This is a genomic window from Photobacterium sp. J15 (genome assembly GCF_963870815.1).
Lineage (GTDB): Bacteria > Pseudomonadota > Gammaproteobacteria > Enterobacterales > Vibrionaceae > Photobacterium > Photobacterium marinum.
This window is the reverse complement of record NZ_CAWMUI010000001.1, coordinates 2651006-2708676: the sequence shown is the minus strand read 5'-3', so window position 1 is coordinate 2708676 and position 57671 is coordinate 2651006. Positions and strand designations below refer to the sequence as shown.

General features: G+C 46.3%; 53 protein-coding genes, 1 tRNA gene, 1 pseudogene and 1 riboswitch (2 of these 56 running past the window's edge). Of the genes and pseudogenes, 24 read left to right on the top strand and 31 right to left on the bottom strand.

What is annotated here, in order from left to right; translation table 11 throughout:
• Positions 1–526 carry the 3' portion of a peroxiredoxin C gene (locus AACQ93_RS12125; RefSeq protein WP_007469947.1) on the top strand. It extends 80 nt beyond the left edge of the window, so 526 of the gene's 606 nt are visible here — the last part of the coding sequence; its start codon lies beyond the left edge, outside the window; the stop codon is at positions 524–526.
• 65 nt (positions 527–591) lie between these two features.
• On the opposite strand, the gene AACQ93_RS12120 is transcribed toward AACQ93_RS12125, so the two are convergent.
• The 3 genes from AACQ93_RS12120 to rnt form a co-directional block, all read right to left on the bottom strand.
• Positions 592–3141, bottom strand: coding sequence for a VolA/Pla-1 family phospholipase (locus tag AACQ93_RS12120; RefSeq protein ID WP_064605242.1), 2550 nt, complete (start codon positions 3139–3141; stop codon positions 592–594).
• Between the two features lie 55 nt (positions 3142–3196).
• The gene (locus AACQ93_RS12115; protein ID WP_064606689.1) at positions 3197–4441 is read right to left on the bottom strand and encodes a porin; all 1245 of its coding nucleotides are present in this window, start codon (positions 4439–4441) and stop codon (positions 3197–3199) included.
• 422 nt (positions 4442–4863) lie between these two features.
• On the bottom strand, positions 4864–5529 hold the full coding sequence (gene rnt, locus AACQ93_RS12110) for a ribonuclease T (protein WP_064605241.1): 666 nt from the start codon (positions 5527–5529) through the stop codon (positions 4864–4866).
• A gap of 265 nt (positions 5530–5794) precedes the next feature.
• Here rnt and motY point away from each other — a divergent pair, with 265 nt between their 5' ends.
• Positions 5795–6640: a flagellar protein MotY gene (motY, locus tag AACQ93_RS12105; RefSeq protein ID WP_232323340.1), complete on the top strand. Its 846-nt coding sequence runs from the start codon at positions 5795–5797 to the stop codon at positions 6638–6640.
• 135 nt (positions 6641–6775) lie between these two features.
• Positions 6776–7072: a hypothetical protein gene (locus tag AACQ93_RS12100; RefSeq protein ID WP_064605239.1), complete on the top strand. Its 297-nt coding sequence runs from the start codon at positions 6776–6778 to the stop codon at positions 7070–7072.
• 83 nt (positions 7073–7155) lie between these two features.
• Here the strand turns inward: AACQ93_RS12100 and AACQ93_RS12095 are convergent.
• Both AACQ93_RS12095 and AACQ93_RS12090 read right to left on the bottom strand, forming a co-directional pair.
• A pseudogene (locus AACQ93_RS12095) lies at positions 7156–7598 on the bottom strand (DUF2753 family protein).
• 36 nt (positions 7599–7634) lie between these two features.
• Positions 7635–8246, bottom strand: coding sequence for a superoxide dismutase (locus AACQ93_RS12090; protein ID WP_064605238.1), 612 nt, complete (start codon positions 8244–8246; stop codon positions 7635–7637).
• Between the two features lie 167 nt (positions 8247–8413).
• On the opposite strand from AACQ93_RS12090, the gene AACQ93_RS12085 reads away from it, so the two are divergent.
• Positions 8414–8746, top strand: a complete 333-nt coding sequence (locus AACQ93_RS12085) for a hypothetical protein (RefSeq protein ID WP_232323314.1) — start codon at positions 8414–8416, stop codon at positions 8744–8746.
• Positions 8747–8822: 76 nt separating this feature from the next.
• Here AACQ93_RS12085 and gloA read toward each other — a convergent pair whose 3' ends face one another.
• The 10 genes from gloA to AACQ93_RS12035 all read right to left on the bottom strand — a co-directional run bounded on the left by gloA (position 8823) and on the right by AACQ93_RS12035 (position 19713).
• Positions 8823–9215: a lactoylglutathione lyase gene (gloA, locus tag AACQ93_RS12080; protein WP_064605236.1), complete on the bottom strand. Its 393-nt coding sequence runs from the start codon at positions 9213–9215 to the stop codon at positions 8823–8825.
• A gap of 142 nt (positions 9216–9357) precedes the next feature.
• Complete coding sequence (gene nth, locus AACQ93_RS12075) at positions 9358–9999, bottom strand: endonuclease III (RefSeq protein WP_007469926.1); 642 nt, start codon at positions 9997–9999, stop codon at positions 9358–9360.
• Positions 10000–10127: 128 nt separating this feature from the next.
• Positions 10128–10820 carry an electron transport complex subunit E gene (locus AACQ93_RS12070; protein WP_007469924.1) on the bottom strand — a complete coding sequence of 231 codons (693 nt, stop codon included), beginning with the start codon at positions 10818–10820 and terminating at the stop codon, positions 10128–10130.
• Positions 10817–11452 (bottom strand): electron transport complex subunit RsxG, encoded by a 636-nt coding sequence (rsxG, locus tag AACQ93_RS12065; RefSeq protein ID WP_064605235.1) that lies wholly within the window; start codon positions 11450–11452, stop codon positions 10817–10819. Before rsxG ends, AACQ93_RS12070 begins: the two co-directional genes overlap by 4 nt.
• 11 nt (positions 11453–11463) lie before the next feature.
• Positions 11464–12510: an electron transport complex subunit RsxD gene (gene rsxD / locus AACQ93_RS12060; protein ID WP_064605234.1), complete on the bottom strand. Its 1047-nt coding sequence runs from the start codon at positions 12508–12510 to the stop codon at positions 11464–11466.
• A gap of 2 nt (positions 12511–12512) precedes the next feature.
• Complete coding sequence (gene rsxC, locus AACQ93_RS12055) at positions 12513–15341, bottom strand: electron transport complex subunit RsxC (protein ID WP_064605233.1); 2829 nt, start codon at positions 15339–15341, stop codon at positions 12513–12515.
• Positions 15342–15343: 2 nt separating this feature from the next.
• Entirely contained in the window at positions 15344–15925 is a 582-nt protein-coding gene (gene rsxB, locus AACQ93_RS12050) for an electron transport complex subunit RsxB (protein ID WP_064605232.1), read from the bottom strand.
• Position 15926: 1 nt separating this feature from the next.
• Positions 15927–16508: an electron transport complex subunit RsxA gene (gene rsxA / locus AACQ93_RS12045; protein WP_007467342.1), complete on the bottom strand. Its 582-nt coding sequence runs from the start codon at positions 16506–16508 to the stop codon at positions 15927–15929.
• A gap of 398 nt (positions 16509–16906) precedes the next feature.
• Positions 16907–16982 (bottom strand) — tRNA-Asn (locus tag AACQ93_RS12040).
• A 766-nt stretch (positions 16983–17748) separates the two neighbouring features.
• Complete coding sequence (locus AACQ93_RS12035) at positions 17749–19713, bottom strand: bifunctional metallophosphatase/5'-nucleotidase (protein WP_084419144.1); 1965 nt, start codon at positions 19711–19713, stop codon at positions 17749–17751.
• Between the two features lie 412 nt (positions 19714–20125).
• Here AACQ93_RS12035 and uvrB point away from each other — a divergent pair, with 412 nt between their 5' ends.
• The 3 genes from uvrB to AACQ93_RS12020 all read left to right on the top strand — a co-directional run bounded on the left by uvrB (position 20126) and on the right by AACQ93_RS12020 (position 24470).
• The gene (uvrB, locus tag AACQ93_RS12030; protein ID WP_064605231.1) at positions 20126–22147 is read left to right on the top strand and encodes an excinuclease ABC subunit UvrB; all 2022 of its coding nucleotides are present in this window, start codon (positions 20126–20128) and stop codon (positions 22145–22147) included.
• 508 nt (positions 22148–22655) lie between these two features.
• Positions 22656–24110, top strand: a complete 1455-nt coding sequence (gene luxO, locus AACQ93_RS12025; protein WP_064605230.1) for a quorum-sensing sigma-54 dependent transcriptional regulator LuxO — start codon at positions 22656–22658, stop codon at positions 24108–24110.
• Positions 24111–24470 (top strand): Hpt domain-containing protein, encoded by a 360-nt coding sequence (locus AACQ93_RS12020; protein WP_064605229.1) that lies wholly within the window; start codon positions 24111–24113, stop codon positions 24468–24470.
• Here the strand turns inward: AACQ93_RS12020 and yvcK are convergent.
• The 3 genes from yvcK to AACQ93_RS12005 all read right to left on the bottom strand — a co-directional run bounded on the left by yvcK (position 24432) and on the right by AACQ93_RS12005 (position 26478).
• The gene (yvcK, locus tag AACQ93_RS12015; RefSeq protein ID WP_064605228.1) at positions 24432–25331 is read right to left on the bottom strand and encodes a uridine diphosphate-N-acetylglucosamine-binding protein YvcK; all 900 of its coding nucleotides are present in this window, start codon (positions 25329–25331) and stop codon (positions 24432–24434) included. The genes AACQ93_RS12020 and yvcK overlap by 39 nt on opposite strands.
• A gap of 175 nt (positions 25332–25506) precedes the next feature.
• Positions 25507–26082 carry an LON peptidase substrate-binding domain-containing protein gene (locus tag AACQ93_RS12010; protein WP_064605227.1) on the bottom strand — a complete coding sequence of 192 codons (576 nt, stop codon included), beginning with the start codon at positions 26080–26082 and terminating at the stop codon, positions 25507–25509.
• Positions 26083–26250: 168 nt separating this feature from the next.
• Entirely contained in the window at positions 26251–26478 is a 228-nt protein-coding gene (locus AACQ93_RS12005) for a hypothetical protein (protein WP_007467325.1), read from the bottom strand.
• Positions 26479–26655: 177 nt separating this feature from the next.
• Positions 26656–26807, top strand: a riboswitch (molybdenum cofactor riboswitch).
• Here AACQ93_RS12005 and moaA point away from each other — a divergent pair.
• The 11 genes from moaA to oppF all read left to right on the top strand — a co-directional run bounded on the left by moaA (position 26796) and on the right by oppF (position 36978).
• Entirely contained in the window at positions 26796–27785 is a 990-nt protein-coding gene (gene moaA, locus AACQ93_RS12000) for a GTP 3',8-cyclase MoaA (protein ID WP_007467323.1), read from the top strand. Its footprint overlaps the riboswitch before it by 12 nt.
• 126 nt (positions 27786–27911) lie before the next feature.
• Positions 27912–28391 (top strand): cyclic pyranopterin monophosphate synthase MoaC, encoded by a 480-nt coding sequence (moaC, locus tag AACQ93_RS11995; RefSeq protein ID WP_007467322.1) that lies wholly within the window; start codon positions 27912–27914, stop codon positions 28389–28391.
• Positions 28388–28633, top strand: coding sequence for a molybdopterin synthase sulfur carrier subunit (gene moaD / locus AACQ93_RS11990; RefSeq protein WP_064605226.1), 246 nt, complete (start codon positions 28388–28390; stop codon positions 28631–28633). Before moaC ends, moaD begins: the two co-directional genes overlap by 4 nt.
• A 2-nt stretch (positions 28634–28635) precedes the next feature.
• A complete protein-coding gene (moaE, locus tag AACQ93_RS11985) occupies positions 28636–29079 on the top strand; it encodes a molybdopterin synthase catalytic subunit MoaE (protein ID WP_036800412.1) in 444 nt (147 codons plus the stop codon).
• A gap of 430 nt (positions 29080–29509) precedes the next feature.
• Positions 29510–30046, top strand: coding sequence for a hypothetical protein (locus AACQ93_RS11980; protein WP_007467317.1), 537 nt, complete (start codon positions 29510–29512; stop codon positions 30044–30046).
• Between the two features lie 665 nt (positions 30047–30711).
• Complete coding sequence (locus AACQ93_RS11975; protein WP_198160128.1) at positions 30712–30888, top strand: hypothetical protein; 177 nt, start codon at positions 30712–30714, stop codon at positions 30886–30888.
• 459 nt (positions 30889–31347) lie between these two features.
• Positions 31348–32979 carry an ABC transporter substrate-binding protein gene (locus AACQ93_RS11970; protein WP_007467310.1) on the top strand — a complete coding sequence of 544 codons (1632 nt, stop codon included), beginning with the start codon at positions 31348–31350 and terminating at the stop codon, positions 32977–32979.
• A gap of 121 nt (positions 32980–33100) precedes the next feature.
• Entirely contained in the window at positions 33101–34021 is a 921-nt protein-coding gene (gene oppB, locus AACQ93_RS11965) for an oligopeptide ABC transporter permease OppB (RefSeq protein ID WP_007467309.1), read from the top strand.
• Positions 34022–34036: 15 nt separating this feature from the next.
• Positions 34037–34948, top strand: coding sequence for an oligopeptide ABC transporter permease OppC (gene oppC, locus AACQ93_RS11960; RefSeq protein ID WP_036800490.1), 912 nt, complete (start codon positions 34037–34039; stop codon positions 34946–34948).
• Positions 34949–35023: 75 nt separating this feature from the next.
• Positions 35024–35989: an ABC transporter ATP-binding protein gene (locus AACQ93_RS11955; RefSeq protein WP_064605225.1), complete on the top strand. Its 966-nt coding sequence runs from the start codon at positions 35024–35026 to the stop codon at positions 35987–35989.
• Complete coding sequence (oppF, locus tag AACQ93_RS11950) at positions 35989–36978, top strand: murein tripeptide/oligopeptide ABC transporter ATP binding protein OppF (RefSeq protein ID WP_064605224.1); 990 nt, start codon at positions 35989–35991, stop codon at positions 36976–36978. Before AACQ93_RS11955 ends, oppF begins: the two co-directional genes overlap by 1 nt.
• An 88-nt stretch (positions 36979–37066) precedes the next feature.
• On the opposite strand, the gene AACQ93_RS11945 is transcribed toward oppF, so the two are convergent.
• From AACQ93_RS11945 to rluE, 5 genes are all read right to left on the bottom strand, one after another.
• The gene (locus AACQ93_RS11945; protein ID WP_064606685.1) at positions 37067–38107 is read right to left on the bottom strand and encodes a ribosomal protein uL16 3-hydroxylase; all 1041 of its coding nucleotides are present in this window, start codon (positions 38105–38107) and stop codon (positions 37067–37069) included.
• A gap of 167 nt (positions 38108–38274) precedes the next feature.
• The gene (purB, locus tag AACQ93_RS11940; protein ID WP_007467298.1) at positions 38275–39645 is read right to left on the bottom strand and encodes an adenylosuccinate lyase; all 1371 of its coding nucleotides are present in this window, start codon (positions 39643–39645) and stop codon (positions 38275–38277) included.
• Between the two features lie 136 nt (positions 39646–39781).
• Positions 39782–40399: a high frequency lysogenization protein HflD gene (gene hflD / locus AACQ93_RS11935; protein WP_007467295.1), complete on the bottom strand. Its 618-nt coding sequence runs from the start codon at positions 40397–40399 to the stop codon at positions 39782–39784.
• A gap of 14 nt (positions 40400–40413) precedes the next feature.
• Positions 40414–41526, bottom strand: a complete 1113-nt coding sequence (mnmA, locus tag AACQ93_RS11930) for a tRNA 2-thiouridine(34) synthase MnmA (protein ID WP_007467293.1) — start codon at positions 41524–41526, stop codon at positions 40414–40416.
• Between the two features lie 323 nt (positions 41527–41849).
• Positions 41850–42497: a 23S rRNA pseudouridine(2457) synthase RluE gene (gene rluE / locus AACQ93_RS11925; RefSeq protein WP_036800409.1), complete on the bottom strand. Its 648-nt coding sequence runs from the start codon at positions 42495–42497 to the stop codon at positions 41850–41852.
• 141 nt (positions 42498–42638) lie between these two features.
• On the opposite strand from rluE, the gene icd reads away from it, so the two are divergent.
• The gene (gene icd / locus AACQ93_RS11920; protein WP_007467287.1) at positions 42639–43892 is read left to right on the top strand and encodes an NADP-dependent isocitrate dehydrogenase; all 1254 of its coding nucleotides are present in this window, start codon (positions 42639–42641) and stop codon (positions 43890–43892) included.
• Between the two features lie 468 nt (positions 43893–44360).
• On the opposite strand, the gene cspD is transcribed toward icd, so the two are convergent.
• Positions 44361–44582, bottom strand: coding sequence for a cold shock domain-containing protein CspD (gene cspD / locus AACQ93_RS11915; RefSeq protein WP_036800406.1), 222 nt, complete (start codon positions 44580–44582; stop codon positions 44361–44363).
• Positions 44583–44807: 225 nt separating this feature from the next.
• Here cspD and clpS point away from each other — a divergent pair, with 225 nt between their 5' ends.
• Together clpS and clpA are read left to right on the top strand one after the other, a co-directional pair.
• Entirely contained in the window at positions 44808–45128 is a 321-nt protein-coding gene (gene clpS, locus AACQ93_RS11910; protein ID WP_007467283.1) for an ATP-dependent Clp protease adapter ClpS, read from the top strand.
• Between the two features lie 47 nt (positions 45129–45175).
• The gene (gene clpA / locus AACQ93_RS11905; RefSeq protein ID WP_007467281.1) at positions 45176–47440 is read left to right on the top strand and encodes an ATP-dependent Clp protease ATP-binding subunit ClpA; all 2265 of its coding nucleotides are present in this window, start codon (positions 45176–45178) and stop codon (positions 47438–47440) included.
• Positions 47441–47600: 160 nt separating this feature from the next.
• Here clpA and infA read toward each other — a convergent pair whose 3' ends face one another.
• From infA to aat, 3 genes are all read right to left on the bottom strand, one after another.
• Positions 47601–47819 carry a translation initiation factor IF-1 gene (infA, locus tag AACQ93_RS11900; RefSeq protein WP_005493784.1) on the bottom strand — a complete coding sequence of 73 codons (219 nt, stop codon included), beginning with the start codon at positions 47817–47819 and terminating at the stop codon, positions 47601–47603.
• A 195-nt stretch (positions 47820–48014) separates the two neighbouring features.
• Positions 48015–48713: an arginyltransferase gene (locus tag AACQ93_RS11895; protein WP_064605223.1), complete on the bottom strand. Its 699-nt coding sequence runs from the start codon at positions 48711–48713 to the stop codon at positions 48015–48017.
• A 2-nt stretch (positions 48714–48715) separates the two neighbouring features.
• Positions 48716–49423 carry a leucyl/phenylalanyl-tRNA--protein transferase gene (gene aat / locus AACQ93_RS11890; protein WP_064605222.1) on the bottom strand — a complete coding sequence of 236 codons (708 nt, stop codon included), beginning with the start codon at positions 49421–49423 and terminating at the stop codon, positions 48716–48718.
• Positions 49424–49562: 139 nt separating this feature from the next.
• Between aat and AACQ93_RS11885 the strand changes: the two genes are divergently transcribed.
• Positions 49563–50021 (top strand): glycine zipper 2TM domain-containing protein, encoded by a 459-nt coding sequence (locus tag AACQ93_RS11885; RefSeq protein WP_064605221.1) that lies wholly within the window; start codon positions 49563–49565, stop codon positions 50019–50021.
• Positions 50022–50084: 63 nt separating this feature from the next.
• Here the strand turns inward: AACQ93_RS11885 and cydC are convergent, their stop codons facing one another.
• The 4 genes from cydC to ald form a co-directional block, all read right to left on the bottom strand.
• Entirely contained in the window at positions 50085–51806 is a 1722-nt protein-coding gene (cydC, locus tag AACQ93_RS11880; RefSeq protein WP_064605220.1) for a heme ABC transporter ATP-binding protein/permease CydC, read from the bottom strand.
• The gene (cydD, locus tag AACQ93_RS11875; protein ID WP_064605219.1) at positions 51799–53571 is read right to left on the bottom strand and encodes a heme ABC transporter permease/ATP-binding protein CydD; all 1773 of its coding nucleotides are present in this window, start codon (positions 53569–53571) and stop codon (positions 51799–51801) included. The genes cydC and cydD overlap by 8 nt, the downstream gene beginning before the upstream one ends.
• An 84-nt stretch (positions 53572–53655) precedes the next feature.
• Entirely contained in the window at positions 53656–54618 is a 963-nt protein-coding gene (gene trxB / locus AACQ93_RS11870) for a thioredoxin-disulfide reductase (RefSeq protein WP_007467262.1), read from the bottom strand.
• 210 nt (positions 54619–54828) lie between these two features.
• Positions 54829–55950 carry an alanine dehydrogenase gene (gene ald / locus AACQ93_RS11865; protein ID WP_064605218.1) on the bottom strand — a complete coding sequence of 374 codons (1122 nt, stop codon included), beginning with the start codon at positions 55948–55950 and terminating at the stop codon, positions 54829–54831.
• A 157-nt stretch (positions 55951–56107) separates the two neighbouring features.
• Between ald and lrp the strand changes: the two genes are divergently transcribed.
• Both lrp and AACQ93_RS11855 read left to right on the top strand, forming a co-directional pair.
• Positions 56108–56602: a leucine-responsive transcriptional regulator Lrp gene (gene lrp, locus AACQ93_RS11860; RefSeq protein ID WP_007467256.1), complete on the top strand. Its 495-nt coding sequence runs from the start codon at positions 56108–56110 to the stop codon at positions 56600–56602.
• 391 nt (positions 56603–56993) lie between these two features.
• Positions 56994–57671, top strand: the 5' end (the start) of a protein-coding gene (locus tag AACQ93_RS11855) for a DNA translocase FtsK 4TM domain-containing protein (RefSeq protein WP_064605217.1). Its footprint extends 2466 nt past the window's final position; 678 of the gene's 3144 nt are visible here — the first part of the coding sequence; it begins with the start codon at positions 56994–56996; the stop codon falls past the right edge of the window.

The window sequence follows — 57671 nt, the reverse complement described above, 5'->3', positions numbered from 1 at the left end:
TAACCTGAAGGAACACATTAAAGGTAAGGCTGCTGTTGTATTCTTCTATCCGCTCGACTTCACTTTTGTGTGTCCGTCGGAGCTGATTGCGTTTGATAAGCGTTTTGCTGATTTCCAGAACAAAGGGGTAGAAGTGATTGGTGTGTCAATCGACTCCCAGTTCAGTCATAACGCATGGCGTAACACTGCGGTTGAAGATGGCGGAATCGGTCCGGTTCAGTATCCATTGATTGCCGATACCAAGCATGAAATCTGTCAGGCTTATGATGTTGAGCACCCTGAAGCCGGTGTGGCATTCCGTGGTTCTTTCTTGATCGACAAAGAAGGGGTTGTTCGCCATCAGGTGGTGAATGACCTGCCGCTAGGTCGTAATATTGATGAAATGCTACGCATGGTTGATGCGCTTCAGTTCCATGAGTCACACGGTGAAGTTTGCCCGGCACAATGGGAAAAAGGTAAAGAAGGGATGGATGCTTCACCAGAAGGTGTGGCGAAGTACTTGTCTGAGCATACTGATGATTTGTAATTAAGTTACAGGTTTGAGGTAAAAGAAAGGCTAGCCTGGAGGCTAGCCTTTTGGGTGGTTATGTATTATTGAATTGGATCAGGCATTGCGTCAATGACGGTAGAGTCGTGGATTGTCAGTGTCTGACCATTATCGTTCAATAGCGATGACAGTTGCTTGTGCATCTCTGTTGTTACGTTAGCATCACCCTTACCCAGTAGCGAGCTGTGTTCACCTTTGTTGAACAGAACTGCGTTTCTGACAGTGTCACTATTGATAGATGCTGTTGTCGGTGCCAACTTCATAGTAGCCATTAGAGGCTCAGTGCCACCAAATGGTGAATATGGTTTAGCAATAGTTGTACCTTCAACTGTCGCGAATGGAACTAGTTTGTTCGGGATCGTAGCATCACCTTTTACTTCACTCAGATAAACAGCAATTTTTTTATCAATCTTCATGGAGTGGTTAATTGGATCTACTGTATCCAGAACGCTCTGCGCAGCATATGCAAATTGAGAGAACAATTCGTATGTTGCGCCAAGAGTTGCCATCGACAATTCATCGCCTTTATTTATAAGTGCATTTTCATAGCTGTAATAACATTTAGCTGCATCCGAAATTGCATTATCAATACAGTATGAACGGAAACTATCGCCAATTTTCACTTTGGCATCTTCTTCATCTTGATAGCTGCCAATTATGCTTCCTTTAACAAATGGAGCAAACTTTCCTGACTCCAGTAGCAGATATGGAATACCCGCCCCAGGGTTTGCCAATGCTAAGGTATTGATGTTGAAAAGCATTTCATCTGTTTCTGTATCAGGTGCTGTTGGTATATTGGCAATGTTTCCTAGTGTTACGCCAGTAATACCACCAAGTGAGTGACCAGAGTAACTAACGCCTTTCGATGGGTTAAGTCGTGCCAGTACACCCATTGCATTAATTGCCTGAAGGTCATCTGCACTGAGTTCACCTTCTTTGCTTAGTATTTTTGCCAGTGCTGCTTGTTGAAGGCCTATTGACATACGCAGGTTAACCAGATCAATTGTGCTTTGACGCAGGTTGTCTCGGGCTACAGGAAGGTTAGCTAGGTTGAGGTACATTTCAGGATGATCGCTAGCTGTTAAATCATCTTGTCCCGGAATTTTAATTCCACGAGTACCATGTAGTGGGTGGTCAATGGCAAAAATGGCATGGCATTGGTCACCAATGATGCCGTCTGCAAGGGTTGTTTTAGTACCATCTTGATCAACTATTGTCTCAGTCAGTACAGTTTTATCAACAGTAATGCCGTGTTGGAAAATAGATACTGTATTCGTAGCTGTACCCTGACATTCTGCTTTTGACGGTAGGACTAAGGTGTACTCAACTGGTTCGACAGACTTCAGCTTAGGTACAGGGCTGTAGCGAGTAATTAATCGTTCAGTATCCAGTTGATCTCCATTCGCTAATGTTAGTGTTGCGCCAGTAAGTGCGGTAAGTACTTTTTTCTGAGCTTCAGGTTCACCTGCTGCTGCTTTTTCAAGATCTTCAGGCACAATTGGGATCGGTAGTGTTGATAATTGACCAATAATAGATACTTGGTCTGCCGCACTGTATGTATTGTGTTCTTTATCTGTTAGCACTGCGGATATTTTGGCTAAGCTAGGCATACCACTTTGCCAAGGAGTGTTATTAAATTTATTCGGAGCTGTCTCTAAGAAATATGGCAGATAAATAGTACCTGTATATATTTCATTTCCATCAGTTGTTGTTTCAACAGGTTTTTGGTCAGGAACCATTCCAAATAGCTTATCAAGATCAGTTGATACTACGTTAGAGCTGATTGCGGAGCCCTTCCAAACATCATGCGCTTTATTTGGTGATTGTAGTGCTAAAGCTGAGGCTGATTTGGCTGCAAACATTACGTCACCAACAGATGCAGTTGTAAACCAGCTTGAATAAATAATACTATCCGCATTCACGCCAGCAATATCGAACTGATGTTCAACCGCATGGACGATTTTTTGCGCTGGAACAAGCTCTTCTGATGGTGGATGAGATTTTGTTTTTAGCACACCGTATGAACCGGTCATACCGACACTATGACCTTTAATATCTTTAAGGTCATCAGTAACAGCAAACATGTAGTTGCTAGCTGGATCCAGCGGCTTTAATAAGAGAGCTGTTAGCTTTTTACCTGACGCGATTACTTTATAATCAGTACCTTCAGTTAAAACCGTTGGTTGTTCAGATGGAACGCCAGCTCTAGGATCACTTGATTTAATCAGGTAGAAACTATTTGGTGCTGTTGACGAAGCCAGATCGTTACCAGTGAAGTTGATTACGATAGGCTGAGTTGTACTCCATCCATCAGTTTTACCCATGGTAACCATAGGGTCTGAGAAGTTAGATGGATCCTTGGCTAACTTATCGGTAGCTAGAGTACCGTCTGTTGTATCCATCACCAAGAAGGAAGGCGTGATTACTTTTTTCTCACCAGTAGGGAGAATATTAAATTCAATTTTTGTTTCTGCTTGTAAGCTTTTTTCGATGCCAGGATCGATGGAAGGGTTACCGGTAAGTTCGCTCTCATCACCGCAACCATATAAACCAATGCTAGAAGCAATTAGCAGTGCCAATACATTTTTTTTCATAATAAATTCCTATCATTCAAATCATTACGTAAACCTGAAGGTTTCGCTGAATTAATTAAAATTTGTAGTTGATTTGTGCGGCACTAATGATTGCACCACCAGAAGATGTAAATGTGTGTCCATCTTCTTCGAAGGTACTTTCTTTGCCGTCCAGATAGGTAAATGCAAAGTCGAATGACATATCAGGGTTGAAGTTATAGGTTAGGCCTGCTGAGTACCAGTAACGATCTGTATCTGGAATACTCAGGGTAGAACGACCAGCCTGCTCATCGAAGGCAAAACCGGCGCGGAGTGTCCAGTCTGGGTTAACTGTATAAGTTGCGCCGATTGAGTAGCGGAAGTTATCGTCGTAATCTTCGTCTTTCAGAAGACAAACGCCCGCCTGGTTATCATAGCCTGGGGTACACTGGTTGCTGGTTCCACGAAGCTCTTCAAACTTGCTGTATTGGATCCATTGCACGCTGTAATGCACAGCCCACTGGTTATTAAGTGCATGATAACCAGAGAATTCAGCAATAGCAGGAAGTACAACAGAAAGGTCACCAGGAACGGTATTATTGGGTGTACCAGTGATTAGGCCTGAGTAATCAGTAAAGTCGCCTTCAAAATCCAGATCAACCTGAGAGCGGTAGCTTAGGCCTAAACGATGGTCTTCATTGATTTCATAAAGAGCGCCAATGTTCCAGCCCCAGCCCCAGGTATCCCCTTCCATCTTGATGGTTTCAGCTGTTGAGCCAGGTCCCACAATACCTAATGATCCATAATGACGTTTCAACTCGGCATCGCCATAAACCAGGCTAACACCTGCACCGATACTGAACTCTTCGTTAATACGGTAGGCAATATTTGGGTTAAAGTTCATTGTGATCAGTGACGTTTCACCTGCCGTTGAACCGGTATTGAAGCCTTCTGGGTATTCTGTTCCAACACCATAGCTGGAGAACAAAGCAAGGCCGAGTGCGACACTGTCATTGATTGGGTGGATATAGTAACCAGCCGGAACTAATGCTAATGGGGCAACATCTTTGGCTGTTTGGCCGAAGGTTTTGTCTTCAACGTCGACTGATGGATCGACAACGCTTAAAGCTCCTGAAAGTTCAGCGGTTTTGAAAAGAGTCATTGCCGCCGGGTTACGAGCCAGTACTGATGCGTTATCGGCAACAGCTGCTTCACCTGCGAACGCTCTACCCAAGCCAGACGCGGAATGTTCGTTTACCTGATAGCCTGCGGCATTAGCATTAACAGACATTAATGCTGCCGTCACGGCAACGGCGGTAAGTTTTAATTTATTAGTAGACATTATTATTTTTGCCTCTTTAATTTGCTTCTTGTTCTTCGTTCCATGAAGGAAAACGACTTTTATAATGGTTTCATCGTTTCTGGTCATATTGGTTCTATGCACAGCAATCAGAGCAAGCCATGTTGCTCAGACATAGGGATTTATATCGGTAGGACATAAAGCGAATATGCAGATGCTGGCAGTCTTCCATAGAATCAAATTGAAACGATATGAAACAGTGCTAAGCAGTATAAGGATTCATATGGGGAATGTTAAGCTGCTGTAACACATTGTTTTCTCGGAAAAACGCCAATTGAATGGTATTTCATTAAATGGTGTTTAAAACGGGTGTTTAAATTATAACATGTGTTTAGAAAGATGATTCTAAAAGCCCAGTAAAACTGGGCTGGTAGCAGGTCTGATGAGTTTGGGGTGTTTAACTTTTAAGACTCTTGGTTTTCTTCTGTTTGAGATTCGAAAATAGGCCAACCACCTAATTTCTTCCATTTGTTAACGATCTCACAAAATAATTCGGCTGTTCGCTCAGTGTCATAGAGTGCTGAGTGAGCTTCTTTATTATCAAATGGAATGCCGGCTGTGCGGCAGGCTTTGGCAAGCACAGTCTGGCCGAATGCCAGGCCACTCAGGGCTGCTGTGTCGAAGGTCGCAAAAGGATGGAAAGGGTTGCGCTTAAGCTTTGCACGTTCAGATGCGGCCATCACAAAGCTGTGGTCGAAGTTTGCATTGTGAGCCACCATGATTGCACGTGAGCAACCAGCAGCCTTTTGTTCTTTGCGGATTTGTTTGTAAATCTCTTTCAGTGCCGTTTCTTCTGCTACTGCACCACGAAGCGGGCTGAATGGGTCTCGGATACCGTTAAATTCCAGCGCTTCTTTATGGATGACTGCTCCTTCGAATGGTGTTACGTGAAAATGAAGGGTTGATGCAGGCTTCAGCCAGCCGTCTTCATCCATTTTTAGTGTGACGGCACAAATTTCCAGCAGAGCATCGGTCTTGGCGTTAAAACCGGCTGTTTCAACATCAATTACGACAGGGAAGTAGCCGCGAAAGCGACTTTTTAGCGTGTTTAGTTCGTTATCTTGGCTCATAGCACTGCGGTTGATAAAAATGAGGGGGGCATTATGTCAGATTCATTAAGGGAGCTAAACCTATAATCTTTATCGGGAACCCGACAGGATGTATTTACGTCGCCGGAGCCAACGTCTCTTCATTAGTATTCGGTTGAATGTATCCATTGTGACCCTAAAGATTTTTTGTCAGGATCCGATACAATAAACAGTTATTTCGGTTGAGCTGGTAAATCAGATTATGGGCAAAAGAACAATATCATTATGCTTGTCGGCCTCAGTGCTGATGGCGGCAACGGCAAGTGGCCCGGTGATGGCAAGTAAGCAATACGTAGCTACACCAGCTCAGTCAGACTGGAAAGTGGCGGTAGATACTCCTCTTGAGTGCCGGATGCTGCATAACATTCCGAACTACGGTGAAGCCCAGTTCATTTCTCGCGCTAGTAAGAAAATTAATCTCGATTTTGAATTGAAGATGCGACGGCCGATGGGGGAGACCCGTGATGTCAGCCTGGTATCTATGCCACCTCGCTGGATGCCGGGAGAAGCGGCCGAGCCGATCACCCGAATTACTTTTTTCAAACAGTTTGATGGCTATGTTGGAGGCCAGACGGCCTGGGCCATGCTCACGGAGTTAGAAAGCGGGCGTTATCCGACACTGAGTTATCAGGACTGGCAGCATAGAGATAAACGTATTGAGGTGGCTTTGTCTGCCGTGTCTTTCCAGGAGCCATATCAGCAGTTCAGCCAGTGCCTTGATAATTTATTACCATACAGTTTTGAAGATATTGCTTTTACAGTTCTGCACTACGATAAGAACAGTGATGAGCTGAATAAACCTTCGCGTCAACGATTGTCACAGATTGCTGATTTCGTTCGTTATAGCGATGATGTTGATTTGGTGCTGGTGGCGACTTATACAGACTCTACTGGTGGTAAAAATGTTAACCAGGCGCTTTCTGAACGTCGCGCCCAAAAACTGGAAGAGTATTTTATGGCAATGGGGCTGCCGAAAGACCGCATTCAGGTCGAAGCATATGGTAAGCGCCGCCCAATTGCTGATAATGAGACGCCAATCGGACGAAATAAAAACCGTCGTGTTGTAATTTCTCTGGGCAGAACAATTATCTAATCGGTACGAAACAAGCACTGTTTAAATTTTAAACTGGATGATTAAACTCCTACGCTTTGCCAACTAGTTTATTGTTCAGTTTGGAATTTATCGGCTACATTGAAAATGAGACTTCAATGGAAGGAGTGCTTCGGAATGAAAAAGCTTCTTGCTGTTATGTTGTTTGCGTTAGGTGCAGTATCTGCGTCAGGTGCTTATGCAGCTCTGGGTAATGGTGATGCACAGAGGGTAACTCGTGCTGAAGCCGCTGCTATGGGGTTGAATAAAACGTCCTATTATTTGGTTTATAACACTGAAGATATGGCACGCCTAGATGATCAAATAATCAAAAAGTTAGAAAAACGTTCTGCTGAGTATTATTCGGTAGTGTATTTTGTTCCTCGTAGGAATAAAGACCATTATCAGGCCATGGTTATTGAATACAAAGAATAACTAAATAAATTAAAAGCGAGGTCTATACCTCGCTTTTTTATCCTTTCAACTTACTTTTATTCTTGCTTCTACATACGTATTGTTTATTGAAGCCTGAATCTGGCGATCAGTTCGCATTGGGTGCTGGTATTCATGTTTGCGACCTGTTGGGCGACAATCGGGTTAGGGTGTCTTTTCAGAAACTAATTAATGCCGATTTGCAGCAGCCAAGAGAATCAACAAAGGCATTGCAAGCCTTGTGCGGGCATTGCGGCAGCATAGTCATGATTTGTTCTGAAGCTAGCTGCAGGTATTTCAGCTCATATTCTTTATCTCCGGCTTTTCGCCAGAAAGAGGCGAGGTTATGGCAGGAAATTACCTTGATAGTCAGTAAATCTTCAAGCTCATCTTCAGTACCATGTACAGGTTCTAACTGTTGAGATTCAGCCAGCGCCAGCTGGTAATGCATCACAGACATCATTGGCAGATTGTCTTTTTCGGCTTTGGTTGCCAGCAGTGTGTGGCGTTCCCAGCATGATACATCCATGATACGGCTCCTTTGAATTTGTTATGCCTGTAACGGTTATATGTATAAAGAGTCGAGAAAATTTTGTTCTATTTGAGGCCAGTCAACCACGTGCCACCATGCCTCGATGTACTCCGGACGTTTGTTTTGATAGCTCAGGTAATAGGCGTGTTCCCAAACATCAAGAGCCAGAATCGGTTCGCCGCGATGAGTGGAAATATCCATCAACGGGTTGTCCTGGTTGCTGGTGGTGACGATTTCCAGCCGGCCTTCACAAACGCAGAGCCAGATGAATCCGGAACCGAAATGATTGGCTGCTGCTTCTGAGAACTCTTCTTTGAAATGTTCGAAACTGCCGAAATGGCAGTTGATTGCTTCGGCCAGTAGTCCGCCGGGTTGACCGCCACCGTTTGGAGACATGCATTGCCAGTAAATATTGTGGTTGAAAAAGCCGCCACCATGGTTGCGGACTGCGGGGGAGTGTTCAGAAATGGATGCAAATATATCGTGGAAAGACTGGTGTTCCAGTTCAGTGTTGGCAATTGCCGTCATGAATTTATCGAAATAGGTTTTATGGTGTTTGCCATGATGTATTTTCATGGTCTTTGTGTCGATATATGGCTCCAGCGCATCATAGGCGTAAGGGAGCTCCGGGAATGTGAATGACATGATCGTACTCTCTTGGTTTTTTAACTATGTTAGTGATAATCATTCTCATTATCAACCATAAAGTTTGTGCCACTTTTACTCATTCTTATTTTTGGAGCTGAAGGTGTTGTTAAAAGAACTACATTGAGAACGATATATCGACAAAACTAAGCAAAAGGGCTGTGGCAATGAAGAAATTACTCGTACTTCTTATGTTCGGTGTCGGTTCTGTCTTTGCCGATGACACAATAGTAGGAAGTGATGCTTATAAAGTTGAAAGTGAACTGGCAAGCGAAATTAAGGCAAAGCAAATCACTGTTGAAGAAGCTGAGCAGATGGAACTGAATATGGCTGATACTTATGAAGTCACCAGTACTGTCAGCGTTGAAAATCTTGAGCTGCTGATTGGTGAGCAGCTGAAGGAAAGTATCATGCCTTACTACTCAATTGAGTTTAATGACCCGACGAAGGACAACGAATTCAGAGCCACCATCACAGAGTATTTTGGCAAAGTAGAATAGAAATCAGAATAAAGATAGACAGGCAAGGTTCACCGAACTTTGCCTGTTTTGTTTGGAAATCAGTGTCAGTTTGTCATTATTTGCGTTGAATCAGTTCGATTTTATAGCCGTCAGGATCGGTAACAAATGCAATGTGCGTCGTGCCGCCTTTAACTGGACCTGGTTCGCGTGTGATATCACCACCAGCTGTTTTAATAACATCACAGGTGGCATAAATGTCTTCAACACCGATAGCAATATGGCCGAAGGCATTACCCATATCGTATTCTGTGGTTCCCCAGTTGTAGGTCAGCTCGATGACTGCTCCTTCTGACTCATCACCATAACCGACAAAAGCCAGCGTGTATTTATATGCTTCGTTATTGTGTTTGCGCAGCAGTTTCATGCCCATGACATCGGTATAGAACTCAATAGAGCGGTCGAGATCGCCCACGCGCAGCATGGTATGAAGAATGCGTCCTTTTGCCATAATTACTCCGGTAATGTGCTGATATTGATATGGGTTAGATTAACGTCTGTCTTTAACAATGAAAAATTATCATTGGTAATATTTTTGATAATCTTATGTGATAAGAAAAAGGCCATTACACAATCGTAATGGCCTTTCGAGATTATTCATCCGGGTAGACTTTATCTTTAAATTCACAGAGGTCTTCAATGATGCAGCTGCCGCAACGTGGCTTTCTGGCTACGCAGGTGTAGCGGCCGTGCAGGATGAGCCAGTGGTGAACATCAACTTTGAACTCTTTAGGAACGACTTTCAGCAGCTTCTGCTCAACTTGATCGACATTCTTACCAATAGCGAATTTTGTGCGGTTAGAAACGCGGAAGATATGAGTGTCGACGGCAATAGTCGGCCAGCCAAAAGCGGTGTTCAGTACAACATTTGCTGTTTTGCGCCCTACACCCGGTAGAGCTTCCAGTGCTTCACGGCTTTCCGGTACTTCACCGCCATGTTTTTCTAACAGGATTTTACAAGTCTTAATGACATTCTCGGCTTTGGAATTAAACAACCCGATGGTTTTGATGTATTCCTTAACACCGTCAACGCCCAGATCCAGCATAGCCTGAGGCGTGTTAGCAACCGGATACAGTTTATCTGTTGCCTTGTTGACACTAACGTCTGTTGCCTGAGCTGACAGCAGAACGGCAATCAATAGTTCGAACGGAGTACTCCAGTTAAGTTCCGTCTCTGGATGCGGGTTTTCAGCTCGAAGACGTTCAAGGATCTGAACGCGTTTTTGATTATTCATTATTGCTTCCTGATTGCTTCTTGATCTGAATATTGACTGACTCCGCAGCGTCTCACTGCTCTGGTGTAGGGCCAGAAACAGGGTGAGCGGCCTGTTTTACGTGGTCTGCTGCGGATTTTATTCGTTTTTTAGTTCGCTGAAGTTACGCGAGCACGTTCGATAGTCGGCTTTTTATCTGCGACTTTCTGTTCACGTTTCTTATCAATGACGTTTTTCAGGGCGATCATAAAGCCGACGCCGATAAAGGCACCCGGTGGCAGCATTGCTAGCAGGAAGCTGCTGTCAAAGCTGAATACTTCGATACGCAGTGATGCAGCCCATTCGCCTAATAAACGATCAGCGCCGTCAAACAGGGTACCGTTGCCCAGAACCTCACGCATTGCTCCCAGCACAACCAGCGCAGAAGTCATACCTAAGCCCATCCATAAACCATCAAGTACCGCAGGAACTGGGTCATTCTTAGAGGCAAAAGACTCAGCACGGCCAATGATGATACAGTTGGTTACAATCAATGGGATAAAGATACCCAAAGACTGGTAAAGGCCGTAAGTGAAGGCATTCATCAGCAGCTGAACACAGGTTACCAGCGCTGCAATAATCATTACGAAAACCGGAATACGGACTTCAGATGGTACCCATTTACGAACCAGTGAAACGATAAGGTTTGAGCTGACCAGCACTAGTGTGGTAGCAATGCCCAGACCGAGTGCGTTAGTGACAGTCGCTGAGACTGCAAGCAGGGGGCACAGCCCCAGCAGTTGAACGATGGCCGGGTTGTTGTTCCACAGGCCATTTTTCATCAGTTCTTTATTCATACTCATGATTCACCCTGACAGTTCAGAGGTTGGTTAAACAGTTCCTGCTGGTGGCGCTGATAGTAAAGCGACACATTCTTTACTGCACCGACAACAGCACGCGGTGTGATAGTGGCACCGGTAAACTGGTCAAAGTCACCGCCATCTTTGCGAACCGCCCAACGAGAATCTTTTTCACCTTCCAGCTTTTTGCCGGTAAAGCTGTAAATCCAGTCGGTGATGCGGGTATCGATTTTGTCGCCAAGTCCCGGTGTTTCATTGTGGCTGAGTATACGAACGCCAGTCACTACGCCTTCAATATCAAGACCTACAATCAGTTTAATGGCTCCGTTGTAACCGTCCGGTGCAATGGCTTCAATAGCAACGCCTGAGACCTGGCCTTCTTTTTTCGCTAGATAGGCAGGCATGGCTTCCGGTGTACCTAGAAACTGTTCACTGGCTACCAGAGTACAGCTTTTATAAAGCTCGTTGTCATGGCTTTCTGCCGGAATAACTTGGTTTAGCACCTTAAGCAGTTCTTTTTGCTGCTGCTCCTGGATTCGGCCTTCTGTCAGTAAGTGGGTTACTGATACCAGAGATGTCGCCAGCAGAGCAAATACAGCCAGCACACCGCCGTTTTTCTTCATTGCATTTAGCATGCTAGCTCCTGTTAGTGACCGTAAGTTCGTGGACGAGTGTAATAATCAATCAGTGGTACACACATGTTTGCCAGCAGAACACCGAAGGCGACACCGTCAGGGAAGCCGCCCCAGGTACGGATCAGGTAAACCAGCAAACCAATCAGAGCGCCGAAGATCAGGCGTCCTTTTACCGTTGTTGAAGCCGAAACCGGATCAGTTGCAATAAAGAATGCCCCCAGCATGGTTGCGCCTGAGAACAGATGGATCAATGGAGAAGCTGTCGCATCCGGGTGAATAATAAAGGCCACAGTGCTGATTACGAACAGGGAACCAAGCATGCCTGCCGGGATGTGCCACTGGATAATGCGCATTTTTAGCATAACCAGACCACCAAGCAGGAAGCCGATGTTCACCCATTCCCAACCGACGCCGGCAATAACACTGAATATCGGGTTTGCAAGGATCTCAGTTGTTGTATGACCAGTGGTCAGAGACGTTTTCAATGTATCCAGCGGCGTTGCCATGGTGACACCGTCAAAGGAGGTTTTCAGCTGGTGTACGCTGTAACCATCCTGAGTAAAACCGGTGAAAACGGCATACAGGCTGTCAATCAGTGGAACCGGTGAAGCTGCCAGTGATGATGGTGGCAGCCAGGTTGTCATCTGAACCGGGAAGGAAATCAGCAGAACAACGTAGGCGACCATTGCTGGATTGAACAGGTTTTGGCCTAAGCCACCGTAAAGGTGTTTTGCAATTACGATGGCGAAGACGACGCCAATGACCGTAATCCACCATGGCGCCAGCGGCGGAATAGCAATGCCAAGTAATACACCGGTCAGCAGAGCACTGTTATCACGCAGGTACGGTAATACCGGGCGTTTACGCAGTTTCATGACTGCAGCTTCGGAGATAAGTGCAGTGGAAGATGCCAGCAGGATCTGAATGAGTACACCCCAGCCAAAGAAATACCACTGAGCGGCAACACCAAGTGCCGTACAGAGGATCACAGTGCGCATGATATCGCTGGTGCTGCGACGGCTGTGAGTGTGGGGTGAACTGGCAATATTAAAAGCCACGATTAATTTTCCTCGTTATTCTGTTGTGCTTCTTTTGCAGCTTGTTGAGCTGCTTTGCGTGCTTTAGCGCGAGCAATAGCTGCGGCGACGGCTGCCTTTTTCGGATCGACTTCATCAATAGTGTCGACAACTGTATCCGTTGAGCTTTCAGCTTTTTCCGACTGATTTTTAAGTGACTCTTTCGCCGCTTTTCTGGCTTTAGCTCGCGCAACGGCAGCAGCGACCGCCGCTTTTTTCGGGTCAACTTCTTCAATCGTCTCAGCAATAGATTCAGCAGTGATGTCAGCTGTCTCAGGTTGCTTCTGTATCGCTTCTTTGGCTGCTTTGCGCGCTTTGGCACGGGCAATTGCTGCGGTAACAGCGGCTTTCTTAGGATCTTCCGCTTTGGCTTCAGCCGATTCAGTGGCTTCTGCAGTCGTAGTATCTGCTTCTTTTTCGGCCTTGCGTGCTTTAGCGCGAGCAATGGCAGCAGCAACAGCGGCTTTCTTAGGATCTTCTGTTTTAGCTTCAGTTGGTTCAGTGGCTTCTGCAGTCTCAGAATCCGCCTCTTTTTCGGCCTTACGTGCTTTGGCGCGAGCAATGGCTGCAGCTACTGCTGCTTTCTTCGGATCTTCCGCTTTGGCTTCAGCCGATTCAGTGGCTTCTGCAGTCGCAGTATCTGCTTCTTTTTCGGCCTTGCGTGCTTTGGCGCGAGCAATGGCTGCAGCTACTGCTGCTTTCTTCGGATCTTCCGCTTTGGCTTCAGCTGACTCAGTTACTTTTGAAGTGGCAGTATCTGTCTCTTTTTCAGCCTTGCGTGCTTTGGCGCGAGCAATGGCAGCAGCGACAGCTGCCTTTTTCGGATCTTCCGCTTTGGCTTCAACTGATTCAGTTACTTTTGAAGTGGCTGTATCTGTCTCTTTTTCAGCTTTGCGTGCTTTGGCGCGAGCAATGGCAGCAGCAACAGCGGCCTTCTTCGGACTTTCCGCTTTGGCTTCAGCTGATTCAGTTACTTTTGAAGTAGTTGTATCTGTCTCTTTTCCAGCCTTACGAGCTTTAGCTCGAGCGATCGCTGCGGCAACTGCACCTTTTTTCTCATCCCCGGTAGATTGAGGTGCTGCGGTGCTTTCTGCTGCCTGTTTGGCGGCTTTACGCTCACGAGCCTGGCGTTTACGTTCTTCACGTAGTTTCGCCATTTCGCTGTTATCCGGTAGAGCTTCACCGTTAGCGCCTGCGATGGCTTCAGCCTGTTTTGCTTTGGCACGGGCAATTGCGGCGGCTACTGCAGGTTTCTTATCAGCATCGGCACTTGCCGCGGCCTGCTTGGCCTTAACGCGAGCAATCGCTGCGGCAACGGCATCATCGCCACCGGTTGCGGCCATTTCTTTACGGCGATCTTCTGCAGCTTTCTTAAAGCGGTTGTCGCGTTCTGCTTTATCACGTTCCAGACGGGCTTTCTTCGCTTCAAAGCGTAGCTTAGCTCGTTCTGCTTTTTGCTCATCCTGTTTGCGGGTGCGGATTTCAGCTTTAGCCTGGCGGTAGTACTGAACCAACGGGATTTCACTTGGGCAGACATAGGCACAGGAACCGCATTCAATACAGTCAAACAGATTGTATTCTTCGCACTTATCGTAATCCTTATCTTTGGCATACCACTGAAGCTGCTGTGGTAGCAGAGAAACGGGGCAGGCATCAGCACAGGATGAACAGCGAATACAGGACATCTCATGGTTAGACGGAGAAATCTCCTTGCGCGTCGGTGCAAGAATACAGTTTGAAATCTTGGTGATTGGCACATCGCAATGCGGCAGGGTAAAGCCCATCATCGGGCCGCCCATGATCACGCGCGGCAGCTTTTTATCTGCTTTGTAACCGAATCGTTCAAGCAGGAAGTCAACTGGAGTGCCTAAAAGCGTCCAGGTGTTACCCGGATTTTTAAATGTTTTACCCGTAACTGTTACTACACGCTGAATCAGTGGCTCGCCGTCAACAACCGCGCGCTTAATGGCGAAAGTCGTACCGACGTTGTGCATCATAATACCAATATCAGCCGGAATGCCGTTTGCCGGTACTTCCTGGCCTGTCAGTACTTTGATCAGCTGTTTTTCACCACCAGACGGGTATTTGGTTGGGATAGCACGAATGATAATGCCGTCATTTTCGGAAATGCATTGCTTGAGTGCTTCAATCGCTTCCGGTTTGTTATCTTCAATACCAATGATGCTCAGGTTTGGCTTAAGGATATGTTTCAGGACACGAATGCCTTCAACTACTTCTTCAGCATAATCCTGCATCAGGCGGTCATCGGCAGTAATGTATGGCTCACACTCGGCAGCGTTAATAATCAGGACATCAGTTTTGCCCAGACCGCTTTGTAGTTTTCGACCGGCAGGGAAACCCGCACCACCCATACCAGAAATACCGTGTAGGCGAATGTGATCGATAAGATCAGACGGTTCTGCTTGATGGTAATCAGCTACTGGTGTCTTTTCACTCCAGTGATCATGACCATCCGGTTCGATGATGATACACATGTCCGCCAGGCCAGACGGGTGCGCAATGGTACGTGGCTCGATAGCTTTAATCGTACCGGAAGTCGGAGCGTGGACCGGAACACTCATGGCAACATCAGCGTGAGTCAGCACTTGCCCTTTACGGACTTTGTCTCCGGCTGAAACAAGGATATCACCGACAGCACCTATGTGCTGCTTCAGCGGTAACACCAGCTCTTTCGGTAGCTGAGCGTCTTCAATTTTTGTTTTGTTTGAAAGGGTTTTCTGCTCTGGCGGATGAATCCCACCCGGGAAGTCCCATAGCTGACCCTGTTTAATTTGTTCGATTATTGACAGCATGGTTACTCTACCTTGTTGGCGCTGGCATCAGTTGGAATATTCACGACAGGGATTTTGTTCAGCTCCCACTTCCAGGTTTCCGGTGTCATTTCTACCGGAACCATTTCGATACAGTCGGTCGGACAAGGTGAAACACAAAGATCACAGCCGGTACATTCGTCTTTGATGACGGTATGAACTGCCTTAGTACCACCGACAATGGCGTCAACAGGGCACGCCTGAATACACTTGGTACAGCCGATACACATGTCTTCATTAATAAAGGCAACCTTTTTGATGCCTTTGCTTTCATCATGGGCTGAGTCTGCGACTTCAACACCCATAAGGGCAGCTAATTTTTCGATGGTTGCCTGACCGCCAGGAGGACATTTATTAATGTCATCACCATTCGCGATAGCTTCTGCGTAAGGGCGGCAACCAGGATATCCACACTGACCACACTGGGTTTGCGGCAGGATGGCATCAATTTGCTCAACGATAGGGTCAGCTTCGACTTTGAACCGGATAGAGGCAAAGCCTAAAAGGAGACCAAAAATCGCGGCAAGAACTGCGATGGCAGCTACTGCTATTAGGATTCCGCTCATCTTATAGTTTCACCAATCCAGTAAAGCCCATAAAGGCAAGAGACATCAGGCCGGCTGTAATCATTGCAATCGATGCGCCTTTGAATGGGCTTGGTACATCTGCCGCTGCAATACGTTCGCGCATTGAAGCAAACAGAACCAGAACCAATGAAAAACCAACAGCAGCGCCAAAGCCGTAGATCACAGACTCGATAAAGTTATGACGTTCGTTGATGTTGAGTAGGGCAACACCCAGAACTGCACAGTTTGTAGTGATCAATGGCAGGAAAATACCCAGCAGACGATAAAGCGTCGGGCTGGTTTTATGGACAACCATTTCAGTGAACTGAACAACAACAGCTATCACCAGGATGAAGCTGAGGGTTCGAAGATATTGAATGCCGAGTGGCTCAAGAATATAGGCTTCGACAAGGTAAGCACACACCGACGCCAGGGTAAGAACAAACGTGGTTGCCAAACCCATACCAATTGCTGTTTCCAGTTTTTTAGACACCCCCATAAACGGGCAAAGGCCTAAAAATTTTACCAGTACAAAGTTGTTTACCAACACTGTACCTACGAGTAGTAGTAGGTATTCAGTCATACCGTCTTAATTATATTTTGCTAGAGATCTGCATATTATCTTCCTTTGTCCGACCTATAACAACTCCCCATAAGCAGGGTTTTTCAAGATTGATGTGCTTTTGGTCAGTTACAGCAAACTGTTTTCAATAGCTTGTCTAATTTATTAACCGAAAGAGTACGTTTGATGATCAAATGTTATAAGAAAGGGGAGGGCGGCCATCCGTCAGTGACATTGATTGCGAAGCAATCATGATGTCGCAGAATAAAGAAAACCCGGCCATCTTGACCGGGTTTCTGTGAATTTGGCTCTCCTGCTGATTTGGACGTGACCGGTTAGGTGGGGGCGTCCAGCTCAGCGGCAATTAGCGCTAACCTACAGATATGAAAAAGGCCCCGTCATCGACGAGGCCTTGTAATTGGCTCCCCCTGCTGGACTTGAACCAGCGACATACGGATTAACAGTCCGCCGTTCTACCGACTGAACTAAGGGGGAATAGGTTGTGTTCTGATAGTACTCAGTCAGTATGACTGAGTCAATGGACAGGATTTGAACCATCTCCCATTCGTGAAAATCAGAAACTTGTTTGTAAATTAAGCTTTAGAGGAAATTACGTATCAAGCTCTATTTTTAATGTGACCTGCATTCGGATTCAGCGAAGAAAACGTTAGTAAATATAGCAAAACTTAATTCCAAAAATGGAGCGAAAAAAAGCTTGATTTTCACCATCCCAGATGTGGTATGGGATTAGCGCAGTTATCCACGGAAACTGTGGATAACTATGTTGATGGATGTTTGGAAAAACATGTTCTGGTTAAACATGTGGCTAGCTGGGTGATCTTTGCGCATTTTATTTCAGGTGCATAAATACCTGTTCTTAAGCGCAATAGCACTAAGATGGTGAAAAAAAATGAATAATTAGAATAATTGCTTTAAAAGAATGTGGCTTGCGAGTTAGCTGTGAATTGTGGGGAATTAACTTCGGGAAAAACTGTGGATGATTTCTCTCGATTTTGCTAAGCGAGAGGAATTAAATTCGACGGGACTGACGTGCCTTAAGGCTGCCTGAATTTATGCGCTTTTGTGCGTGGGCGGTGATAATACGCCGATGTGAGATATAGATCAATCCTTAGTTGTCATTTTTTGTCCATTTATAACTAAATCGAATGTCTTCAATGAAAAAGCCCGGCATGGTATGTCCGGGCTTTTGTAGTGTGCATTAGCTATTTACTACTCTTGTGATTAATAGCTAAGGATTAACTTACTGATTTGCATTGTCATCAGGTTTAACCAATGGATTATCCACCTTGCTTGGATCTGCTGGGATATAGTTCAGGCCGGTTTTAAGTTCAGTGAGTTTCAAACCTTTTCCAGTAAGGTCTTCAACGTAGTCGATCATGGCTTGGTTATCTTTGAAGCCCGAGTTTGTAGCCTCTTTACCAAGGAACAGACTGTAACCGTCTTTCCCGCCTAACAGGAATGAAGTAGTAGCAATGTTATATGTTGTATTGGCTACGATATCAGCACATACGCCAATACCAACTCCGTCCTTACAGACCTGAAGTCCTTCGATACGGCTACCTTCAGCTTTTGTGCCGTCATATGTGTACTTCAGGTTAGCTGTAGTCGGGAAGCCGCCATCAGAAGTCGCATCTGGTGAAGTGGCATAGTTGATAGTAGTTTCCAGTAATTCACGTACTTCGGTGCCCGTTAGTTTCACCAGTGCTACCTCGTTGCCGAAAGGCAGCAGGGTTCCAAGAATGTAACCAGCAGTTAGTTCATCAGTGCCTTCTTTAGGAACAATATCAGCACGAACACCACCAGTATTGGTGATCGCCATATCAACATTATATCCCTGCTGCTCAAGTATCCATGCCATAGAGGCAGCAACATGCGCTCCGGCTTCAGAACCGGTAGTAGCTAGAGAGGCACCGCTGCGCTTTTTACCTGGGATACGAACGTGGTCAAATTTGTTATCTGAGTCACCGGCATCATCAATATGACCAATAACCTTGCTGCTGAAGGCTTCAACTTGCGGTTTATAGTTAAGATCAATGATACGGCGCAGAGACTGGTTTTCCTCAGTGATGGCAATATTGTCTTGCTTGGCCACAAAAGATTCTGTTGCAGCCTGATGCTCATCAGTTAGTGCTGTCCGATCCTTTTTCCCGTCGCCATCAACATCTGCGTATTTGAACTTGAAATTTTTACCAATCAGCAGGGTGTTGTTACCTTTACAGCTCAGTAGTTCGCCCTGTTCAGATAAACTGACATCGATCTGGCCCACGGCTTCGGCATATTCACCAGCCTGAACGACACAGGTTTTGCCTTTGCCATCTTTGTTGGTGAATATTTCAGCATAGCTGACTTCTGTATGGCCTTTACCTAAGCCCAGGTTAGTGAAGTCGCCAAGACGAGTGTGAGAGTGGCCGCCGACAATAAGGTCAACGCCGTTAACTTCTTTGGCTATTCTGACATCGCGATCCACACCTATATGACTGACCATCACGATTTTGTTGATACCTTTGGCTTTTAGTTCATCAACAATCTTCTGTGCGGTATCTACTTCTTTGTTGAATTTCAGGTTTTCACCCGGAGAGGATATCTGATCCAGATCTTCCAGTACCAGCCCAAAGATACCAACTTTTTCGCCGTTGAACTCTTTGATGGTATATGACTTCAGGTTGCCTAAGTTCTTCATGTCTGCATCAGCACTGGTATCCAGGTTTGCAGCCAATAGAGGGAAGTTAACGTTTTCGATAAATGAGATCAGTGGATCGTTGCCCAGATCAAACTCATGGTTACCAATAGCCATGGCGTCGAGGCCCATTTCGCTTAGTAAGGTTGCGTTACCAGAACCTTTTAACAAGCTAAAGTAGAGTGAGCCCTGGAACGCATCACCACCGTGCAGGGCTAGGAAAGGAGTGCCGTTGGCATCGGCAGCTTCGCGGGCTGCATGTAACTTGGCGGCCAGTCGAGGATAGCCACCGACATCAGTGCGAACTTTAAAGGATTTTTCTGCGGTGCTGAGGTCGCTGTTAATGAAATCCAGGCTATGGGCGTCAAAGTTGGAGTGAGTGTCGTTGATATGAGCAACACTCATCGTAAACGTTTTGTCGCCGGTCTTATCAACTGGAGCTGTTGTGGTGTCGTTATCATTACAACCTGTCAGTGCAGCAATTACGGCAAGAGTAAGGATACTTTTCGTTATTTTTGTTCTATTCATTGAAATCACTTCGCTATTTTATAATCAGCATTTCGCTGTTTTGGTTTGTTGTTATTCAATGCGAACAAAAAATAACGGAGTTGAGCAATTACTCAATATTGCAAATTATTGATTGTGCGAATGATCACCTAGTTGAGCTGAACTTGATTCAATAAGAAAGAAGGGGTCAACAAACCAACATGGATAGTAAATAAGCAAGATAAAATAGACATTGATGTTTTCTTTTGTGAGCCACCTTTGGGTTGAATTGCAATGTTTTGTTGTATTGAGTCATAAAAGTGAGATGGCAAGGTGGCAAGTCAAGCTATTTACATACTCATTGTTATTCATTGTGTGTTGCTTTGTTGACAACCAAACTCATAATCGCAAAATGCTCTATTAGGTTCTGCATCTTTTATTACGGTATTTCTGCATGAGCAAATCCTTCAACATATCTTCTAAATTCGCCCCCTCCGGTGATCAACCCGGTGCTATTAATCAGCTGCTTGAGGGATTGGATGCGGGGCTGGCCCACCAGACGCTGCTTGGGGTTACGGGGTCTGGTAAAACTTTTACAGTGGCAAATGTTATTGCCGAGGCTAACCGCCCGACTTTGATTTTGGCACCAAACAAAACTCTGGCTGCGCAGCTTTATGGTGAAATGAAGGAATTCTTTCCTGACAATGCCGTGGAGTATTTTGTTTCTTATTATGACTATTACCAGCCTGAAGCGTATGTCCCGACCACGGATACTTTCATTGAAAAGGATGCGTCGGTGAATGCACATATTGAGCAGATGCGTTTGTCGGCAACCAAAGCACTGATGGAGCGACGTGACGTCATTATTATTGCTTCGGTTTCTGCCATTTATGGTCTGGGTGATCCGGATTCTTACTTGAAGATGATGCTTCATGTTCGTCGTGGTGACATCCTGGATCAGCGAGATATCCTGCGCCGCCTTGCTGAATTGCAATATACCCGTAATGACGTCGCCTTTGAGCGAGGTACGTTCCGTGTTCGCGGAGAGGTGATTGACATCTTCCCGGCAGAATCGGAAAAAGATGCGGTTCGAATTGAGTTGTTTGATGATGAAGTGGATAGCATCAGTACTTTCGATCCTCTGACTGGGGCTATTCACCAGCGTGATCTTCCCCGCTGTACGATTTACCCCAAGACTCACTATGTAACGCCTCGCGAACGTATCCTTGAAGCCATCGATCTCATTAAGGATGAGCTGGTGGTTCGCAGGAAGCAGTTGATGGATAACAATAAGCTGGTCGAAGAGCAGCGTATTGCCCAGCGAACCCAGTTTGATATTGAGATGATGAACGAGCTTGGTTTCTGTTCGGGCATCGAAAACTATTCCCGCTACCTCAGTAGGCGAGCTGAGGGTGAGCCGCCACCAACCTTGTTTGATTATCTACCTGCTGATGGCCTGCTTATCATTGATGAATCCCATGTCACGGTTTCGCAGATTGGAGCAATGTTCAGGGGGGATCGTTCAAGGAAAGAAAATCTGGTGGATTATGGTTTCCGTTTACCATCAGCATTGGATAACCGCCCGCTTAAATTTGAAGAATTTGAATCTCTTGCGCCGCAGACGATCTATGTTTCGGCAACGCCGGGAACTTATGAGGTCGAACAGTCAGGGGGGGAAATTGCTGAGCAGGTGGTGCGTCCGACAGGTTTGCTGGATCCAGAAATAGAGGTTCGTCCTGTAGCAACTCAAGTTGATGATTTATTGTCAGAAATCCGTATTCGTGAAGCAAAAGGTGAGCGGGTTCTGGTGACAACTTTGACCAAACGAATGGCAGAAGACCTGACTGAATATTTGAGTGAGCACGGTGTGAAGGTGCGTTATTTACACTCGGATATTGATACGGTTGAACGTGTTGAAATTATTCGTGATTTGCGACTTGGTGAGTTCGATGTGTTGGTTGGGATCAACCTGTTGCGTGAGGGGCTTGATATGCCTGAAGTGTCGCTGGTGGCGATTCTGGATGCTGATAAAGAAGGTTTCCTTCGTTCAGAACGCTCACTGATCCAGACCATTGGTCGTGCAGCTCGAAACCTTGAAGGTAAGGCTATCTTGTATGCAGACAAGATCACCGGGTCAATGGATCGTGCGATCAATGAAACTAACCGTCGTCGTGAAAAACAGCAAGCCTATAACGAGAAACACGGAATCGTGCCACAGGCGTTGAATAAAGCCGTGGCAGATATTATGGAACTGGGGCAGTCCGGAAATCGTAAGGTAAATAAAGCGGCTCAGCTTCATAAAGTGGCAGAGCAGAAAGGGACTTACACGACGATGTCACCGCAGCAATTGGAATCAGAAATTCAGAAGTTGGAATCGGATATGTATGATTTTGCACAGAATCTTGAGTTCGAAAAGGCGGCAGAAATTCGCGATAAGATTCATTCGTTGCGTGAACAGTTTATCGTCAACAGCTAGGATGGAAGTACTACGGTTTCCGTATAAGCGGAAGTAACTACCAGTAAATTTTTAAATTCAATGAAGACAGTAGAGCTTGCAGCAATCATTCAGATGTTGCGGGTTTTGCTGTCTTTATTAGTTTGAGCGTTAGGTTAAGCCTGAATGACTGTGGGCTTTGGCTTGTTTTTCGCAGGCAAAAAAAAAGCCAACCGATAAGAGGTTCGGTTGGCGTCATTGTTTAAGTGAAAATATTCCACAAACAACGTCAGTTGGCTAGGTTGACTCTCAGGAAAGAGTCGAAATGTATAATGCAGGCACCGTGCCAACTTTTTAAAATAGTGGAATTGCACTTTCTTGCGGCGTTCTGTGACATATTTGTCATGTGAACTTTCTATTTTGAGAAAGTGATTTGCATTTTGCAAATCAATATGCAAATCATAATAGGAGAAATCAGACTGAATTTTCTAATAACAGTTTTTTTCCTATTGTTTACAATTAGTTTAGGGAAACAGGCTTAGGAGGGGCAATGGAAAGCAGTCAAAACCCAAGACAAGTATTGATGGTTGAAGATACCGCCTCCGTGGCGGCATTGTATAAATCTTACCTAAACCCTCTTGGGTTGATGGTCAATATTGTCGGAACCGGGGCTGATGCACTTGATTTCGTAAAAACGACCACACCGGATTTGATTCTGCTGGATCTTCGTTTGCCGGATATGATGGGGATGGATGTCCTGGAAGCGGTGCGTCGTGACCTCGGCAATATTCCGGTTGTGATCATGACGGCACACGGTTCGATTGATGTTGCTGTTGAAGCGATGCGTCAGGGGGCTCAAGACTTTCTGATTAAGCCTTGTGAGGCTGATCGCCTTCGTATTACGGTGAATAATGCATTAAAGCAGGAAGAAAAAGCGGCTCAGGAAGGACAGCAATCTAAGCAGGGTGGGGCTCCACAATATCAGGGCTTTATCGGAAACAGTCTGCCAATGCAGGCTGTTTACAGGGTTATCGAATCTGCTGCGGCCAGTAAGGCTACGGTATTCATTACGGGTGAAAGCGGAACAGGTAAAGAAGTCTGTGCAGAAGCAATTCACGCTGCCAGTCCCCGCCATAATAAACCGTTTGTTGCGTTGAACTGTGCGGCGATTCCGAAAGAATTGATTGAAAGTGAGTTGTTTGGTCATGTTAAAGGGGCTTTTACCGGGGCTTCAACTGAACGACAAGGGGCTGTCGAATTAGCAAATAACGGCACTCTGTTTTTAGATGAACTTTGTGAAATGGATTTGGATCTGCAAAGTAAATTACTTCGCTTTATTCAGACAGGCACATATCAGAAGGTAGGTTCATCAAAAACCAGCAAGGTTGATGTCCGCTTTGTTTGTGCGACTAACCGTAATCCGTGGATTGAAGTTCAGGAAGGCAGGTTCCGTGAAGATTTGTACTATCGCCTTCACGTTATTCCTATTTCGTTGCCACCGTTAAGGGATCGGGGAGAAGACGTCATTGAGATAGCTCATGCGCTACTGGCATTGATGTCTGTTGAAGAAGGAAAAAACTTTAGTCGCTTTTCACCAGAGGTAGTAGATCTGTTCCAGAGGCACAATTGGCCGGGCAACGTACGTGAATTACAGAACGTAATCCGCAATATTGTAGTGCTTAATACTGGAGAAGAAGTTGCACTGGAGATGGTTCCACCAACTCTCAATGGAATTGGCGTCGAAATTGCATCAAACCAGAAGTTAGTTGCGGAACCGCAAAAAAGTCCGGCTTCTGAAAACGGGTTTTCTCAGAATCAGAAAATCGATAAATCTCAGATCGAACCGCTTTGGATTGTTGAAAAGCGTGCAATCCAAGCGGCCATTGATGCTTGCGACGGTAACATTCCGCGTGCTGCGGGCTTATTGGAAGTCAGCCCATCGACGATCTACAGAAAATTACAAACCTGGCAGGAAGCAGCAGGTAGTGACAGGGAGACTAAATAAATGGCAATGAGTATTAACGCAGAAACAATTAAGCGCTTATCTGAAGAAGTTGGTGAGGAAACGGTAACTTTGTTGCTAAACGTTTTCAGTGATGAGTTGGAACAATACTTACGCCAGTTATCAGATCAACCTTCAGTCAGTCAGGTTCGGGAAATCAGTCATGCCATCAAAAGCAGCGCAGCGAGTTTTGGTGCTGATGAACTGGCGGAAATGGCTCAGGAGTGCGAATCTCGCATGAAGCAGGGACAGGATCAGTGGATGAATGACCACCTGCCTGAATTCAGGCAGATGGTGCAGGGGATGGCGAGTCAGTATAAGCAGTTAGCGAGCAACGACGAGCTTATCAACCGCATGCTTTAATTTTTCCCTGTCATGACGCCATTCATGATTGCTTGATGCCAGATCTTCAATGATCTGGTTATATCGGGCAGGTAAATCCTCATGGTGCTTATCGGTGAGGATGCCATCAAGGTGGCGTCCTCCCATTGCTCTTTCACACCAGTGAAGCATCGTTTCCAGCGACATCATTCCAGCTGGACCATTTTCCTTATCAAGGTTTGTTACAAAGATAATTTTAGCTTTACTGTTTTTTAAAGCCGTACCCATTTCTTTGAGCAGCAGCGGAGGCATCACGCTCGTCAGAAAGCTGCCCGGACCCAGCAAAATCACATCTGCATTCTCAATGGCTGACACGGCTTCTTTTGTCGCCGGCACAGCTGGCTCAACGTAAAGGCGCTGCGGGATATCTGCCAGTTCGTCAACGCTGGTCTCACCACAAATAATGTTGCCCTCAGGTGTCATCGCTGCCAAATCCGCCGGGTGTTCTGACATAGGGACAATTTGAGTATCCACTTTGAGCATGTCTCGGATCAGATTGATCGCATCTAGTGGTCGGATAGAGAGGTTATCCAGTGCTTTCAGCATCAGATTGCCAAGGTTATGTCCGTTAAGTTCACCAGTACCGCGAAAACGATATTCAAATATCATCGAACCAACAGAAGGCTCAGTAATTAGCTGGTTGATACAGTTTCGCGTGTCTCCCCACGCAATGCCGCCCTGACAGGCACGGATCCGTCCGGTTGACCCGCCGTTATCTGTCGTGGTGACAATCCCTGTTACCAGAGAACCGTATTCGGAAAGTGCCGAGAGAATTCGGCCAAGGCCGTGTCCGCCGCCAATGGCAACGATGTTTGCGTTGCAAAGCTCAGTGTTAGAAGCCATAGCCGTTTTGAAAGCTGTTTAATTAAAAGATAGCGCTAAGTTTACCCAGATCATTTGGCTGATTACAAACTAAGGGAAGGAAAGAATCGATATGGGTCTTCTTTATTATGAGGTTGAAAGAAAAAACCTTCCGGGGAAAGCCGGAAGGTGAACGACAGTGTTTGGCTCTAAAGCATTAATGAGTTTCTTGCATGATACTCATCAGGTAGTCGTAAGTATTTTGACAGCTCGGTGTGTTGATGAGTGCCTGCTTATCACAAGCCGGAACAGGCAAAATCTCCAGCCAGCGCTGACAGAGCCAGCTCAGATTATTGAACTGCTTTTGTTGATTTAGTTCGTTCAGCTCCGGATGTTTGCTGAACATTTGTTTTAGCTTGTCTGCCAGCTCTTGCTGATCCATTTTGATTTCAACTTCAGGCCAGAGTGGAATACTCTCATATTCTGCAAAAAGAAACCCTTCTTTGTTCTCATGCAAAGTGTGAATGCGGAAGTTCTCATGGCCATAAACGGTGACAATCAGTGAACCATCCTGAGCTGATGTATCGAAATCTTCAATCGTAACTCGGGTACCGATGTGGAAAACATGACTTTCCTTTTCGGCTTCGTCATACATACAAATGCCAAAACCGTCGGTTGATGACAGGGCATTTTTGAACACTTCCATCTGTTGTCCGGGGGCAACACGGAGTGGCATTCGTCCACCAGGCAATATATGGCGATGTTGAAATAGTAACGGTATAGACTGTTTCATAATCGGCTCCAACTGTCGTTAATTGTGTCTGGTAATACAGACATTGCAAATGTGGTGCCGACTTTACTTACTCCTCTGTACTTTGATAAACACAGTAAAGCTGATGATTTCTTGAGCAGTCTTTTGCATAATGCAAATGGAAATGCATTTTGCACATCTATTTTGCAATTATTTCTGATTTGCAATGATTTTTAATGCACTATCGCTTGGTAGCAACTCAAGGTGACTCTGTTCATCAAAGTACCACCCTTTGATGAGTCCTTTGTCCATCATGTCCCTGAAGCCGCTAATAACCTTTTTGGCCTCTTCGCGGGCGCACCTGGCATCCAGTCCTTCTTCACGCTGCAAATAGAGCGCAATATCATCAATTGTTGCAGATTCGATAATATTGGACATAATAACCCCACACTTAATGGTAATTTTTTGCAATATTCTCATTAGTAGTATTGTCCTGAATTATCCCAAAAGGTAGAATGCGCCACGTTTTTTTTCAGAGAATTGTCAATAAGCCAATTTCTCTGATATTTTATAACCAGTAAGCCGTTATGTATTCGCTTAAAAAATGCTTATACATAGCAGCCATAGCTCCGAGCTTTGCTCACTAAGTTGCAGCCCAGAACATCGGGATGACAATAGGTGTGTTAAGCCAGTGACTATTGTCACCAGGGTCGGTAAAGAAATGCATCGGCCTCCCGTGTTTGGAAAGGTGTCCCGTGGCGAACCAATTTGAAGATAGTTTCCATCGCAAGTTTTATTACTTGCGACTTTCAGTTACAGATGTTTGTAACTTCAAGTGTACCTACTGCTTGCCGGATGGCTATAAGCCTGCGGAAAAGCAAAAACCTTCTTTTCTTTCACTGGAAGAAATTAAGCGCGTAACCGCGGCTTTTGCTGAGTGCGGTACAACCAAGGTGCGTATTACCGGCGGTGAGCCGAGTCTGCGCCGTGATTTTACAGACATTATCCACACCGTGGCGTCCCAGCCTGGTATTAACAAGGTCGCGATGACTACCAACGGTTATCGCATGGCTAAACATGCCCAAGAATGGCGTGATGCCGGCCTTACCAATATCAATGTCAGTGTCGATAGCCTTGATCCTAAGATGTTTTACCAAATCACCGGTGAGAATATGTTCCACCAGGTGATGTCTGGTATTGATGCTGCTTTCGATGCCGGTTTTGAGCAGGTCAAAATCAATACGGTATTGCTCAAGGACCTCAACTCGCAGGAACTGCCTAAGTTTCTTAATTGGATTAAGTCCCGACCAATCCAGTTGCGTTTCATTGAGTTGATGCAGACCGGTGAAATGGACGAGCTATTTAACCGTCATCATGTTTCCGGTGTAAGCATTCGCAATTACCTGATCGCTAATGGTTGGGTCCTAAAAGTGAGACACAAGAACGACGGCCCAGCACAGGTATTTTGTCACCCGGATTATCAGGGTGAGATTGGCTTGATCATGCCTTATGAAAAGAACTTCTGCCAAAGTTGCAATCGCCTGCGTGTTTCGGCGAAAGGTAAGTTGCATCTTTGCTTGTTCGGCGAGCATGGGGTGGATCTGCGTGACTTGCTGGAATCAGACGGGCAGCGTTCTGCACTTATTGATCGTATCCAAAACGGTTTGCAGGAAAAGGCAGTAAGCCACTTCCTTGATGCCGGTGAAACGGGTATGACACCTCACCTCGCTTCAATCGGCGGATAGAACATTACCGCATAGAGCATTTTAAGTCGCTCTATGCGGTTACTCACATTCAAATTCAAGTTTTGGGAGTTGAGGAAGCAGGCCGGCGTTTGTTTAATTCCATGCCTCACCTCAGGAAATAATACAATGAATCAATTCACACATATCAATGCTTCAGGTGAAGCGAACATGGTTGATGTTTCTGCCAAGGCGGAAACAGTTCGTGAAGCTCGTGCAGAAGCCTTTGTTCATATGGCACCGGAAACCTTGGCTCTGATCTTGTCTGGTCAGCACCACAAGGGTGATGTTTTTGCTACGGCTCGTATTGCTGGTATTCAGGCGGCGAAAAAAACCTGGGATCTTATCCCGCTATGTCATCCACTGCTGCTATCTAAGGTGGAAGTTCAGCTGGAAGCGATTGAAGCTGAAAGTAAGGTACGCATTGAATCCTGCTGTAAGCTGGCTGGTAAAACAGGCGTAGAGATGGAAGCATTGACTGCAGCATCTGTTGCTGCACTCACCATTTATGATATGTGTAAGGCTGTTCAGAAAGATATGGTGATTGGTCCTGTTCGTTTGCTTGAGAAAACGGGCGGTAAATCAGGTCATTTTAAGGTGGAAGCATGATTAACGTACTTTTCTTTGCACAGGTAAAAGAGCTGGTGGGTATTGACCGCCTTGAAGTCAGTGCTGAATTTGATACTGCAGAAGCACTTCGTGCTCATCTGAGTGAACGTGGCGATAAATGGCAACTGGCTATGGAGCAGGGCAAATTGCTGGTGGCAATTAACCAGACTATTTCTTCGCTGGATAGCAGTATCAAAGATGGCGACGAAGTTGCCTTCTTCCCACCGGTAACTGGAGGCTGATGATGATTTCAGTTCAGTTTGAAGATTTTTCTGTTGCTGATGAATACGCAAAGCTGGCTGAAGGCACTGATGCCGGTGCAGTTGTGACTTTCATTGGCAAAGTACGTGACTTCAATCAGGGTGACTCCGTGACCGGTTTGTCTCTGGAACATTATCCGGGGATGACTGAAAAATCTCTGGCAGAGATTGTTGAACAAGCTCGTGAACGCTGGCCGTTGCTGAAAACCCGTGTTATTCACCGTGTTGGTGATTTAGAACTTGGCGATCAGATTGTATTCGTCGGTGTTACCAGTGCACACCGCGGTGCTGCATTTGAGGCTTGTGAGTTCATTATGGATTACCTGAAAACCCAAGCCCCTTTCTGGAAAAAAGAGCAGACGCCTGAGGAATCACGCTGGGTTGATGCGCGAGAAACAGATACGACTGCAGCTGATCGTTGGAAGTAAATTGACACTGACATCATTCGGGTTGGTGCTGATACCTCTCGATGAACGATCAATCGGGTAGAGATGTGAAGTCTCTACCCGTTTTTATTCTTGGTTTACTATTTTCTTTCAGGCTTATAATCCCCACCTCTTGACTTCGAACCCTCGATTTTAGCTTTGAATGCATATCTTGGCATTCGGACTTCTCTTGTCTATTCGAATATTTATTTGTTGCGAAACTCTCAAAACAAGTTGTTAACATCTTTAGCCCTTATTTATTGGGTGTGTTTTTCTGCCCAACTGGTTCATTAAAAAAGCAGTGAATAATCTTTCTCTAATATTCGGGTGTTTTTTCATTAGTCTCTGTGTTAGGTTTAAGTTGTAAGCATAAATAGCCGCTGCAAGTGAATGGTTATTGAGTTTGGCGTTATTCGGTGAGAGGAGTGGGATTATGATCAGAAGCGATCGGTTACTCTACGAAATTGCACCAGACGGCTTTGGTGGTAGAAATTGTGAGCCCTGGGAACAGTGGCGTGCGAAGGCACAGGAAATGTTGCCGCATTTTCCCGAGGAAGTATTGAAAGAGTGGGTTTATCGCCACTGGAAAGGAGTATTGAGTAATTGGGGTTGGCTGGATTTTCAGGCAATGACTTTTACTAAGCAGAGCTGGGGCACAGAAGATATCATCAGCAAGATTAAAACTCCGCATGATGATGTTGTTAACTTGTTTGCACGGCGCATGAATAACACGATCTTCCAGCGTAGCTGGTTGGTGCAGAACATGCAGACAAACGGTACCTGGCCAGTAGCACCTATCGTTCTGCACTATGAGCGCGATCTTCACGCGACTAATGGCAGGGTATTACAAGCACCGTTTAACTTGCTGGAAGGACATCATCGCCTTGGTTATTTCAAGAATCTTGCTGAGCAGGGCGGTTACCTGAAAGAGCAACATGATATCTGGCTGGTGAAAATTCCACTGCATTAATTCATTTTGGTGCCAGAGAAAGAGTATTGAGCTACAGAATCAAAGTCATAAAGAAAGGCAGCCAGTTGGCTGCCTTTCTTATTGCTGATTAAGCAAATAGTGTTGAAGTACTTCAGATATAAAAATAGCCCCTGCCGGAGGGGCTATGAGAAGCTAAAGGTACGAAAAACTACTTGGTACCTTTATGTTCACCTTTGGCTTTGTGTGCCGGAGGCACGTAACCGTGGCGAACACGGGAAGGACTTGGTGGGGGAAAACAACCTGCTGGTCTCATTTTCAACTCTCAAGATGCAACGGAACGGGAACAGAATATCGTTCAGCCCCCCAACTTGTTTGAACCTTTTTTACTTCAATCAGGCGACTGTTCGATACTGCAAATAGTAGCGTTATTGCTTTGTTATAGATACTTGAAATCTGGCATCAAATGTTTATGTGAAAAGTTAATCTATAAGCATTTTTTTTATTCGCTTTTGTTATTAAATGGTGGGTGACAGGCGGTTCTTTAGCTTATGTGCCATATTTAAAACCTGACCTAAAAATTCGGGCAGATGTTTCAATTCAGGATATTTATTCATCAGTTGCTTTAATGACAGATTGTTCAATGAATTGTCTCTGTTGTAAGCATGATGAAGCTGAAATGACCTAGGTTAACAGCGGAGGGTTCCATGAAACACAAGCGTGTATCAAATAAAAGAATCAAGCAGATGATGGGTGAAATCAATCATGATGGCTTATTTGATGAAGTGATCAATCCTCATAGTGATGATCAATTAGTTGAGAAAAAACAACAACCTATGGGTAATAGTTCGCCAGAATTTAAGATTGATGATGAAAATAAGTAATTATCATTAATGACAGGATTTCTTCGAAGCGCCCAGTTGTGGGCGCTTTTTTTGTGCCAAATCTTCCATTATGAATCATGTTGTCTATTCTTTAGCGGTGTGTTGCATATTGGTAAACTTTTGTTCTAATAAAATGCTCAAAATCACGATTTTTTGTTTATTTTATTCGTTTTCATGGCTTTTTTGGCGGAAGTTGCTTCATGTGGTAGCTTTTATGACAGATTGAGCTGTCATAAATCGGACATATGGTTGTTTGTTTTGGTATTAAGGGTAATATTAAGCATATTGTCATTTTTTGTAATCGATTTGTGGTAAATTGCTTCAATGCCTGATAATGTTTTGACCAATTCTTCGGTTTGCTTTGTGTTGTTTAGGATTAATGATGCAGAGATTGCTGACACTTTATGCGCCGGCTGAAGAACGTCATGGACGTATCGAATTATGTATTGGAGTTAATGCATGTATAAAAACAAAATTACTCAGGCGCTGTTGATGAGCGCTGGTATGGCCGTTGCAGCAACCTCATTTTCATCTCTTGCTGCTGATGTACCGGCTGGCGTGAAGCTTGCTGCAAAGCAGGAACTTGTTCGCGGTAACGGTACCGAAGTCGCCTCTCTGGATCCTCACAAAACTGAAGGTGTACCAGAATCTAACGTCATTCGTGATCTTCTTGAAGGCTTAGTCAACCAAGACGAAAAAGGCAACACTATCCCTGGTGTTGCTGAAAGCTGGGAAACAACAGATAACCGCACCTTCACTTTCCATCTTCGTAAAGACGCTAAATGGTCGAACGGTGATCCCGTGACCGCTGCGGACTTTGTGTACAGTTTTAAGCGTGCTGTTGATCCGGCTACCGCTTCTCCGTATTCATGGTATCTGGAAATGACTACCATGAAGAATGCAGCAGTAATCGTTGCAGGTAAGGCTGACAAAGAGACTCTTGGTGTAACTGCTGTTGATGATCATACGCTGAAGATTGAGCTAGAGTCTGCAGTTCCATACTTTGTGAAGATGATGGGTCATACAACAGTTAAGCCGGTTAACCGCAAAATTGTTGAAAAGTATGGTAACGACTGGACTAAGCCAGAGCACTTCGTTGGTAACGGAGCTTATGTTCTTGATAAATGGGTTGTGAATGAGCGTATTGTTCTGAAACGTAACCCAATGTACTGGGACAATGACAAGACAGTTATCAACCAGGTAACTTACTTGCCGATTGAAAACCAGGTTGCAGAAATGAATCGCTTCCTGGCCGGTGAGATTGATATCACTAACGAGCTACCGAATGAACACTTCCGCCGTTTGCAGAAGGAACATCCGGAATACGTGAGTATTGTCGGTAACCTTTGTTCTTATTATTACGGCTTCAACAATGTGAAAGCGCCGTTTAATGATGTTCGTGTTCGTAAAGCTCTGTCATATGCGATTGACCGAGACATTATTACGAAAGCTCTGTTGGGCCAGGGCCAGAAGTCGGGTTATTTTCTGACTCCTGAAATCACAGCTAACTTTAATCCTGTGATGCCAGATTACGGCAAGATGACTCAGAAAGAGCGTAATGCCAAAGCAAAAGAGTTGTTAGACGAAGCCGGTTTCAACAGAGGCAATCCGCTGGAGTTTACACTGCTGTATAACACCTCTGAAAACCACAAGAAGATTGCAGTAGCCATTGCTTCTATGTGGAAGAAGAATCTTGGTGTTACAGCGAACCTGGAAAACCAGGAGTGGAAAACGTACCTGGATAACCGCCGTCAGGGTAACTTCGACGTAACCCGAGCTGGTTGGTGTGGTGACTACAATGAGGCGTCCAGCTTCCTGTCTCTGATGCAGAGTAATAACAGCTCCAACGATCCAAAGTACACCAGCAAGGCATACGACGACATTATGGCGAAAGCGCTTAGCTCAACTTCTGACAGTGAGCGTGAGAAGCTGTATAGCAAGGCTGAGCAACAGCTTGCCAAGGATATGCCAATTGCCCCTATCTACCAGTATGTTAAGGCTCGCTTAGTTAACCCTAAGGTTGGTGGTTTCCCTGCCAATAACGCCGAAGACAAACTGTATTCAAAAGATATGTATATTAAGGCTGACTAAGAAGCAGCTGAAAAATAAATTAAGCGCTGCTCCCGGGATGGGGGCAGTGCTGGTTGTTTGTATCTTTTTGATACTGACAACACCCTAACTGTCACAGACTGAAATATAAACGGTGTAGTTTATGATTAAATTCATCGCAAAACGGATTTTTGAAGCAATACCAACTTTGTTGGTATTAATAACAATTTCCTTTTTCCTGATGCGTTTCGCACCAGGTAATCCTTTCTCCAGCGAGCGCCCGCTGCCGCCGGAAGTCATGGCAAATATCGAAGCCAAGTATGGTCTTGATAAGCCTGTTTTTGAGCAGTACACAACTTACCTTGGCAATATTGTCCAGGGTGATTTTGGCCCGTCATTCAAATATAAAGATTTCACTGTAAATGAACTGGTTTCAAAAGCTTTGCCTGTATCGGCGAAGATCGGTTTCTTTGCATTTATCTTTGCTTTGGTTATGGGGGTGACAGTCGGAACTCTGGCGGCCTTGAAGCAAAATAGTTGGCTGGACTATACCATTATGTCGACGGCCATGGCCGGGGTGGTGATGCCCTCATTTATACTTGCTCCGGTTCTGATTTATATCTTCTCAATCAATCTTGGCTGGTTGCCTGCCGGTGGTTGGAACGATGGCTCGGTTAAATATATGCTGTTGCCGATGTTTGGTATGTCGCTGCTTTACGTGGCCACCTTTGCCCGTATCACCCGTGGTAGCATGATTGAAACCCTGAACAGTAACTTTATCCGTACTGCTCGCGCGAAGGGCCTTAGTTACCCTTACATCATCATTAAACACGCGCTTAAGCCTGCTTTGCTACCTGTTGTTTCATACATGGGCCCGGCTTTCGTCGGTATCATCACCGGTTCGGTTGTTATTGAAACCATCTTTGGTCTGCCGGGGATCGGCAAATTATTTGTTAACGCCGCCTTCAACCGTGATTACTCACTGGTTCTTGGTATCACCATTCTTATCGGTACGCTGACCATTATTTTCAACGCAGTCGTTGATATTGTGCTTGCGTACATTGATCCGAAGATTCGTTACTAGGAGGCCTGACAAATGATGCTTACAAAAAAAGATAGTGTGAAGGCCGTAGAGAAATTTTCAGAACAACTGGAAATTGAAGGCCGCAGCCTGTGGCAAGATGCGCGCATTCGTTTTATGCGAAATAAAGCCGCGATGTTCAGCCTGGCTATTCTGTTCCTGATCACACTGGCGGTTATCTTCGGCCCGATGTTCAGCTCTTATGCGTTTGATGATACCGATTGGTATGCTTTGCACGCAGCACCGAGTTTTGGTCCTGAAGGCCACTTATTTGGTACCGACAGTCTTGGTCGTGACCTGTATACCCGTACCCTTGTTGGTGGTCGTATTTCCCTGATGGTGGGTATTCTTGGTGCGCTGGTTGCCGTAGTAATCGGTACATTATATGGTGCGACTTCTGGTTTTATCGGTGGCCGAACCGACCGCATTATGATGCGTCTTCTGGAGATCCTTTACTCCATTCCTTTCATGTTCTTCGTTATTGTTCTGGTAACTTTCTTTGGCCGTAACATCATGTTGATCTTCGTAGCGATCGGTGCGATTTCATGGTTGGATATGGCGCGTATCGTTCGTGGTCAGACATTGTCACTGCGCAGTAAGGAATTCATCGAAGCAGCCCATGTTTCCGGCGTAAGCCGCTGGCGTATCATTACCCGCCATATCGTACCGAACGTGCTTGGTATTGTTGCTGTGTACTCAACCCTACTTGTACCGGCGATGATCCTGACAGAATCATTCCTGAGTTTCCTTGGCCTTGGTGTTCAGGAGCCTATGACTAGCTGGGGCGCATTGCTTCAGGAAGGCTCTCAGACTATGGAGGTTGCAATTTGGCAGCTATTGTTCCCTGCTGCATTTATGGTCGTAACCCTGTTCTGCTTTAACTATGTGGGTGACGGTTTGCGTGATGCACTGGATCCAAAAGACAGATAAGGACAAGTAGTTCTTTAGCTCACAGTGGTTAGCAATACGCTGAGGGCTAAAGGCGAAACGTTATAAGGAAGTATTATGAGCTTATTAGATGTCAAAGATCTACGCGTAGAATTTAAAACACAAGACGGTATCGTCACCGCGGTTAACGATCTGAATTTTTCCCTGAAAAGCGGGGAAACCTTAGGTATTGTTGGTGAATCTGGTTCTGGTAAAAGCCAGACCGTGTTCTCCATTATGGGCCTGCTGGCCAAAAACGGCATGATTAGTGGCAGCGCTAAGTTTGAAGGTCGTGAAATCCTGAATCTGCCGGAAAAGGAACTGAATAAGATTCGTGCTGAGCAGATCGCGATGATTTTCCAGGATCCGATGACTTCTCTGAACCCATACATGAAGGTGAGTGATCAGCTAATGGAAGTGCTGATGCTGCACAAGGGTATGGGTAAGACAGAAGCATTTGAAGAGAGCGTCCGTATGCTTGAGGCGGTGAAAATCCCTGAAGCACGCAAGCGTATTTCAATGTATCCCCACGAGTTTTCCGGCGGTATGCGTCAGCGCGTGATGATTGCGATGGCGCTGCTTTGTCGTCCGAAGCTTTTGATTGCCGATGAGCCGACAACTGCCCTTGATGTGACTGTGCAGGCGCAGATCATGGAGTTGCTGAATGAGCTTAAGAGCGACTTTAATACCTCGATCATTATGATCACTCACGATCTCGGTGTTGTTGCCGGTAGCTGTGACAAAGTACTGGTGATGTATGCTGGTCGTACAATGGAGTACGGTAAAATCGATGAGATTTTCTATAAACCGTCCCACCCATATACAGAAGGCTTGTTGAAAGCTATTCCACGTCTGGATACTGAAGGCGAAGAACTGCCGACCATCCCGGGTAACCCGCCTAACTTGCTGCACCTGCCTGTTGGTTGTCCTTATCAGGAGCGTTGCCATAGGGTTTCGAGTCGATGTAAGCAGGAAGCACCTGTGCTGCAGGGGTTTGATGAAGGTCGTTTACGTGCGTGTTTTTCTGATATGGGGGCGTTGTAATGGAAGCACAGAAAAAATTATTGCTGGACGTTAAGGATTTGAAAGTCCACTTCGATATCGCTCAGAAGTCAGCATGGCCGTGGACAAAACCCCTGAAACTGAAAGCGGTTGATGGTGTTGATATTCGTCTTTATGAGGGGGAAACCCTGGGCGTGGTGGGTGAGTCCGGTTGTGGTAAGTCGACCTTTGCCCGTGCTGTAATTGGCCTGGTTGAAGCAACAGATGGTGATGTGGTTTGGCTTGGTCAGGATCTGACGAAGCTCAGCCATGCCGGTATGCGCGAGAAACGTAAAGAAATCCAGATGATTTTCCAGGATCCGCTGGCATCGCTGAACCCGCGTATGACGGTAGGTGAAATTATCGCCGAGCCTTTGAAGTCCTTTTATCCGGAAATGTCTGCAGATGAAGTGAAGCAGCAAGTCAAAGGAATGATGGCGAAAGTGGGCTTGTTGCCAAACGTGATTAACCGTTACCCACACGAGTTTTCCGGTGGTCAGTGTCAGCGTATTGGTATCGCCCGAGCTTTGATCCTGAAGCCGAAACTGGTGATTTGTGATGAACCTGTTTCAGCACTTGATGTGTCTATCCAGGCTCAGGTAGTTAACCTGCTTAAATCGCTACAGAAAGAAATGGGCCTGAGCCTTATCTTCATTGCACACGATTTGTCAGTTGTTAAGCACATATCAGATCGCGTTTTGGTTATGTACCTGGGTAATGCGGTTGAATTGGGTGAAGGTGATGCGCTGTTTGCTGAGCCTAAGCACCCATATACCAAGGCATTGATGTCAGCAGTGCCGATTCCGGATCCGGCTCTTGAGCGCAAGAAAGAAATAGAGTTGTTGGAAGGCGAGTTACCATCTCCGATGAATCCGCCATCTGGCTGTGTATTCAGAACTCGTTGCTCTCAGGCATCTGCGGGTTGTGCAGAGAAAAAGCCACAGCTTCTGGGTAATGAAGTTCACTCTGTTGCCTGTCTGAATGTACATTAATTCAAGCCTGTGACAGGCTTAAAGCGCGGTGTAAAAGCCGCGCTTTTTTTTGCTTGGTTATTCCGTTTGGGAATGGGATTGGTATGGGTTATTCGACAGGGTACCAGTAACCAAGGTTGATAAGCTGAGTCAGCAGAGCCATAAAGGCCGGGTGATCCAGCTGCTTACCTAGCAGCTCACGGGTTATCTGTTCCTCATCGCACAGATAACCTGCCGTGTGGCCGCATTCAGGTGGTAGTTCAAAGCGCTCTCCGTTGATATAAAGAATATGAGGCTGTTCCGGATAATAGAAAGCACGCAGGCCACCAAGGCGCTTGATGATTTCCCCCATCCACTGTTTCAGTCTTTCTGGTTCATCAAGCAGACTGCGCATCATTCCTTCAAGAGCCCGGTATTCTGTATCAAGGATTGCACCACTGTTTTCTCGAGCTGGTAAATCCGGGTTGTGGTAGTGGGAATCGCCTATCTCGTTGGCAATAACAAAGTCAGCAAAACTGCTCAGAAGCTCTTGTTTCTTCGGTGAACGGAAGCCAACAGAGAAACTCATTGAGGTTTCGATTGCGTAACCATCATGTGGGAAGCCTGGTGGGATATATAGGATATCGCCGGGCTCAAGCGTTTCATCAATGATTGGCTCAAAGTCTTCTATTTGGCGTAGAGCAGGATGCCGACACTTTTCTTCGTAATCATCTGATTTAGGTCCGACGCGCCAGTGGCGCTTACCTGACCCCTGAATGATGAATACATCATACTGGTCGATATGAGGACCAACGCCGCCACCGGGAGTGGAGTAACTGATCATCAGATCGTCAAACAGCCAGTTTGGCAACTGGCGGAAAGGTGTAACAAGGCGAGCTGCGCCTTCATGCCAGTGGTTTGCGGCTTGGACAACGAAAGACCAGTTATTTTCTGGTACCTTATCGAAGGTTAACGGCCCGTGGTGTACATCCCACTCGTCACCGTGCTTGGCGATATAACGGGAATCGACTTCTTCTTCCATGGCCAGACCAGCCAATTCGTCGGGGCTGATAGGATCGACAAAATCATTAAATCCGCCTCTAATAACGGTCGGTTTTTTCTGCCAGTACTCGGCAAGGAATTCTTCAAATGAAAAAGTCAGCTGATACATATAGTCATTATTGTTGTTGAGCATTGCCGCGATTATAGCGCATTACTTACTAACCGTATTGGTACTTGCTGGTGGCTGTTGTTTTGAAACAAGGGGGAAGGGCTGCGTTTGAGGCAATAAAAAGGCCGACATGATGCCGGCCTTGGATAACTCATGACGTTTATGCTTTACAGCTTGTCAGTCAGCTTCACTGCATCACCGATGTAGTTAGCTGGCGTCATCTCTTTCAGACGAGTCTTTTCGTGCTCAGGAAGCTCTAGGCCGTCGATGAAGTTACGCATGCCCTCACCGTCAACACGCTTACCGCGAGTCAGTTCTTTCAGTTTCTCGTATGGTTTTTCGATACCGTAGCGACGCATTACTGTTTGTACAGGCTCAGCCAGTACTTCCCAATTTTTGTCTAGCTCAGCCTCAAGTGCAGCCTGGTTAACTTCCAGCTTGCTGATACCTTTCAGAGTTGAAGTGTAAGCAATGATAGCGTAGCCACAACCTACACCCAGGTTACGAAGCACTGTTGAGTCAGTCAGGTCACGCTGCCAGCGTGAAACAGGAAGCTTCTGTGCAAGGTGAGCAAAGATAGCGTTAGCCAGACCCAGGTTACCTTCAGAGTTTTCGAAGTCGATTGGATTCACTTTGTGCGGCATAGTTGAAGAGCCGATTTCACCGGCAATTGTCTTCTGCTTAAAGTGGCCCAGTGCGATGTAGCCCCATACGTCACGGTCGAAGTCCAGCAGGATAGTGTTGAAGCGTGCAATAGCATCAAACAGTTCAGCGATGTAATCGTGTGGTTCGATCTGGGTTGTGTACGGGTTCCAAGTCACACCAAGAGATTCAGTGATGAACTCTTCGCTGAATTGGTGCCAGTCAATATCTGGGTAAGCAGAAAGGTGTGCGTTGTAGTTGCCAACAGCACCGTTGATTTTCGCTAGAATTTCAACGTTTTTGATTTGCTTGAATTGACGCTCCATACGGTATGCAACGTTTGCCATTTCTTTACCCATTGTTGATGGGGAAGCTGGCTGACCGTGGGTACGAGAAAGCAGAGGTACTTCGCGGTATTCGTTTGCCAGAGCTTTAATCGCATCGATGACGTTGCGAATTTCAGGCAGGATTACTGTCTCACGTGCTTCGTGCAACATGAGTGCATGGGAAGTATTGTTGATATCTTCAGACGTACATGCAAAGTGAATGAATTCGTTCACTGCGTGTAGTTCTGGTACTTCTGCAACTTTTTCTTTCAGGAAGTATTCAACAGCTTTTACGTCGTGGTTAGTTGTGCGTTCGATTGCTTTGATTCGAAGCGCATCTTCTTCACTAAACTCAGCAGCAATACGGTCAAGGAACGCGTTTGCTTCGTCGCTGAATGCAGGAACTTCCACGATAGCATCAGTAGCAGCCAGTTTTTGTAGCCAGCGGATTTCAACGATGGTGCGGTACTTAAGCAGGCCGAATTCGCTGAAGATGCTGCGAAGTACACTTGTTTTACTTCCGTAGCGACCGTCTACCGGGGAAACAGCAGTCAATGCTGACAGTTCCATGTTGCTCTCTCCTGATTAATTAGAGGGTTAATACAATGTGTTACAAAGTCGCCGGGCTGTATCTGTAAAAGGTTTACGACACAGGCCGGGCGACAAAAATGAACATGCCGGATAAGGGCAGGCTCAATTAAAAAGGTTAGCAGCGGGCCAGCAGGATTTTCGCTTGCTCGACCATTTGCTTGCGACCAAAGATCAGGTGACGACGCTTACCGCCAACCTGACGCCACAGTACTGCTGAGCGAATAGCAGCCAGCAGCAGGGCTCGCACTTTATGCTGAACGCTTTGCTGCTGCAGGTGCGCCGGTGTGCCTGTAACCTGGATACGAGGTCCCAGCGGGCTGATGATATCAAGGTAAATGCTGGCCAGGTTGCTGATCATTTGGTCTTCAAGCAGCTCGAAGTGATCAACCTGACGTTTCGCCGTATCAATTCGGTCACCCAGTTGTGCCATGCTGTCACGACGGCTGGATAACTTACGTTCCAGTGCCATAACGCTGACCAGATAACGCGTAATTTCATTGCCAGACGGTGTATTGTCGATTTCGTCTGACAGCGTTTCCAGGCCAATGCGCAAATTCGATTCGCTACCGAAAATTTCCAGAGTATTTGCCGGGTCAGTAACAAGAATACTGTTAAGGCAAGCGTCCAGCGCATCGTTGTCACAGTGGCCGTCGCGGGCCACTTTCTGGACAAGTTTTACTGCCTGGCAAATACCTGCAAATGCGATAGTACGGTCATATAAAGTGTGTGCCACGTGCGACAACTCCTTTAGATTCGCTTCTCAATAATACCGCCACCCATACATACGTCGCCGTTGTAGAACACAGCAGACTGGCCCGGTGTTACAGCAATTTGAGGCTCATCAAAGATAACTTTGATGTTTTCATCATCGATAGGGATGATGGTACATGGGATATCTTGCTGTCGGTAACGGGTTTTCACTGTGCACTTCAGCGTTTCACGGATAGGCTGGCGATCAACCCAGTGAAGCTGGGAAGCAATAAGGCCTTCTGATTTCAGGCGCGGATGATCTTTACCCTGGCCAACAATCAGTACGTTGCGCTCAACATCTTTGTCGACAACGTACCATGGGTCTTCACTGCCGTTACCGCCTTTCTGTCCACCGATATGCAGGCCTTTACGTTGGCCCAGAGTGTGGTACATCAGTCCCTGGTGCTCGCCGATCTCTTTACCTTCGGCGGTCTCAATCTTGCCTGGCTGTGCCGGCAGGTATTTACTCAGGAACTCAGTAAATTTACGCTCACCGATAAAGCAGATACCGGTTGAGTCTTTTTTCTTTGCAGTTACAAGACCTTGTTCTTCAGCAATGCGGCGAACTTCTGGTTTCTCCAGTTCACCTACCGGGAACAGGCTGCGCGCGATTTGCTCGTGGCTCAGCGTGTACAGGAAGTAACTCTGGTCTTTGTTATTATCGACACCGCGAAGCATTTGTGGCTTCTCGCCTTCCTGAGTCGGGAAGCTGCGGCGAGTGTAGTGACCCATCGCAATGTAGTCGGCTTCCAGCACTTCATCGGCAAACTCCAGGAATGCCTTGAACTTGATTTCTTTGTTGCAAAGAATGTCAGGGTTCGGAGTACGGCCTGCTTTGTATTCAGCAAGGAAGTACTCGAAGACATTGTCCCAGTATTCAGCTGCAAAGTTGATGGTGTGCAGGTGAATACCTAGTTTGTCACATACAGCTTGTGCGTCTGCGAGATCCTCTGCTGCTGAGCAGTACTCTTCATTATCGTCTTCTTCCCAGTTCTTCATGAACAGGCCTTCCACTTGGTAGCCCTGTTGAAGCAGCAAGTAAGCGGATACAGAGGAATCAACGCCGCCGGACATGCCGACAATGACTTTTTTCTGGCTGTTATCTGACATATTTCTCTTCAATCATTAATGGTGTTAAGAGCGTAATTCTAACAGAAAGCTTTTTACTGAAACAGAGCGAGAGCAGAATCACACTTTAATAATTTTATTGGCTTTTTTGATCTCTGTTCACCATCGTTTTTTCTTGGCTCTAAGCCAGCATGAGCCAAGAATAATAATGTCTTTGTTCTTAACTAGTTACTTTGCTTTAAATTTCACGCAAACGTTTGCGTGGTGGTATGATAGTAGATGCCAGTGAGAATGTGTAGCTTTTTTAAATCAAAATGGGAGAGCTGCCGACAACAGTTGTCGGCAGGTAATTGTTTGATCAGAAGTTATTCGCCGTTAGTCGGGAGCTTAACTTCACGCCATTCGCCCGGCGCAAGCCCGTCAACTGTCCAGTCGGCCATTTGGTAACGGATCAGACGCAGGGTAGGGAAACCGATATGCGCAGTCATGCGGCGAACCTGACGGTTACGGCCTTCTTTTAGAGTGATTGCCAGCCAGGTTGTCGGAATATTTTTTCTTTCACGGATCGGCGGAACGCGATCCCATACCGTTGGCTCCTCCATGCGCTCAACGCCAGCAGGTAAAGTCGGCCCGTCTTTTAGGGTGACGCCTTTTCGGAGTTGATCGAGCTGCTCTTCTGTTGGTGAGCCTTCGACTTGAACCCAATACACCTTTGCCTGCTTGGATTTCGGCTGGGTCAGTCGTGCCTGGAGGACGCCGTCGTTAGTCAGAACCAGTAGACCTTCGCTGTCTTTATCCAGCCTTCCTGCCGGGTAAATGTCTTTTACAGGGACGAAATCAGACAGTGTTTTATCTCCCGGTTCGCCGGTGAACTGGGTCAAAACGTTATATGGTTTGTTAAATAAAATGATCTTCTGCGGTCCACGAGGACGTTTAGGTTTATTAATTCTTCTTGATGTTCTACGCTCATTAGTTGAACGTCTTTGTTGACGAGGTGAGGTGTTTGGCTTCATAAATAGCGTGTTATACAAGGAATACTAAGTTGACGGGCATATTATACGCGAAAAACATCCTGAGTGGCGTATCGATAAAATTTCAAGTATGATTTGCGCGCATCTTACAAAAAGATAACAAATGGACGCTAGGAGATTTAAATGGATAGTAAAGTAATTGTACCAGCAAATGGTCATAAGATTACTCTGGACGCACAAGGTAAACTGGTCGTTCCTAACAACCCGGTTATCCCATATATTGAAGGTGATGGTATCGGGGTTGATGTAAGCCCTGCAATGATTAAAGTTGTCGATGCGGCTGTAGATAAAGCCTACGGCGGCGACCGTAAGATTGAATGGATGGAAATCTATACGGGTGAAAAATCTACACAAGTTTATGGCGAAGATGCCTGGTTGCCTCAAGAAACCCTGGATTTCATCCGAGAGTACAAAGTTGCAATTAAAGGACCGCTGACTACCCCGGTCGGTGGTGGTATCCGCTCTCTTAATGTGGCTCTTCGCCAAGAGCTGGATCTGTATATTTGTGCTCGTCCTGTTCGTTATTTTGAAGGTGTACCAAGCCCGCTTAAGCAACCTGAACTGACTGACATGGTTATCTACCGTGAGAACTCGGAAGATATTTATGCCGGTGTTGAATATCAGGCCGGTACAGAAGAAGCAGATAAAGTTATTCAGTTCCTGCAGGAAGAAATGGGTGCTACCAAAATCCGTTTTCCACAGCAGTGTGGTATCGGTATTAAGCCTGTTTCAGAAGAAGGAACAAAACGTCTGGTTCGTGCCGCTCTTCAATACACGATCGATAATGATCGTGACTCACTGACCTTGGTTCACAAAGGCAATATCATGAAGTTCACCGAAGGTGCCTTTAAGGACTGGGGCTATGAAGTTGCTGCTGAGTTCGGTGCAGAGCTGCTGGATGGTGGTCCGTGGATGGTGATGAAGAATCCGAATACCGGCAAAGAAATTATTATTAAAGACTGCATTGCCGATGCATTCCTGCAGCAAATCCTGCTGCGTCCTGCCGAGTATGACGTGATCGCAACTATGAACCTTAACGGTGACTATATTTCTGATGCTCTTGCTGCGCAGGTTGGTGGTATCGGTATCGCCCCGGGTGCCAACATCGGTGATGGTGTGGCTCTGTTTGAAGCGACACACGGTACTGCTCCTAAGTATGCTGGTCAGGATAAAGTTAACCCTGGCTCTCTGATCCTTTCGGCTGAAATGATGCTGCGTCATATGGGTTGGACAGAAGCTGCTGATTTGATCATCAGCTCGATGGAAGCGGCTATCAGCAACAAGACCGTAACTTATGATTTCGAACGTCTGATGGATGGTGCGACACTCCGTAAGTGTTCTGAATTTGCTGACGATATGATTGAGCAGATGAAGTAAGTCATACCGACTTTGAATCATCACGAAATGCCCGGCCTTGGCCGGGCATTTTTGTTTGATGCCAAACAGAACAATAATCGATCCAATCAGAGTGTTATTACCCGTTTGAGAACAGCCCAAATTAATGGAGATATAGTGGCTCGACATCAAAGCTATCGTATTAAATGATTGAAATTGAGACGGTACCCCTCATTTTTACTATGAGTGACTGAACGTTGATGTTCGCAGTGAGATTTTAGCTTATGATAAAAGGTGATTGGGTAAATAGCCTGGGATTGTTTATAAAAATGTTAATAAATGAAGGTGAAAATATTCATTAATTATTCACTGTTGGAACTTGTTTTTCGCCCGGAACCGGTGTCGAGTAGAGAGTGATAGCCTCTTAAGGCTGCGAAGTATTTGTATCAGGTAAAGAAAAGGCGAGCCTTTTGCTCACCTTTTGGAAATGACGTACAAAGTTGAAGTGGTTTACTTCATAGCATCAGCTTCAACCGGGACTATCTCTTTGGCATGGTAACCTTTTGGCCCAGTTTCAACCGTATAGTTGACTTGTTGGCCCGCTTTGAGAGTTCGGTAGCCATCCATCTGGATAGTTGAATAGTGTGCAAAAATATCGCCTTCACCGTCTTCTGGGCAGATAAAACCGAAGCCTTTTGCGTTGTTAAACCATTTAACTGTACCTGTTGCCATGCTTTACATCCCTCTTTGCATTCAAGTTCCATTTTGCATTAGTAGCCACTTCTTTTAACACGATTTGCATACTAATGCTATTTTGATGCAGTTAATATCAAATACAGGTTACACTTTAGTAAAATGAGCTAGACAGTCAAGTGCATATTATAACATTTTCATAAAATGCGTGGTTGTACGTGAGATGATGTAGCAAGCACTTGAACAAATGACTAAGATGAGACTATGAGCAAGTTATATGAATGGATTATTCCTGAGTCTGATGTACTAGACGAGGAAGAGACTCAGGTTAAGCCGCCATCGATGTATAAAGTAATTTTAAACAATGATGATTACACTCCGATGGATTTTGTGATAGAAGTGTTACAGAAGTTCTTCTCCATGGATCTGGAGAAAGCAACACAGTTGATGCTTACTGTGCATTATGAAGGGAAAGCAGTATGTGGAACCTTTACCGCTGAAGTCGCCGAGACGAAGGTGGCACAAGTGATGATGTATGCAAAGGAGCATGAACATCCGCTACTGTGTACGATGGAAAAAGCCTGACTTTTTCCGGCACACCATAATTAAGTGGTATTTAGGGGAGGTGCCTTATGCTAAACAAAGAACTTGAAGCTAGCTTGAACGGTGCTTTTGCACGAGCGAGAGAAAAGCGCCATGAGTTTATGACTGTCGAGCATTTGCTCTTGGCATTGTTGGAAAATGCCGCAGCGCAAGAGGCACTGTTAGCTTGTCGTGCGGATCTGGATAAGCTGCGTAAAGAGCTTGATTCATTTATTGAGCAGACCACACCTTTGATTCCGGCAGATGATGAAAGCCGTGAAACTCAGCCAACACTGAGCTTCCAGCGTGTTCTTCAACGTGCGGTTTTCCATGTTCAGTCTTCTGGTCGGAGCGAAGTGACCGGCGCGAATGTGTTGGTGGCGATTTTCAGTGAACAGGAATCTCATGCAGCTTATCTGCTTAAGAAGAGTGACATTAGTCGCCTTGATGTCGTTAATTACATTTCTCACGGTACAGTTAAAGACAGTGATAACGACGATCTGAATGGCCCTGATGTGGGCGGTGATGAGCCGCGTGCAGAGCAGGGTTCGGAAGATAAACTGGAAAATTTTGCGACTAACCTGAACCAGTTGGCACGTGCGGGTGGTATCGATCCGTTGATTGGTCGTGATTTTGAACTTGAACGAACGGTACAGGTACTGTGCCGACGCAGGAAGAACAACCCGCTTCTGGTAGGTGAAGCCGGGGTGGGTAAGACTGCGATTGCTGAAGGTCTGGCTTGGCGCATTGTTGAAGGCCAGGTGCCGGATATCATCAAAGATTGTGTGATTTACTCGCTGGATATCGGTTCATTGCTTGCCGGTACTAAGTATCGCGGTGATTTCGAGAAGCGTTTCAAAGGCATCTTGAAGCAGCTTGAAAAAGAAGAGCATGCCATCCTGTTTATTGATGAAATCCATACTATCATTGGTGCCGGTGCAGCTTCTGGTGGCCAGGTGGATGCGGCTAACTTGATCAAACCGCTGTTGAGTAGCGGTAAGATCCGCTGCATGGGTTCAACGACTTATCAGGAATACAGCAATATCTTTGAGAAGGAACGTGCGCTGTCACGCCGCTTCCAGAAGATTGATATTGTAGAGCCGTCACTGGATGACACCACTAAGATCCTGATGGGGCTGAAGCCGAAGTACGAAGCTCACCACGAAGTTCGCTTTACCAATAAGGCAATTCGTGCGGCAGTTGAATTGTCGGCCAAATACATTAATGAGCGTCACCTGCCGGATAAGGCAATTGACGTTATTGATGAGGCGGGTGCTCGCTGCCGTCTGGCTCCGGCCAGCAAGCGTAAGAAAACCGTTAATGTCAGCGACATTGAGGCAATGATTGCCAAAATGGCGCGTATTCCAGAGAAATCAGTATCATCGAGTGATCGAGATGTTCTGCAGACTCTGGATGAGAAGCTGAAAATGCTGGTGTTCGGTCAGGATGAGGCTATCGATGCTCTATCTGAAGCTATTAAGCTAAGCCGTGCAGGTCTGGGGGAAGAGAATAAACCTGTTGGTTCATTCTTGTTCGCCGGTCCGACCGGTGTCGGTAAGACAGAAGTAACCGTTCAGCTTGCTCGCACACTGGGCATTGAACTACTGCGCTTTGATATGTCTGAATACATGGAGCGCCATACTGTGAGCCGTCTGATCGGTGCGCCTCCGGGTTATGTTGGTTTCGATCAGGGTGGTCTGTTGACTGATGCGGTTATTAAGAGTCCGCACTCTGTTGTACTGTTGGACGAAATCGAGAAAGCTCACCCGGATGTCTTCAACCTGCTATTACAGGTTATGGATAACGGTACGCTGACTGATAACAACGGTCGCAAAGCGGATTTCCGTAACGTTATTTTGGTGATGACAACCAACGCTGGTGTGACAGAGACAGTACGTAAGTCGATCGGTTTGATCCAGCAGGATCACAGCCATGATGCGATGTCTGAAATCAAGCGAGTGTTTACGCCGGAATTCCGTAACCGTCTCGATGGTATCATTTGGTTCAACCATCTTGAAAAAGAGGTTATTTCTCAGGTGGTGGATAAGTTCATTGTTGAACTGCAGGCTCAGTTGGATGCCCGCGGTGTTTCAATGGAAGTGTCTGCGGCTGCCCGCGAGTGGTTGGCAAATAAAGGCTACGATAAATCGATGGGTGCTCGTCCGATGGCACGGGTAATTCAGGATAACCTTAAGAAGCCAATGGCTAATGAGTTGTTATTCGGCGAGTTGGTCAACGGAGGCTCTGTGCGAGTTGACTTGGTCGATGACAAGCTGGATTTCCAATTCAGCAGCGAGATGGAACCTGTTCATTAATCGCTACTAAGTAATAAAAATAACCGCCTTTATGGCGGTTATTTTTTACGCTGATTCACGTGATTATCATCCAGCTTGATGGGCTGAATGGATTTTCAGATAAAATAAAACCCGGCCTTCATGCCGGGTTTTATTTTGTCTCTTTAATCTTGGTACAAGATTAACGCGCGCGGAAGACGATGCGGCCTTTAGACAGGTCGTATGGAGTCAGCTCCACAGTCACCTTGTCACCAGTAAGAATACGGATGTAGTTCTTGCGCATTTTACCAGAGATGTGAGCGGTAACTACGTGACCGTTTTCCAGCTCAACGCGGAACATAGTGTTAGGTAGTGTATCAAGTACAGTACCTTGCATTTCAATTACGTCTTCTTTTGCCATTGAATCCTCTTAGGCTACCAGCCATTCTTCTGATCGGGCTGGATAATGCCTCGAAACTGTTTAAGTGTAAAGTTTAGGCCGCAATTTTACCCTTGCTCTAATCCTTTGTCAGCTACTGTGACCTATTAAAACGTATTTTCTCCATTTTTTTGCCGAATTGGGTACTACGTAAACACAAATCAATGTAATGAATGTTTATTGCCAGTGACCATCAAGTAGTTTCTGGTAAGGCTTGAAGCGAACTTTATAGTTCATTGCCTTGCAGTCATCGATTTGGTAGCCGGGGTAGAGCCATTTTCTGTCGGTTAGCTGGCAGTATCTGATTTGATACAACACACAAAATGTACCGAGAGATAAATGATAGTCGGGGTCGAAAAAACTGTATACCGCACTGAGCGCGTCATGAAACACATCTGTGACAGCAACGGCCACTAGAGTATCGTTTTCATAGACGTGCAGGAACAGAGTATCCATCCACTCTGCGGTACAGAAATCATAGAATTGCTCACGGTTGGCCGGGTACATACTCCCTTTAGCATGTCGGGCCCGGATATATTTTTCATAGAGCTCAAACCAATTGTTATCGAGCTCGTTTTTAAATTCCCAGCGCAGCTGTTTCATCTGATTTAGCTGTCGTTTCTGGCTTTTGGATGGTGTGAAGTGTTCACAGTCAATCCGGAGTGGAGTGCAAGCATGGCATTGTTGACACATCGGACGATAAACGGCGGTGCCGCTGCGACGGTATCCCGAGGCAATCAGTACGCCATAACCCGGTGCTGTCAGCCAGTGATGATCCATCACAACGCCTAACTGCTCTTGTTCATCTGGTAAATAATTACACGGCGACACAGGGGTAAGGCCAATCCGAAGTGAAAGTTTGTTATAGCTTGTCATGATTATGCCTGATATAGCTCCCGCGGTTGGAAACAGCCTTCTTCAAGTATGGCATCTCTTTGCAATTGTAAAAATTGCATAAAAGGTCCGCGTTCAATTTCGACAGCGCCGAGTGAAGCAAGGTGGTCGTTCATGATTTGACAGTCGATCAGAGTGCCGCCATGAGCTGTGAAATGCTGACAAAAGATCCACAGGGCTATTTTCGAGGCGTTATCTGCCAGCGAGAACATAGACTCACCACAAAAAATGGTGCCGACCTGAATGCCGTATAAGCCCCCGATTAGTTTGTCGTCGCGCCAGACTTCCACTGAGTGACAGTGCCCGAGGTTATGCATCAGTTGGTAGGCCTGTTTCATTTCATCGGTGATCCAGGTCTCTTCCGCACCACGGCTGTCGGCACACAGTCGAATTACTTCGTGACAGGCTTTATTCAGGGTGACCTGATATCCTGATTTTCGGAAGTACTTACGCAGGCTTTTGCTGGGCTTAAACTGATCCGGAAGAAAGATGGCACGGGGGGCCGGGCTCCACCAGAGAATGGGTTCACCATCGGAATACCATGGAAAGATACCGTGACGGTAGGCTGAGAGCAGTCGTTCCGGGCGTAAATCACCACCAAATGCCAATAAGCCGTTGGGTTCATCCAGGGCCGTTTCGGTCACCGGGAATTGAATATGTACCGGGTCAAGCTCCGGTAAGTAAATTGCCATAAGTTCTGTATATCTGGTTTCGATAATAGTGTTGCCGCCCTGAAAAACTGTCGGAATATTTACCGCATGCTATCTCTGTTTATCAGGTCGGTCAGAGCATAAAATAAGGATAAATTACCAGTCTCGGGGAAATTATAAAATGAGAAGGCTATTAATGTTACTGCTATTACTACCAATAGCTGTAACTGCTGCACCGTATAACCGAAATGAAGCCCGTACCGTCAATCAGGTAGTCTTCGGGGAAGTTGATTCCGTTCGCTATATTTCCCATCAGGAAGTAGTGAACTCACAGCGTAATGGCTGGGAAACCTTGTTAGGTGGTGTTATCGGTGGCCTGGTGGGGAATCAGTTCGGTGGCGGCAGTGGACGTGAAGTAGCGACAGCTGTTGGTGCGGTTGCCGGAGCCAGTATTGCTCACCATCGTCAACCGACTCAGAAAATTGTGAATTACCGCCTGGTTGAAATTTTGATTAAAGCAGAAGACGGAAAGTTGATTGATGTAATACAGGATGTTGATCAGCAAATGCTTTTCCAACGTGGTGACAGTGTCCGGATACTGTATTTCGACGACGGTGTCAGGGTTGATAAAACATTCTGATACTGAAAGAAAAACTAAAAAGCGAGAGCCATTTGGCTCTCGCTTTTTTTGTTTCAACGGATCTTAGATTCGGTTACACAGTTCAGTATAGCGGCCATTCAGTGCCAGCAATTCAGTGTGTTTACCGCGCTCAATGATTTCCCCTTCGTCCATCAGGCAAATCTGATCCATCTCTTCAAGACCGACCAGGCGGTGGGTGATGAACAGAACGGTTTTCTCTTTTGCATGCTCGATCAACAAAGAAATGATCTGCTGCTCAGTTCGGCGATCAAGACCTTCGGTTGGTTCATCCATCAGCAGGATAGGGGCATCATGCAACAGAGCACGGGCAATCCCGATACGACGACGCTCACCACCGGACAGCTGACGACCACCTTCTCCAAGCCATGTATCCAGACCTTTACCTTTAAGCAGGGTCTCAAGGCCGACTTTCGTTAGTACCTTGCTGAACTCTCCATCTGAGCCCTCAGGTTTTGCCATCAGCAGGTTTTCACGCAGGGTGCCGTTAAAGATGTCCACTCGTTGGCTGACGACTGTGATAGCCTGACGTAGCGAAGCTTCCTGCCACTTCGGCAGCTCAACACCATCAATACTGATTTTACCTTGCTGTGGATCCCAGTTACGAGTCAGTAGTTGAAGCAGGGTGGATTTACCACAACCGGTACGGCCGAGGAGAGCCAGTTTCTCGCCCTGTTTCAGGCTGATAGAAATGTTCTTCAGCACAGGTTGGTCACTGCCGTAGTAGGTATAACTGATATCGTCGATAGCAATATCACCGTTAACCTGAGCCTCGTGGCCTTCTGGATCAAACGGCGTATCAGGTGTTGCTTCAATGATTTCATTGAGGCGGCGTGCTGAAGTCAGCGTTTGTCCCAGATACTGGAATGCACCGGCAACCGGCATCATCAGTTCAAAGCTTGCCATGGTTGCGAAGGCCACCATAGCAACGAGCGGATCCGGTGTTCCTCCGCCGATACCATCAGCGGCAATCCAGGTGATCAAGACTAAAGTCCAGCCTGTTGCTGCCATCAGGATAGCATTGGCAAGACCGGTCAGGCTGGCCATCTTTCGTTGCGCTGCCAGAAGGGCATCCTGCTCAGACAGAGCCTGTTCACGATAGCGCTCTTCAGCATTAAACAGAAGTAACTCAGCTTGCCCCTGAAGCCAGTCAAGCAGCTTCACCCGATAATTGGCTTTGGCATAGGTCAGCGCTTCACCATTGGTTTTACCCAGGCGGTAGAAAATAACCGGTAGCGAAAACATCAGCAGCAGCAGGATAAAGCCCAGCATCAGTCCGATAGTCAGGTCAAACCAGGCAAGAAAAGCCGTTATCGTAAGCAGACCGATAACTCCCACAATCAGTGGGCTGACAAGACGCAGGTAGACATGATCCATCGCATCGACATCCGCAACCAGGCGGTTTAGCAGATCGGCATCACGAAGGTTTGCCTGACGACCTGGGATCAATGGTGTCAGCTTGCGGAAGAAGAACAGGCGCAGGTCTGCCAGCAGCTTGAAAGTCGCATTGTGGCTGACGACACGTTCGCCCCAGCGACCGGCAGTTCGGGCCATCGAAAAACCACGGACACCGGCTCCCGGCAGCATGTAGTTGAACGTCTCACGGGCGATCGTCAAACCGGCAACAGCCGATGCGGCAATAAACCAGCCGGACAACGTCAGTAGGCTCATTGCAGACAGCAGGGTTGCCAGGCCAAGCAGCATACCCAGTGTCAGGCCGAACCAGTGTTTACGATATAGTTTCAGGTAAGGGATTAAATCACGCATCGAGATCCCTCTTGTCAGTATTAGCCAGCATGTCAGCCAGTAATCCTTGGTGTTTAATGTGGTCGAAGTGACCGTTTTGTACCAGCTTGCCGTTTTCCATCACCAGAACCCGATCCATTACTGAAAGCTGGTCAAGTCGATGGCTGACCATCAGGGTCGTTTGTCCTTTAGTAGCCATGGCAAGACTGTCCAGAACCAGATGTTCACTGTTGGCATCCAGGCTGGCTGTCGGTTCGTCCAGCAGCCAGAAGCCACCGTTTTGCAGCATGGCACGGGCAACAGCAATTCGTTGGGCCTGACCGACCGACAGACCTCCGGAGCGATCACTGACCTGATGCTGGTAGCCTTGTTCAAGGCGACCGATAAACTCATCGGCATAGGCCAGGCGTGCGACCTGGCTGACGTGATCATCTGTTGCTAATGGGTTACCGAGTGTAATGTTGTCGCGTACTGAGCCATGCACCAGTAGTGGGTTTTGACCGACCCAGCTGATAGTCTGGCGCCATTCGCTATGGTCCAGCTCTTTCAGTTCGATGCCGTTAATTTTCAGGTTGCCGCGGTATGGCAGAAAACCGAGCAGGGCATTCAGCAAACTGGTTTTACCGGCACCACTTGGACCGACAAGCGCAATTTGTTCCTGGGAGTTAATATCAAAACTTAACGGACCGGCCAGAACCTGACCCTGAGGGCTTAATACTTCAAGGTTTTCTGCGTTGATTTGAATCGTTTCCGGCGATGGCAGTTCTTCTGAACCTGCCGACATCTCATCCGCTTCGGTATTCAGGAATTCAACAATGGATTCCGCTGCACCGATAGCCTGTGCTTTAGCGTGGTAGAAGGTGCCCAGATCGCGCAGAGGCTGGTAGAACTCTGGTGCCAGAATCAGGATAAACAGTCCGGTAAATAGTGAAACTGACGTACCGTAGTGACCGAAATCCAGCTCACCGATATAAGTGAAACCGAAGTAAACGGCGACGATCGCCACCGAAATGGCAGAGAAAAACTCCAAAACAGCAGATGAAAGAAATGCCAGCCGAAGTACTTCCATGGTGCGCTTGCGCAATACATGCGATGCGGCATGCAAGTTCTCAGCTTCAACTTCAGCACGGTTGAACAGTCGAAGTGTAGACAGACCTTGCAGGCGGTCGTAAAAATGCCCGGACAGGCGTTGTAGTGCTTTGAAGTTGCGTCGGTTGGCATCAGCAGCCCCCATCCCGACCAGAGCCATGAAAATAGGGACCAGTGGCGCAGTGATTAGGAAGACCAAACCTGCTGCCCAGTTCAGCGGGAACACGGCAAACAGGATAACCAGTGGAACCAGTACCGCAATCGACATTTGTGGAATGTAGCGAGCGAAGAAATCCTGCATTTCTTCAACTTGTTCCAGCACCAGGCTTGCCCATGTACCGGCAGGTTTGCCTTTCATGTAGGCAGGGCCCAGGGCGTGTAATCTGTTCAGAATAAGTTGGCGGATGTGGAGACGAATTTGTTCGCCACAGCGGTAGCCGCAGATTTCACGTCCCCAGCTACAGACGGCCCGAAGACCAACAATGACAATCAGGCCGAAAAAGCTGCCGACCAGCTGATATTTGTCAGTATGTTCGATGATAAGTTGGTGAAGGATATGTGCTAAAAAGGCTGCCTGACCAATAAGCAGCAACCCTGAAAGGAAACCAAGCCCGACACTTAGCATCAGCCAGCGTTTAGCCAGTTTGCTCTGTGACTTCAACCACTTGGTTAAATCGCGTTGTAATTTTTTATCCATAAGAATTCTTGAGCTGCGACGGGCAGCTATCAGAAAAAGAGAAGGCTCATTTGCGGCCGCTTCAGGTAAAAGCGGCCAGATTTATTATTGTTGTTCTTCTAAGGCATCCAGGAAGCGCTCAGCATCGAGTGCCGCCATACAACCAGTACCTGCCGAAGTAATTGCCTGGCGGTAGGTATGATCCATAACGTCACCAGCAGCGAAAATACCGTCAACACTGGTTTGTGTCGCATTACCTTCAGTGCCAGACTGAACCTTGATATAGCCATTAGCCATTTCAAGCTGACCTTCAAAGATTTGTGTATTTGGCTGGTGGCCGATTGCAATGAAGGCTCCCATTACATCCAGATCTTCGGTCGTCTCAGACTGAGTATCTTTGATACGAACGGCGGTAACGCCCATGTCATCACCCAGCACTTCGTCCAGTACTCGGTTGGTATGCAGGACGATATTTCCATTCTCAACCTTGTCCATCAGACGCTTGGTCAGAATTTTCTCTGAACGGAATGTGTCACGACGGTGGATAAGGTGAACTTCAGAAGCAATGTTGGAAAGGTAAAGTGCTTCCTCAACGGCAGTGTTACCACCACCGACAACGGCAACTTTCTGATTGCGGTAGAAGAATCCGTCACAGGTTGCACAGGCAGAAACACCACGGCCTTTGAAGTTTTCTTCCGACTCCAATCCTAGGTATTTTGCCGAAGCGCCGGTAGCAATGATTAACGCATCACACGTGTACTCACCATTATCGCCTTTTAGGCGGAATGGACGCTGGCTGAAGTCTGTTTCGCTGATATGGTCGAAGATGATTTCAGTCTCGAATTTTTCAGCGTGCGCCTTCATTCGTTCCATCAGCGCCGGGCCAGTCAGGCCTTCCGCATCACCAGGCCAGTTTTCCACATCAGTGGTTGTCGTTAACTGACCGCCTTGCTGCATTCCTGTTACCATCACCGGATTTAGGTTAGCGCGGGCTGCATAGACAGCGGCTGTGTAGCCAGCCGGACCAGAACCAAGGATGAGCAGTTTACAATGTCTTACGTTACTCATTACTTCTCCAGGCTGAAATGAGATTATTATCATGTAGAAAGCTGATTGTAGGTAAATTAATGGCGTAATGAAAGAGTCCCAAGTCTGTCTCGCCCTGATGATGACATGCTTGGTAAGGATTCGTTGTGAAGCAAGGTCGCTGAAAATAGAAACGGGAAACTTGAAAAAGCTTCCCGAAAGTTAGAAGTTGCTATTTATCAAAAGGATAAGTCAGTGCATGCTTATCGCTACTGCCGGGTCTGTAAAATGCAGGTCGAAGGCTTCAGCGACTTCCTTATAGGTGACTTTTCCTCGCATGATATTTAGCCCGGCAAGGAAGCCCGGATCATCAAGCAGCGCTTGCTTGTAGCCAAGCTGAGCCAGTTTAACCACATAGGGAAGGGTTGCGTTATTCAGAGCAAAGGCTGATGTTCGGGCTACAGCTCCCGGCATGTTGGCCACGCAATAGTGAACGACATCATCAACAATATATATCGGCTCAGTATGAGTCGTTGGCTTCGATGTTTCGAAGCATCCACCCTGATCAATAGCGACATCGACTAAGGCTGAACCTGCTTTCATCATCTTTACGTGCTCTGAGGTAATGAGCTTTGGCGCAGCCGCTCCGGGGATAAGCACAGCCCCGATAATGGCATCCGCTCCGGGTACCAGCTTATCGATAGCCTCGTCGGTGGAATAGACAACTTTGGCCTTGCCTTGAAATTCCCGGTCAAGGGCCCTGAGTGTATCCAGGCTGCGATCTAGAATAGTGACATCTGCCCGCATTCCCACAGCCATCCTTGCCGCATTGGATCCGACAACACCTCCACCCAGAATAATGACCTTCGCCGGTTCTACCCCCGGAACACCGCTGAGAAGCAGTCCTCGTCCCCCCTGAGAATTCTCTAAAGCCTGGGCGGCAGCCTGGATAGACATTCTGCCGGCGACTTCCGACATCGGGGCTAATAACGGCAATCTTCCGTAATGATCCGTGACTGTTTCATAAGCGATACAGATAGCTTTGCTGTCGATTAAGTCTTTTGTTTGTGGAAAATCTGGTGCAAGATGGAGATAAGTGAATAAAATTTGTCCTTCGCGGAGCATAGCTCTTTCTTCTGCCTGAGGCTCTTTTACTTTGACAATCATCTCTGATCTGGTAAAAACTTCTTTGGCAGTTGGAATAATAGAAGCACCGGCAGCCTGGTAGTCTTCATCAAAAAGACCAATACCTGCACCGGCATTGGTTTCGATGAGTACCTGATGGCCTAAGGAAACTAGTTCACGAACACTGCTGGTGACGAGTCCGACTCGATATTCGTGATTTTTGATTTCTTTGGGAACGCCAATGATCATCCTGCTTCTCCCTTGGCATCGTAGTTCTAATTGCTATTGACAAGGTTGTAAATGCGAAGATAAAGGCAGTATAGTTTGACTATCAGAGTATTTGATTCTAAAAATTAAAAAGTTGTAGTATATTTTTTTGCAAGGAAGTAAGAAGGTGGAATAAAAAATGGTAGATACCAAGAAGAAACCATCCAAGGAATTGGATAGAATTGACCGTAACATCCTGAATGAACTGCAAAAAGACGGTCGTATTTCAAATGTCGAGTTATCTAAACGTGTAGGTTTGTCTCCAACTCCATGTCTTGAGCGTGTTCGCCGATTGGAACGTCAGGGTTATATCAGCGGCTACACTGCGCTGCTAAATCCTCAGTTCCTTGATGCCTCTCTTTTGGTATTCGTCGAAATTACGCTTAATCGTGGTGCCCCGGACGTATTTGAACAGTTTAACAAATCTGTTCAGGAGCTTGAGGATATCCAGGAATGTCACCTTGTTTCCGGTGATTTCGATTACCTTCTCAAGACCCGTGTATCGGATATGTCAGCCTACCGTAAGCTGTTGGGTGAAACCCTGCTGCGCTTACCGGGCGTGAACGATACTCGTACCTATGTTGTAATGGAAGAAGTTAAGCAGACCAATAACCTGGTTATTAAGACTCGCTAATTTCTGCAACATCACCGTCTTAACGGTCAATAATCAAGCGGCTTCGGCCGCTTGATTTGTTTCTGCATCTTATCAATTTTTCTGTTGAGTTGATGTGATTAAAAGTTGAGCGCTTGTCGGGCTAATTGACACAGGGATGAACTTATCTGAAGCGATCGCGTTTACAATAGGATAAGCGCTATGTTGAGGGATGGTTTTTATCGTCCTTTACATCTCTTTATTAGTCAAAAAGTGATGCTAAGTAGTATAAGATAGTGCGATAGATTTGAAGCCGCCTGAATGATTGCGGGAGAACCGCCGAACTATCCTGACATGCACAAGAAGCGGATAGTGCAGGGGATAGCTATCGGTTCAGGCGAAAAATAAGAAGATAGTTACACCGGAGTGTTTTTTGAGGAAAATTAAAGGCAAACAGCAGCCCAAATCGCGCCTTTCAGGAGGGCAGCGCCTGCTAGAAAGCTTTTTGATCCTGGGGATTTTAGCCGCCATTTTTATCATGATTGCCCTCGTCAGTTTTGACCCGGCTGATCCTTCGTGGTCGCAAACGGCCTGGGAAGGGCCGGTGCAGAACAAGGCAGGCGCTTTGGGTGCACTAGTTGCTGACACCTTCCTGTTTACTTTGGGTTCTCTGGCTTACCCGCTACCAGCTGCAATAGTTTTGGGGGCCTGGATTCTCTTCCGTCGCCGTGAAGAACGTAAATCTATCGATTACATGATTTACGGAACCCGTTTACTGGGACTTCTCCTGCTTTTCCTTACCGGCTGTGGTCTGGCAGACCTGAATTTTGATGACATCTGGTATTTCTCATCAGGTGGTGTGATCGGTGATGTGGTCTCCAATATGGCCTTGCCGATATTCAATATCCTCGGAACGACTCTGGTTCTGATGTTCTTTTGGGCTGTAGGTTTCACGCTGTTTACCGGCATTTCTTGGCTAACGGTTGTTGATACCTTAGGTGAGACGGCGTTGAAGGCTTTTGCATGGTTGTTTAATAAGTTTCGCTCTGACAAATCAGAAACTTTGACGCCGTTTGCGGCTGAAATTCCGGATGAGAAGCAGACATCTTAT

Excerpts from the sequence above, each read along its gene's own strand:
- AACQ93_RS12120 (WP_064605242.1), bottom strand. The coding sequence starts at position 3,141 with ATGAAAAAAAATGTATTGGCACTGCTAATTGCTTCTAGCATTGGTTTA.
- AACQ93_RS12115 (WP_064606689.1), bottom strand. The coding sequence starts at position 4,441 with ATGTCTACTAATAAATTAAAACTTACCGCCGTTGCCGTGACGGCAGCA.
- rnt (WP_064605241.1), bottom strand. The coding sequence starts at position 5,529 with ATGAGCCAAGATAACGAACTAAACACGCTAAAAAGTCGCTTTCGCGGC.
- motY (WP_232323340.1), top strand. The coding sequence starts at position 5,795 with ATGGCGGCAACGGCAAGTGGCCCGGTGATGGCAAGTAAGCAATACGTA.
- AACQ93_RS12100 (WP_064605239.1), top strand. The coding sequence starts at position 6,776 with ATGAAAAAGCTTCTTGCTGTTATGTTGTTTGCGTTAGGTGCAGTATCT.
- AACQ93_RS12090 (WP_064605238.1), bottom strand. The coding sequence starts at position 8,246 with ATGTCATTCACATTCCCGGAGCTCCCTTACGCCTATGATGCGCTGGAG.
- AACQ93_RS12085 (WP_232323314.1), top strand. The coding sequence starts at position 8,414 with ATGAAGAAATTACTCGTACTTCTTATGTTCGGTGTCGGTTCTGTCTTT.
- gloA (WP_064605236.1), bottom strand. The coding sequence starts at position 9,215 with ATGGCAAAAGGACGCATTCTTCATACCATGCTGCGCGTGGGCGATCTC.
- nth (WP_007469926.1), bottom strand. The coding sequence starts at position 9,999 with ATGAATAATCAAAAACGCGTTCAGATCCTTGAACGTCTTCGAGCTGAA.
- AACQ93_RS12070 (WP_007469924.1), bottom strand. The coding sequence starts at position 10,820 with ATGAGTATGAATAAAGAACTGATGAAAAATGGCCTGTGGAACAACAAC.
- rsxG (WP_064605235.1), bottom strand. The coding sequence starts at position 11,452 with ATGCTAAATGCAATGAAGAAAAACGGCGGTGTGCTGGCTGTATTTGCT.
- rsxC (WP_064605233.1), bottom strand. The coding sequence starts at position 15,341 with ATGCTGTCAATAATCGAACAAATTAAACAGGGTCAGCTATGGGACTTC.
- rsxB (WP_064605232.1), bottom strand. The coding sequence starts at position 15,925 with ATGAGCGGAATCCTAATAGCAGTAGCTGCCATCGCAGTTCTTGCCGCG.
- rsxA (WP_007467342.1), bottom strand. The coding sequence starts at position 16,508 with ATGACTGAATACCTACTACTACTCGTAGGTACAGTGTTGGTAAACAAC.
- AACQ93_RS12035 (WP_084419144.1), bottom strand. The coding sequence starts at position 19,713 with ATGAATAGAACAAAAATAACGAAAAGTATCCTTACTCTTGCCGTAATT.
- uvrB (WP_064605231.1), top strand. The coding sequence starts at position 20,126 with ATGAGCAAATCCTTCAACATATCTTCTAAATTCGCCCCCTCCGGTGAT.
- luxO (WP_064605230.1), top strand. The coding sequence starts at position 22,656 with ATGGAAAGCAGTCAAAACCCAAGACAAGTATTGATGGTTGAAGATACC.
- AACQ93_RS12020 (WP_064605229.1), top strand. The coding sequence starts at position 24,111 with ATGGCAATGAGTATTAACGCAGAAACAATTAAGCGCTTATCTGAAGAA.
- yvcK (WP_064605228.1), bottom strand. The coding sequence starts at position 25,331 with ATGGCTTCTAACACTGAGCTTTGCAACGCAAACATCGTTGCCATTGGC.
- AACQ93_RS12010 (WP_064605227.1), bottom strand. The coding sequence starts at position 26,082 with ATGAAACAGTCTATACCGTTACTATTTCAACATCGCCATATATTGCCT.
- AACQ93_RS12005 (WP_007467325.1), bottom strand. The coding sequence starts at position 26,478 with ATGTCCAATATTATCGAATCTGCAACAATTGATGATATTGCGCTCTAT.
- moaC (WP_007467322.1), top strand. The coding sequence starts at position 27,912 with ATGAATCAATTCACACATATCAATGCTTCAGGTGAAGCGAACATGGTT.
- moaD (WP_064605226.1), top strand. The coding sequence starts at position 28,388 with ATGATTAACGTACTTTTCTTTGCACAGGTAAAAGAGCTGGTGGGTATT.
- moaE (WP_036800412.1), top strand. The coding sequence starts at position 28,636 with ATGATTTCAGTTCAGTTTGAAGATTTTTCTGTTGCTGATGAATACGCA.
- AACQ93_RS11980 (WP_007467317.1), top strand. The coding sequence starts at position 29,510 with ATGATCAGAAGCGATCGGTTACTCTACGAAATTGCACCAGACGGCTTT.
- AACQ93_RS11975 (WP_198160128.1), top strand. The coding sequence starts at position 30,712 with ATGAAACACAAGCGTGTATCAAATAAAAGAATCAAGCAGATGATGGGT.
- AACQ93_RS11970 (WP_007467310.1), top strand. The coding sequence starts at position 31,348 with ATGTATAAAAACAAAATTACTCAGGCGCTGTTGATGAGCGCTGGTATG.
- oppB (WP_007467309.1), top strand. The coding sequence starts at position 33,101 with ATGATTAAATTCATCGCAAAACGGATTTTTGAAGCAATACCAACTTTG.
- oppC (WP_036800490.1), top strand. The coding sequence starts at position 34,037 with ATGCTTACAAAAAAAGATAGTGTGAAGGCCGTAGAGAAATTTTCAGAA.
- AACQ93_RS11955 (WP_064605225.1), top strand. The coding sequence starts at position 35,024 with ATGAGCTTATTAGATGTCAAAGATCTACGCGTAGAATTTAAAACACAA.
- oppF (WP_064605224.1), top strand. The coding sequence starts at position 35,989 with ATGGAAGCACAGAAAAAATTATTGCTGGACGTTAAGGATTTGAAAGTC.
- AACQ93_RS11945 (WP_064606685.1), bottom strand. The coding sequence starts at position 38,107 with ATGTATCAGCTGACTTTTTCATTTGAAGAATTCCTTGCCGAGTACTGG.
- purB (WP_007467298.1), bottom strand. The coding sequence starts at position 39,645 with ATGGAACTGTCAGCATTGACTGCTGTTTCCCCGGTAGACGGTCGCTAC.
- mnmA (WP_007467293.1), bottom strand. The coding sequence starts at position 41,526 with ATGTCAGATAACAGCCAGAAAAAAGTCATTGTCGGCATGTCCGGCGGC.
- rluE (WP_036800409.1), bottom strand. The coding sequence starts at position 42,497 with ATGAAGCCAAACACCTCACCTCGTCAACAAAGACGTTCAACTAATGAG.
- icd (WP_007467287.1), top strand. The coding sequence starts at position 42,639 with ATGGATAGTAAAGTAATTGTACCAGCAAATGGTCATAAGATTACTCTG.
- cspD (WP_036800406.1), bottom strand. The coding sequence starts at position 44,582 with ATGGCAACAGGTACAGTTAAATGGTTTAACAACGCAAAAGGCTTCGGT.
- clpS (WP_007467283.1), top strand. The coding sequence starts at position 44,808 with ATGAGCAAGTTATATGAATGGATTATTCCTGAGTCTGATGTACTAGAC.
- clpA (WP_007467281.1), top strand. The coding sequence starts at position 45,176 with ATGCTAAACAAAGAACTTGAAGCTAGCTTGAACGGTGCTTTTGCACGA.
- infA (WP_005493784.1), bottom strand. The coding sequence starts at position 47,819 with ATGGCAAAAGAAGACGTAATTGAAATGCAAGGTACTGTACTTGATACA.
- AACQ93_RS11895 (WP_064605223.1), bottom strand. The coding sequence starts at position 48,713 with ATGACAAGCTATAACAAACTTTCACTTCGGATTGGCCTTACCCCTGTG.
- aat (WP_064605222.1), bottom strand. The coding sequence starts at position 49,423 with ATGGCAATTTACTTACCGGAGCTTGACCCGGTACATATTCAATTCCCG.
- AACQ93_RS11885 (WP_064605221.1), top strand. The coding sequence starts at position 49,563 with ATGAGAAGGCTATTAATGTTACTGCTATTACTACCAATAGCTGTAACT.
- cydC (WP_064605220.1), bottom strand. The coding sequence starts at position 51,806 with ATGCGTGATTTAATCCCTTACCTGAAACTATATCGTAAACACTGGTTC.
- cydD (WP_064605219.1), bottom strand. The coding sequence starts at position 53,571 with ATGGATAAAAAATTACAACGCGATTTAACCAAGTGGTTGAAGTCACAG.
- trxB (WP_007467262.1), bottom strand. The coding sequence starts at position 54,618 with ATGAGTAACGTAAGACATTGTAAACTGCTCATCCTTGGTTCTGGTCCG.
- ald (WP_064605218.1), bottom strand. The coding sequence starts at position 55,950 with ATGATCATTGGCGTTCCCAAAGAAATCAAAAATCACGAATATCGAGTC.
- lrp (WP_007467256.1), top strand. The coding sequence starts at position 56,108 with ATGGTAGATACCAAGAAGAAACCATCCAAGGAATTGGATAGAATTGAC.